This is a genomic window from Chryseobacterium sp. Marseille-Q3244, assembly GCF_940807095.1.
Lineage (GTDB): Bacteria > Bacteroidota > Bacteroidia > Flavobacteriales > Weeksellaceae > Chryseobacterium.
Map to the genome: position 1 here is coordinate 1 of NZ_CALNWX010000003.1, position 57,671 is coordinate 57,671.

The 57,671-nt window shown below is 36.2% G+C and carries 49 protein-coding genes and 1 pseudogene (1 of these 50 running past the window's edge); 23 read left to right on the plus strand and 27 right to left on the minus strand.

What is annotated here, in order from left to right:
• A pseudogene (locus NBX25_RS05840) lies at positions 1-128 on the plus strand (YeeE/YedE family protein); the annotation flags it as partial.
• Here the strand turns inward: NBX25_RS05840 and NBX25_RS05845 are convergent.
• From NBX25_RS05845 to NBX25_RS05865, 5 genes are all read right to left on the minus strand, one after another.
• Positions 127-924: a hypothetical protein gene (locus NBX25_RS05845; protein ID WP_250253070.1), complete on the minus strand. Its 798-nt coding sequence runs from the start codon at positions 922-924 to the stop codon at positions 127-129. The pseudogene NBX25_RS05840 and the gene NBX25_RS05845 sit on opposite strands and share 2 nt — an antisense overlap.
• A gap of 271 nt (positions 925-1,195) precedes the next feature.
• Entirely contained in the window at positions 1,196-4,378 is a 3,183-nt protein-coding gene (gene carB, locus NBX25_RS05850; protein WP_250253071.1) for a carbamoyl-phosphate synthase large subunit, read from the minus strand.
• Between the two features lie 60 nt (positions 4,379-4,438).
• On the minus strand, positions 4,439-4,792 hold the full coding sequence (locus tag NBX25_RS05855) for a four helix bundle protein (protein WP_123908164.1): 354 nt from the start codon (positions 4,790-4,792) through the stop codon (positions 4,439-4,441).
• Between the two features lie 40 nt (positions 4,793-4,832).
• Complete coding sequence (locus NBX25_RS05860) at positions 4,833-5,906, minus strand: carbamoyl phosphate synthase small subunit (RefSeq protein WP_250253073.1); 1,074 nt, start codon at positions 5,904-5,906, stop codon at positions 4,833-4,835.
• 92 nt (positions 5,907-5,998) lie between these two features.
• Positions 5,999-6,889 carry an aspartate carbamoyltransferase catalytic subunit gene (locus tag NBX25_RS05865; protein ID WP_284346213.1) on the minus strand — a complete coding sequence of 297 codons (891 nt, stop codon included), beginning with the start codon at positions 6,887-6,889 and terminating at the stop codon, positions 5,999-6,001.
• 239 nt (positions 6,890-7,128) lie between these two features.
• Between NBX25_RS05865 and NBX25_RS05870 the strand changes: the two genes are divergently transcribed.
• On the plus strand, positions 7,129-7,590 hold the full coding sequence (locus tag NBX25_RS05870) for an Lrp/AsnC family transcriptional regulator (RefSeq protein ID WP_123908167.1): 462 nt from the start codon (positions 7,129-7,131) through the stop codon (positions 7,588-7,590).
• Positions 7,591-7,795: 205 nt separating this feature from the next.
• On the opposite strand, the gene argH is transcribed toward NBX25_RS05870, so the two are convergent.
• The 8 genes from argH to NBX25_RS05910 all read right to left on the minus strand — a co-directional run bounded on the left by argH (position 7,796) and on the right by NBX25_RS05910 (position 16,491).
• Positions 7,796-9,100, minus strand: coding sequence for an argininosuccinate lyase (argH, locus tag NBX25_RS05875; protein ID WP_123908168.1), 1,305 nt, complete (start codon positions 9,098-9,100; stop codon positions 7,796-7,798).
• 315 nt (positions 9,101-9,415) lie between these two features.
• Positions 9,416-10,498 carry a M20 family metallo-hydrolase gene (locus tag NBX25_RS05880; protein ID WP_250253075.1) on the minus strand — a complete coding sequence of 361 codons (1,083 nt, stop codon included), beginning with the start codon at positions 10,496-10,498 and terminating at the stop codon, positions 9,416-9,418.
• Entirely contained in the window at positions 10,473-11,267 is a 795-nt protein-coding gene (gene argB, locus NBX25_RS05885) for an acetylglutamate kinase (RefSeq protein WP_123908170.1), read from the minus strand. The genes NBX25_RS05880 and argB overlap by 26 nt, the downstream gene beginning before the upstream one ends.
• 76 nt (positions 11,268-11,343) lie before the next feature.
• Positions 11,344-12,297 (minus strand): N-acetylornithine carbamoyltransferase, encoded by a 954-nt coding sequence (locus tag NBX25_RS05890; RefSeq protein WP_123908171.1) that lies wholly within the window; start codon positions 12,295-12,297, stop codon positions 11,344-11,346.
• A gap of 154 nt (positions 12,298-12,451) precedes the next feature.
• Positions 12,452-13,591: an aspartate aminotransferase family protein gene (locus tag NBX25_RS05895; RefSeq protein ID WP_250253077.1), complete on the minus strand. Its 1,140-nt coding sequence runs from the start codon at positions 13,589-13,591 to the stop codon at positions 12,452-12,454.
• 73 nt (positions 13,592-13,664) lie between these two features.
• Positions 13,665-14,630 (minus strand): N-acetyl-gamma-glutamyl-phosphate reductase, encoded by a 966-nt coding sequence (argC, locus tag NBX25_RS05900; RefSeq protein ID WP_250253079.1) that lies wholly within the window; start codon positions 14,628-14,630, stop codon positions 13,665-13,667.
• A gap of 54 nt (positions 14,631-14,684) precedes the next feature.
• Complete coding sequence (gene argG / locus NBX25_RS05905) at positions 14,685-15,881, minus strand: argininosuccinate synthase (protein WP_123908174.1); 1,197 nt, start codon at positions 15,879-15,881, stop codon at positions 14,685-14,687.
• Positions 15,853-16,491 carry a GNAT family N-acetyltransferase gene (locus tag NBX25_RS05910; protein ID WP_228412845.1) on the minus strand — a complete coding sequence of 213 codons (639 nt, stop codon included), beginning with the start codon at positions 16,489-16,491 and terminating at the stop codon, positions 15,853-15,855. Before NBX25_RS05910 ends, argG begins: the two co-directional genes overlap by 29 nt.
• A gap of 160 nt (positions 16,492-16,651) precedes the next feature.
• Between NBX25_RS05910 and NBX25_RS05915 the strand changes: the two genes are divergently transcribed.
• From NBX25_RS05915 to nhaA, 12 genes are all read left to right on the plus strand, one after another.
• Positions 16,652-17,068 carry an IS1/IS1595 family N-terminal zinc-binding domain-containing protein gene (locus NBX25_RS05915; RefSeq protein WP_123908175.1) on the plus strand — a complete coding sequence of 139 codons (417 nt, stop codon included), beginning with the start codon at positions 16,652-16,654 and terminating at the stop codon, positions 17,066-17,068.
• Positions 17,069-17,294: 226 nt separating this feature from the next.
• Entirely contained in the window at positions 17,295-18,674 is a 1,380-nt protein-coding gene (locus NBX25_RS05920; protein WP_123908176.1) for a porin, read from the plus strand.
• A 251-nt stretch (positions 18,675-18,925) separates the two neighbouring features.
• A complete protein-coding gene (locus NBX25_RS05925; RefSeq protein ID WP_123908177.1) occupies positions 18,926-20,506 on the plus strand; it encodes an MFS transporter in 1,581 nt (526 codons plus the stop codon).
• 43 nt (positions 20,507-20,549) lie between these two features.
• Positions 20,550-20,777 (plus strand): DUF6814 family protein, encoded by a 228-nt coding sequence (locus tag NBX25_RS05930; protein WP_123860215.1) that lies wholly within the window; start codon positions 20,550-20,552, stop codon positions 20,775-20,777.
• 66 nt (positions 20,778-20,843) lie between these two features.
• The gene (locus tag NBX25_RS05935; RefSeq protein ID WP_123908178.1) at positions 20,844-21,038 is read left to right on the plus strand and encodes a hypothetical protein; all 195 of its coding nucleotides are present in this window, start codon (positions 20,844-20,846) and stop codon (positions 21,036-21,038) included.
• Positions 21,031-23,733 carry an ATP-binding protein gene (locus NBX25_RS05940; RefSeq protein ID WP_250253081.1) on the plus strand — a complete coding sequence of 901 codons (2,703 nt, stop codon included), beginning with the start codon at positions 21,031-21,033 and terminating at the stop codon, positions 23,731-23,733. The genes NBX25_RS05935 and NBX25_RS05940 overlap by 8 nt, the downstream gene beginning before the upstream one ends.
• 9 nt (positions 23,734-23,742) lie before the next feature.
• Complete coding sequence (locus NBX25_RS05945; RefSeq protein WP_123860212.1) at positions 23,743-24,102, plus strand: response regulator transcription factor; 360 nt, start codon at positions 23,743-23,745, stop codon at positions 24,100-24,102.
• Between the two features lie 66 nt (positions 24,103-24,168).
• Positions 24,169-26,055, plus strand: coding sequence for an AMP-binding protein (locus tag NBX25_RS05950; RefSeq protein ID WP_250253082.1), 1,887 nt, complete (start codon positions 24,169-24,171; stop codon positions 26,053-26,055).
• Positions 26,056-26,112: 57 nt separating this feature from the next.
• Positions 26,113-28,020, plus strand: a complete 1,908-nt coding sequence (gene acs / locus NBX25_RS05955; RefSeq protein WP_250253083.1) for an acetate--CoA ligase — start codon at positions 26,113-26,115, stop codon at positions 28,018-28,020.
• Positions 28,021-28,426: 406 nt separating this feature from the next.
• Positions 28,427-28,792 (plus strand): hypothetical protein, encoded by a 366-nt coding sequence (locus tag NBX25_RS05960; protein ID WP_250253084.1) that lies wholly within the window; start codon positions 28,427-28,429, stop codon positions 28,790-28,792.
• Between the two features lie 109 nt (positions 28,793-28,901).
• Positions 28,902-31,112: a RelA/SpoT family protein gene (locus tag NBX25_RS05965; RefSeq protein WP_123860208.1), complete on the plus strand. Its 2,211-nt coding sequence runs from the start codon at positions 28,902-28,904 to the stop codon at positions 31,110-31,112.
• A gap of 2 nt (positions 31,113-31,114) precedes the next feature.
• A complete protein-coding gene (gene nhaA, locus NBX25_RS05970) occupies positions 31,115-32,293 on the plus strand; it encodes a Na+/H+ antiporter NhaA (RefSeq protein WP_250253086.1) in 1,179 nt (392 codons plus the stop codon).
• Here nhaA and NBX25_RS05975 read toward each other — a convergent pair.
• Together NBX25_RS05975 and NBX25_RS05980 are read right to left on the minus strand one after the other, a co-directional pair.
• Entirely contained in the window at positions 32,290-33,303 is a 1,014-nt protein-coding gene (locus NBX25_RS05975; protein WP_123908184.1) for a YihY/virulence factor BrkB family protein, read from the minus strand. The two genes, nhaA and NBX25_RS05975, sit on opposite strands and share 4 nt — an antisense overlap.
• Before the next feature lie 251 nt (positions 33,304-33,554).
• A complete protein-coding gene (locus NBX25_RS05980; RefSeq protein WP_250253087.1) occupies positions 33,555-34,004 on the minus strand; it encodes a DUF1569 domain-containing protein in 450 nt (149 codons plus the stop codon).
• 116 nt (positions 34,005-34,120) lie between these two features.
• On the opposite strand from NBX25_RS05980, the gene NBX25_RS05985 reads away from it, so the two are divergent.
• Together NBX25_RS05985 and NBX25_RS05990 are read left to right on the plus strand one after the other, a co-directional pair.
• Positions 34,121-35,110 carry a GlxA family transcriptional regulator gene (locus NBX25_RS05985; protein ID WP_250253089.1) on the plus strand — a complete coding sequence of 330 codons (990 nt, stop codon included), beginning with the start codon at positions 34,121-34,123 and terminating at the stop codon, positions 35,108-35,110.
• A 100-nt stretch (positions 35,111-35,210) separates the two neighbouring features.
• Positions 35,211-35,684 (plus strand): 23S rRNA (pseudouridine(1915)-N(3))-methyltransferase RlmH, encoded by a 474-nt coding sequence (locus NBX25_RS05990; protein ID WP_106916182.1) that lies wholly within the window; start codon positions 35,211-35,213, stop codon positions 35,682-35,684.
• A 37-nt stretch (positions 35,685-35,721) separates the two neighbouring features.
• Here NBX25_RS05990 and NBX25_RS05995 read toward each other — a convergent pair whose 3' ends face one another.
• The 4 genes from NBX25_RS05995 to NBX25_RS06010 all read right to left on the minus strand — a co-directional run bounded on the left by NBX25_RS05995 (position 35,722) and on the right by NBX25_RS06010 (position 37,990).
• A complete protein-coding gene (locus NBX25_RS05995) occupies positions 35,722-36,177 on the minus strand; it encodes a tRNA (cytidine(34)-2'-O)-methyltransferase (protein WP_123908188.1) in 456 nt (151 codons plus the stop codon).
• 95 nt (positions 36,178-36,272) lie between these two features.
• The gene (locus NBX25_RS06000; RefSeq protein WP_250253091.1) at positions 36,273-37,085 is read right to left on the minus strand and encodes a tetratricopeptide repeat protein; all 813 of its coding nucleotides are present in this window, start codon (positions 37,083-37,085) and stop codon (positions 36,273-36,275) included.
• The gene (locus NBX25_RS06005; RefSeq protein ID WP_123860202.1) at positions 37,082-37,648 is read right to left on the minus strand and encodes a phosphatase PAP2 family protein; all 567 of its coding nucleotides are present in this window, start codon (positions 37,646-37,648) and stop codon (positions 37,082-37,084) included. The genes NBX25_RS06000 and NBX25_RS06005 overlap by 4 nt, the downstream gene beginning before the upstream one ends.
• 3 nt (positions 37,649-37,651) lie before the next feature.
• Complete coding sequence (locus NBX25_RS06010) at positions 37,652-37,990, minus strand: Sec-independent protein translocase subunit TatA/TatB (protein ID WP_123908190.1); 339 nt, start codon at positions 37,988-37,990, stop codon at positions 37,652-37,654.
• Positions 37,991-38,338: 348 nt separating this feature from the next.
• Between NBX25_RS06010 and NBX25_RS06015 the strand changes: the two genes are divergently transcribed.
• The gene (locus tag NBX25_RS06015) at positions 38,339-39,283 is read left to right on the plus strand and encodes a hypothetical protein (RefSeq protein WP_250253092.1); all 945 of its coding nucleotides are present in this window, start codon (positions 38,339-38,341) and stop codon (positions 39,281-39,283) included.
• A gap of 88 nt (positions 39,284-39,371) precedes the next feature.
• Here NBX25_RS06015 and NBX25_RS06020 read toward each other — a convergent pair whose 3' ends face one another.
• The 5 genes from NBX25_RS06020 to secD all read right to left on the minus strand — a co-directional run bounded on the left by NBX25_RS06020 (position 39,372) and on the right by secD (position 47,064).
• A complete protein-coding gene (locus tag NBX25_RS06020; RefSeq protein WP_250253094.1) occupies positions 39,372-40,166 on the minus strand; it encodes an arylamine N-acetyltransferase family protein in 795 nt (264 codons plus the stop codon).
• 19 nt (positions 40,167-40,185) lie between these two features.
• Positions 40,186-41,427: a TCR/Tet family MFS transporter gene (locus NBX25_RS06025; protein ID WP_250253095.1), complete on the minus strand. Its 1,242-nt coding sequence runs from the start codon at positions 41,425-41,427 to the stop codon at positions 40,186-40,188.
• Positions 41,428-41,610: 183 nt separating this feature from the next.
• The gene (locus NBX25_RS06030; RefSeq protein ID WP_250253096.1) at positions 41,611-42,813 is read right to left on the minus strand and encodes a DUF8696 domain-containing protein; all 1,203 of its coding nucleotides are present in this window, start codon (positions 42,811-42,813) and stop codon (positions 41,611-41,613) included.
• A 150-nt stretch (positions 42,814-42,963) separates the two neighbouring features.
• Positions 42,964-43,536 carry a phage tail-like protein gene (locus NBX25_RS06035; protein ID WP_250253097.1) on the minus strand — a complete coding sequence of 191 codons (573 nt, stop codon included), beginning with the start codon at positions 43,534-43,536 and terminating at the stop codon, positions 42,964-42,966.
• Positions 43,537-44,169: 633 nt separating this feature from the next.
• Positions 44,170-47,064 carry a protein translocase subunit SecD gene (gene secD, locus NBX25_RS06040; protein WP_250253105.1) on the minus strand — a complete coding sequence of 965 codons (2,895 nt, stop codon included), beginning with the start codon at positions 47,062-47,064 and terminating at the stop codon, positions 44,170-44,172.
• Positions 47,065-47,280: 216 nt separating this feature from the next.
• Between secD and NBX25_RS06045 the strand changes: the two genes are divergently transcribed.
• On the plus strand, positions 47,281-48,660 hold the full coding sequence (locus tag NBX25_RS06045; RefSeq protein ID WP_250253107.1) for a PQQ-dependent sugar dehydrogenase: 1,380 nt from the start codon (positions 47,281-47,283) through the stop codon (positions 48,658-48,660).
• 89 nt (positions 48,661-48,749) lie between these two features.
• Here NBX25_RS06045 and hemN read toward each other — a convergent pair whose 3' ends face one another.
• The 3 genes from hemN to NBX25_RS06060 form a co-directional block, all read right to left on the minus strand.
• The gene (gene hemN / locus NBX25_RS06050) at positions 48,750-50,108 is read right to left on the minus strand and encodes an oxygen-independent coproporphyrinogen III oxidase (RefSeq protein WP_123908198.1); all 1,359 of its coding nucleotides are present in this window, start codon (positions 50,106-50,108) and stop codon (positions 48,750-48,752) included.
• Between the two features lie 259 nt (positions 50,109-50,367).
• Complete coding sequence (locus NBX25_RS06055) at positions 50,368-51,378, minus strand: WD40/YVTN/BNR-like repeat-containing protein (protein ID WP_250253109.1); 1,011 nt, start codon at positions 51,376-51,378, stop codon at positions 50,368-50,370.
• Between the two features lie 49 nt (positions 51,379-51,427).
• Positions 51,428-52,948: an amino acid permease gene (locus NBX25_RS06060; RefSeq protein WP_250253118.1), complete on the minus strand. Its 1,521-nt coding sequence runs from the start codon at positions 52,946-52,948 to the stop codon at positions 51,428-51,430.
• A 164-nt stretch (positions 52,949-53,112) separates the two neighbouring features.
• On the opposite strand from NBX25_RS06060, the gene pnuC reads away from it, so the two are divergent.
• The 5 genes from pnuC to NBX25_RS06085 form a co-directional block, all read left to right on the plus strand.
• Positions 53,113-53,784, plus strand: a complete 672-nt coding sequence (gene pnuC, locus NBX25_RS06065) for a nicotinamide riboside transporter PnuC (protein WP_123908201.1) — start codon at positions 53,113-53,115, stop codon at positions 53,782-53,784.
• A gap of 4 nt (positions 53,785-53,788) precedes the next feature.
• Complete coding sequence (locus NBX25_RS06070) at positions 53,789-54,457, plus strand: hypothetical protein (protein WP_123908202.1); 669 nt, start codon at positions 53,789-53,791, stop codon at positions 54,455-54,457.
• Positions 54,458-54,562: 105 nt separating this feature from the next.
• Positions 54,563-55,330, plus strand: a complete 768-nt coding sequence (dapF, locus tag NBX25_RS06075) for a diaminopimelate epimerase (RefSeq protein ID WP_250253120.1) — start codon at positions 54,563-54,565, stop codon at positions 55,328-55,330.
• A 31-nt stretch (positions 55,331-55,361) separates the two neighbouring features.
• The gene (gene mltG, locus NBX25_RS06080; protein WP_250253122.1) at positions 55,362-56,387 is read left to right on the plus strand and encodes an endolytic transglycosylase MltG; all 1,026 of its coding nucleotides are present in this window, start codon (positions 55,362-55,364) and stop codon (positions 56,385-56,387) included.
• A 133-nt stretch (positions 56,388-56,520) separates the two neighbouring features.
• Positions 56,521-57,671, plus strand: partial view of a TonB-dependent receptor domain-containing protein gene (locus tag NBX25_RS06085; RefSeq protein ID WP_250253124.1) — the beginning only. The gene runs 1,456 nt beyond the window's last position; 1,151 of the gene's 2,607 nt are visible here — the first part of the coding sequence; the start codon lies at positions 56,521-56,523; its stop codon lies off the right edge, out of view.

Consider the following 57,671-nt stretch of genomic DNA (forward strand, 5'->3'; position numbering starts at 1 on the left):
TTACCGTTCCTGCCTTACTGATAATGGGTAATAAATCCTTTGGGATCAGTTCCTCATTAAGGCATATTTGTGCAGCCTGTATACCGGCTAACGTCAACTTTTTTAAATATGACTGGAAAAAAGAAGCTAAAGTCGTGAAAAGGCTGGAGTCTTTGTGATGTTTTCACCAACTTCAAATGCACTTAAAAACCCTTTATATTCAAGTTTATGTGCTTCATCCAATTTATAATTGTCTAATTTCCCAAACTTTCCCCATAATCCTGACCCAGACCAATTTATGTATTCAGAGAAACTAATAAATTTTGGAATAGGATTTGAAAATATGCTTAAGTCAATAAAACAGTTTGGCCCTCCAAATCCCTCTTTACTACCTCCACTATCAATTAAATATGCTTTAGTAAAAGCAAAATTTGCTTGCAATTCAGGAGATATACCAAAATAAGGCCTAGCTTTCATTGCCATATTTATTGCTTCTGTTGTATTTAATGTTCCATCATCCAATCTACGGTAAATAGCCTCTTTTATTCCCGATTGAGTTACTAAACTCTCAGAATATCTGATCCTAAAGCCCGTAGCGATTACACATCTTGCTCCATAATATCCTTTTTCTTTATCTTTATAATTTAATTCTTTAAATAAATTAATAGTTCTTGTTACAAAATCTGCAGTTACTTTATGAGTTCTAGGAGAAATATTTCTAGTAGATATTAAACCATCATTTAAAGCGATTATATTAAAATTTCTTGAAGCATGCTTAGAGGCAATTTTATGAAATAGCTCCAATCTTTCTATTGCTTCAATTGATAGATCAATGGTTGGATCAAATTGTGAATCTTTGAGCATTGAACCATAACCAAGTAAATCTATCCATGCACAAATTGCAACTTCAAACTTTCTTTTTGTCCCTTTTTTTGTTTTTGCCATTATAATATTAATAAATTTAGATTTGAAGAAATGGATGTTGAAATAAAAAATTTAGTTTAAATATAAAACAAAGCTTTTCAATAAAACTAAATTACAAACATTATAGAATAAAAAAAATAGGACAAGTATTTAACTTAATAGTTACTCTATTTTAGATTTAAAGTCCTAAATTATCTTAGTAAGAAATATTACTAACTATAAATATACAAACTCAATTAAACAAAAATCCCGCAAGAAAACTCGCGGGATTTGAAATATCTATTTTTCGAAATTACATGGTCTCCATTTTGAAGCTCATGCTTTCAATTACTTTCAAGATGGCTTCTACTGTGTCCATTGAAGTTAAACAAGGAACACCGTTTTCCACACTCATTCTTCTGATCTGGAATCCGTCTCTTTCTGCCTGTTTTCCTTTTGTAGTGGTATTTACCACATACTGAACTTTTCCTTTCTGGATCAGGTCGATCAGATTTACGCTTTCTTCTCCTATTTTGTATCCTATTTTGCAAGGAATTCCTTTTTCTTCGAAGAATTTCGCTGTACCTTCCGTAGCCCAGATTCTGAAACCTACTTCATGGAATCTTGCTGCCAAATCAGCTGCTTCTTCTTTGTGCTTATCAGCTACAGTAAATAAGATAGAACCGTGCATAGGAACTTTTCTTCCTGCTGCAACCAATCCTTTGTAAAGGGCTTTCTCTAAAGTAGTATCTTTCCCCATAACCTCTCCTGTAGACTTCATTTCAGGGCCTAAAGAGATGTCAACCTTTGTCAGTTTTGAGAAAGAGAATACCGGTACTTTTACAAAGACTCCTTCTTTATTCGGAACCAATCCGTTTTTGTAACCAAGATCCGTTAATTTCTGTCCTAAGATCGCTTTCGTTGCAAGGTTAGCCATTGGAACTTCTGTGATTTTAGATAAGAAAGGAACTGTTCTTGAAGAACGTGGGTTTACTTCGATCACATATACGTTTCCTTCAAAAAGAACGTACTGAATATTCATTAATCCGATCACTTTCAGTCCTTTTGCCAGTCTTTGAGTATAATCTACTAAAGTATCGATTTCACTCTGAGAAATATTCTGTGGCGGATATACTGCGATAGAGTCTCCGGAGTGAACCCCTGCTCTTTCGATGTGCTCCATAATTCCTGGAATTACCACTGTTTCACCGTCACAAATTGCATCTACTTCAATCTCTTTTCCTACCATGTATTTGTCAACCAAAACCGGGTGTTCAGGGCTTGCGTCTACTGCGTGCTCCATATAGTGAGCCAATTCTGCTTCTGCGTATACAATTTCCATTGCTCTACCTCCAAGAACATAACTTGGACGCACCAATACCGGGTAACCGATTTCGTTAGCAATTTTAATGGCTTCTTCTTTCGAAGTGGAAGTTCTTCCTTTTGGCTGAGGAATTCCCATCTCTTGAAGTGCTTTTTCAAATTTATCTCTGTTTTCAGCTCTGTCAAGGTCTTCTAATGAAGTTCCTAAGATCTGTACTCCGTGAGAAGCTAATTTATCTGCAAGGTTGATCGCTGTCTGTCCTCCGAACTGAACCACTACTCCTTTAGGTTTTTCAAGATCGATGATGTTCATTACATCTTCTTCGGTCAATGGTTCGAAGTATAATTTATCCGAGATCGAGAAGTCTGTAGAAACAGTTTCAGGGTTGTTGTTGATAATGATCGCTTCATACCCCATTTCCTTGATTGCCCATACTGAGTGTACCGTTGCGTAGTCGAATTCAACTCCCTGTCCGATTCTGATAGGTCCTGAACCTAACACGATGATTTTTTCTTTATCAGAAACTACACTTTCGTTTTCTTCTTCGTAAGTTCCGTAGAAATATGGTGTTTCACTTTCAAACTCAGCAGCACAAGTGTCTACCATTTTGTACACCGGCATTACCCCGTTTTCTTTTCTGAAGTTGAATACCTCACGTTCTTTTACATCCCAAAGAACCGCGATGTTGATATCTGCAAAACCTAATCTCTTAGCTTCAATTAAGGTTTCTTTATCGAATTTATTATCTGCGATTACTTTTTCGAAATCAACAAGCTTTTTAAGTTTCCAGATGAAGAATTTATCAATTTTGCTCCATTCTACGATTTGTTCCCAGTCGTATCCTCTTCTTAAAGCATCTCCGATAATGAATAATCTCTCATCATCACACACTCTGATTCTTCTCTCGATTTCTTCAGCAGTAAGTGCCTGAGCTTGCTTTGTTTTTAATCCAAGATGCTTGATTCCTGTTTCTAATGAACGGATTGCTTTCTGTAAAGATTCCTCAAGGTTTCTTCCAATCGCCATTACTTCCCCAGTCGCTTTCATCTGAGTAGAAAGTCTTCTGTCTGCTGTTTCGAATTTATCGAATGGGAATCTTGGGAATTTAGTCACCACATAATCAAGAGCAGGTTCGAAACATGCGTATGTTTTTCCTGTTACCGGATTCATGATTTCATCCAGTGTTAATCCTACTGCAATTTTCGCAGCGATTTTTGCAATCGGATATCCTGTAGCTTTACTTGCTAAAGCTGATGAACGGGATACTCTAGGGTTTACCTCGATGATATAGTAATCAAATGAATGTGGATCTAATGCTAACTGTACGTTACATCCGCCTTCAATTCCTAAAGCTCTGATGATTTTTAGTGAGGCATTTCTCAGTAACTGATATTCTCTGTCTGAAAGGGTCTGAGAAGGTGCTACTACGATAGAGTCTCCTGTGTGAACTCCTACCGGGTCAATATTTTCCATGTTACAAACCACAATCGCATTGTCATTTGCATCACGCATTACTTCGTACTCAATTTCTTTGAAACCTGCAATTGATTTCTCAATAAGACATTGTGTAACCGGACTGTGTTTTAGTCCTAGTTCAGCAATTTCTTTTAATTCTGCTTCAGTGGAAGCGATACCTCCACCTGTTCCACCCATTGTAAAGGCAGGACGAACAATTACAGGATAGCCGATTGCATCTGCGAAAGCTAGTGCTCCTTCTACCGTGTTTACGATATCAGATTCCGGAACCGGCTCATTCAATTCTCTCATCAACTCACGGAAAAGGTCTCTGTCTTCTGCTCTGTTGATCGCAGAAAGCTTAGTTCCCAATACTTCCACTTTGCATTCTTCAAGAATTCCCGATTTTTCAAGCTCTACCGCCATGTTAAGACCAGTTTGACCTCCAAGCGTTGGTAGTAATGCATCAGGACGTTCTTTTCTGATGATATGACTTACAAACTGTAATGAAATCGGCTCGATATATACTTTATCAGCGATTTCTACATCTGTCATGATCGTTGCAGGGTTTGAGTTAATCAAAATTACCTTGTAGCCTTCTTCTTTCAAAGACAGACAAGCCTGCGTTCCTGCGTAATCAAATTCAGCTGCCTGTCCGATGATGATAGGTCCTGAACCGATTACTAAAATTGTTTTTATATCTGTACGTTTTGCCATTTTTCTTTTTTTTAGATACAAGATGTTAGATGTCAGATTTCAGACTTCCAACAGGATGTTTTACTTTTTTAAATTAGATTTGAATGTATAAATCATTCTTTGAATTTCATTCAGATTCGATATTAAACGATCTACTTTTTCTGCATCAAGTAAATTCAATTCTCTTGTTAAAATTAACTGTGTCTGTAGTTCAAAAGAGGATGCATTTGCTATTCCAAGAAAATGATAAAATTCTCTATCATTATTTCTCCCTGCTCCTTCGGCTATATTAGAAGGAATAGAGATTACAGACCTTTTAATTTGAGAAATCAAACCAAACTTTTCATCTTTAGGCAACTCAGCACAAATAATATAAACCTGTTTTGCAAGTTCTATAGATTTCTGCCAAAAAACCAGTTTTTCAAAATTATGCATAATAAAGTCTGTTATCTGATGTCTAATATCTGAAATCTTATTACTTCTTAAAATCCTCCATCATTTCAATAAACTCATCAAACAGGTAGTTTGCATCCTCCGGACCTGGGCTTGCTTCAGGGTGATACTGAACGGAGAAACAAGGGTGGATTTTGTGCTTTAATCCTTCGTTGGTTCTATCGTTTAGTGCGATGTGCGTTTCGATAAGGTCTGTACCTTTTAAACTTTCCTGATCTACTGCATATCCATGGTTCTGAGAAGTGATTGCTACAGTGTTTTTCGCTAAATCCAATACAGGGTGATTTCCTCCTCTGTGTCCGAACTTCAGTTTGAATGTTTTAGCTCCACAAGCAAGACCAATTAACTGGTGTCCTAAACAGATTCCGAAGATTGGAACTTTTCCTAATAATCCACGGATCATGTCTAATGCGTGTGGTACATCTTCCGGGTCACCAGGACCGTTAGAAAGCATAATTCCGTCTGGATTCATTAATAAGATATCTTCTGCTGTTGTATCCTGAGAAACCACAATGATATCACAGTTTCTTTGAGATAGTTCTCTGATAATTCCCAGTTTAGCACCGAAATCTACCAATACTACTTTGAAACCTCTGTTAGGGTTAGCATAAGGTGTTTTGGTAGAAACTTCTTCTACCTGATTAATTGGGAAAGTCGTGGTTTTCAGTTCTGCAGCTGTTGCTGCTTCGTCTGCATCGGCATTCACAATTTTTCCTTTCACTACTCCGGAGTTACGAAGAATTCTTGTCAGTCTTCTTGTATCAATTCCTGAAATTCCTGAAAGGTTTTTCTTCTTAAATAATTCATCTAAAGTAATCTGAGTACGGAAGTTAGAAGGAAGATCGCAAAGTTCTTTTACGATAAGTCCTTTAATTGCCGGCTCAATACTCTCATAATCATCACGGTTAATACCATAATTCCCGATAAGCGGATAGGTCATACAAACTATCTGACCGCAGTAGGATGGGTCAGAGATCAATTCCTGATACCCTGTCATTCCGGTATTGAAAACTACTTCTCCTGCAGTTTCCAATTCTGCTCCGAAACCTTCTCCATGAAACACTTCACCGGACTCCAGTATTAATTTTTTCTTCATTTTTTCTATTTAGATTTTCTTTTATTTTTTTTGTACAATGTATTCACGTATTAATGTATTTATGAATACTTTTTACTTTTATCTTAGTTCGTTTATTTAAAGGTAAATCCTTTCTCTTCCAGTGCATCTTTTAAGATGGCCATTCTGGCGAAAACACCATTTTCCATTTGTCTGAAGACTCTTGAACGTTTGCATTCTACCAGATCTGAATCTATTTCCACTCCCCTGTTGATAGGTGCCGGGTGCATGATGATTGCTTCTTTTTTCATAGCCTGCTCTCGTTCTTTAGTCAGACCATATCTTTTATGATAGTCAGAGGCTGTGAAACTCATGGCCGCATCATGTCTCTCATGTTGGATTCTTAATAACATCAGAACATCTACTTCAGCGATCAGTTCATCTACTGAAAGATAAGTTCCGTTGATTATTGCTCCTTCATCAAACCACTGCTCAGGTCCTGAGAAATAAACTTTAGCTCCTAATCTTCTTAACGCTTCAGCATTTGAGTTGGCAACACGGCTGTGTTTTACATCCCCTACAATTCCTACTTTTAGTCCTTCAAACTTTCCGAATTCCTGATAGATGGTCATCAGATCCAGCATACATTGTGAAGGATGGTTTCCTGTTCCATCTCCTCCATTGATTACAGGGATCTTAATATTTTTCAGTTCTTCAAAGTATCTGTCTTTCTTATCTCGGATCACTACAAGATTTACTCCAAGGCTTTCAATGGTCTTTACTGTATCATAAAGACTCTCACCTTTATTTACAGAACTGTGTGAAGCATCAAAAGGAACAACCTGTAATCCTAATTTTCTTTCTGCAATATCAAAGCTTGTCTTTGTTCTTGTGCTGTCTTCGAAGAAAAGATTGGAACAAAAAACTTCGCCTTCAATTTTAGCAGTTTTTCCATTTCTGAAAGCCATCGCTTCTGTCAGTATACTGTTGATTTTCTCGGTACTTAGTTCTGTAATCGTAAACATAATCTTAATTTTTAAGCATAAAAAAAGCGAAGACAACTATCTTCGCTAATAACAATAAATATCGTAAAGGGCGCTTTCGCCCGGTAAATCTAATGATATAAATGCTTTTTTATTCATTAGGTGCAAAGATACAACAATTTTATGAACCTACAAAAATTAAGTTTAAAATAAATTAAAAACTTCAGTACTTCTTATTCTCATTTAAAATTAATATTTTTGTTACAACACAACATTATTCTATGGATTTAAAAGACAAAATGATTCTCAGCATTATACAGGAAGACTCTACTTTATCGGTGAAAGAAATTTCTGAAAAGATAGGTCTTACCTTTACTCCGACGTATGAAAGAATCAAACAATTGGAGAAGCAGGGGATCATTCAAAAGTATGTAGGGCTTTTAAACCGTGAAAAGCTGGGCTTGAATATTGTAGTCTACTGTAATGTACGTCTTAAAGAGCAATCCAAGAAGGTATTGGAAACCTTTGAGAAACATATCGGAAAATATGATGAAGTACAGGAAATCATCAGTCTTTCCGGAGAGTATGACTATATGCTGAAAATTATTGCCAAAGACATCAACTCTTATAATGAGTTTGCAGTCAATGTGATTTCAAACGTTCCTAATATCGGACAGTACCACAGCTCCATCGTACTTCATGAGGTGAAAAAATCTACTAAATTCAAAATTGAACTTGAATAGTTCTTTTACTATTAAGCCTTAAGAAGCTTTATGTGATTTCATCACAATCATCAATTTCAAAGATCAAAATAAAATCCAACCATTAAGACAGCTTAAGCAATTAAGATTTAAGGATTTCACAACGATAAAACATAAGGCGATTCTAAAGTAATTTTTAGATTTTTTATGTCAACTCAAGCCTTTATATATCTTAATGGTTCAGATTTTAACCTAATAATTTATTCTTCAGTTTATTAAACTGGTATTCTATTTTATCCAGGCATAGATTTCCTATACTTCCCTGGTGAGTATGATCTAAACTTCCCGGTTCGAATTCAAACTCATTGTTTTCAATCTCCTGTCCCACTTTTACATAAGCATCACGGAAAGAACTTCCGCTTTTCACTTCTTCATTAATCTTCTCTACACTGAACAGGTATTTATATTTTTCGTCCTCGAGAATTCCGTCTTTTACCTGAATATTGGGTAAGGTATAGCTTAAGATCTCAAGACATTCCTTTAATGAATCAATAGCCGGAAATAAAATTTCCTTAGTCAACTGTACATCTCTGTGGTATCCTGATGGCAGATTGTTTGTCAACAGGATCAATTCATTAGGCAACGCCTGAATTCTGTTGCATCGTGCACGAACCAATTCGAAAATATCCGGATTCTTTTTATGCGGCATAATGCTGCTTCCTGTTGTAAATTCTTTTGGAAAGCTGATAAAATCAAAGTTCTGATTCAGATACAGACATACATCATATGCAAATTTCCCTAAAGTTCCTGCTAAAGTTGCCATTGCCATTGCCAGCATCTTCTCCGATTTTCCACGGGTCATCTGTGCATAGACTGAATTATAGTTCATGGACTGAAACCCCAGATTATAAGTAGTACTTTCACGGTTGATCGGGAAAGATGAACCATAACCTGCTGCTGAACCCAGCGGATTTTTATTAATGATATTTTTTGTTGAGAACAACATTTCAACATCATCCAAAAGGGCTTCTGCATATGCTCCAAACCACAATCCGAAGGATGAAGGCATCGCAATCTGCAAATGCGTATACCCCGGAAGCAGCACATTTTTATGCTGATTTGCCAATTGAATCAAAACCTGGAAAAATTCATCGGTCAATGCGGTAATTTCACGGATTTCATCTAGTAAGTATAGTTTTATATCTAATAAAACCTGATCATTTCTTGATCTTGCCGTGTGAATTTTCTTTCCTGTATCTCCTAATTTTGTAATCAGGATTGCTTCTACCTGAGAATGGATATCCTCAGCTTCTTTATCAATTTCAAAATTGCCATTTTCAATTTGCTGTAAAATATCATTTAATACTACCAGCATCTGCTCGGATTCTTCATGAGAAATAATTCCGGTTTCTGCAAGCATTATACAATGTGCCATAGAACCTTTAACATCATATTTGGCTAAACGTTCATCAAAGTCAAGGTCTTTTCCTACGGTAAAGTTATTGACTAATATATTGGTGGCCAGGTCATCCTTTTGCCATATTTTTTTCATAAGTATGATTGATTTTTCTAAGACTGCTATCATATATTGATTGCGTAACAGCCCGATTTAAAATATTTGATTGATTTTGACAAGCCCAGCAAGACTATCCTTATTATTATTAACTATAAAAAAACATTTCCTTAATATATAAAGTCACTTCTTAATGGTATCGTTTGCATAAATCCTTATTAAAACGTAAACTTTATTGCCTGCTGAGCATTAGTCAAAATATATGTTAAGCTGGAAGCCTGAAGCTAGAGGCTGGAAGTTAATAACCAACGATAACAACTTCCATTCTTCCATCTTCCTATTCCCATCTCTTCTTTATAACACTTTTTCCAAAATCTGGATGTAAATATCAATACCTTCTTCGATTTCATTGATATAGATAAATTCATCCGCTGTATGCGAGCGCCTACTGTCTCCAGGTCCTAATTTGACAGATGTACACGGAATAATTGCCTGATCTGAAGACGTGGGTGAGCCATAGGTTGTCTTTCCTATTTCCAATCCTGCTTTTACAAACGGGTGATCCATCTCTATTTTTGAAGAATTCAACCTGAAAGACCTCGCCGTAAGTGTTGATTTCATCTGTGACTGGATGATTTCAAAAGCTTCTTTGTTGGAATATTCATCCGTTACTCTTACATCCAGTGTAAAATGACAGGACTCCGGTACTACATTATGTTGTACTCCGGCATGGATTCCGGACAGGGTTACTTTCACTTCGCCCAGATAGTCTGAAACCTTCGGAAATTTAAAGTTTAATATTCCCTGAAGATCCGCCATACATTTGATAATGGAATTATCATCATTAGGATGAGCAGCATGAGAAGGAGTTCCTTTCATTTCTCCGTCAATCACCAACAGTCCCTTTTCAGCTATTGCCAGATTCATCTGCGTGGGTTCTCCTACAATGGCAAGCTCTATATTTGGCAACTGTGGAAACAGAGCCTCGATTCCGTCAAAACCTGAAATCTCCTCCTCTGCTGTCAACGCAATCACTAAATTATATTCTAAATCTTCTTTCTCATAAAAATGTAAAAAAACCTGCGCCATAGAAACCAGAGAAGCTCCGGCATCATTACTGCCCAATCCGAAAAGTTTACCGTCTTTTTCAACCGGTACAAATGGATCAAGTGTGTAAGCTTTATTAGGTTTTACCGTATCATGATGCGTATTCAATAAAACTGAAGGCTTAAATACATCAAAGTTTTTATTGACCGCCCAAATATTATTTTTAAAACGCTTCGTCGGAATTTGATGCTTTTTAAAAAAGTTTTCAATCTCTACCGACGTATTGAATTCATCTTTACTGAACGAAGGAATTTCAATCAGCTTTTTAAGCAGCTCAACAGCATTATTCAATAATTCTTCTTTATTATAAACAGATTTCAGTTCCTGCATGATGATTCTCTATATGGTTTTTTAATTCTGTTTCTTTAATCAGAAACACCTTATTTACATTATTCTTTATAGCTCCAAGAGCATTTTCTAATTTGGGTAAGATCCCTTTGTGAAGCTTTCCTTCTTCCTTCAATGCTGTAAAATCATCTTCGGAAATACTTTTGATAAGAGATTCGGGATCATCTACATTTTCCAGGACCCCATTTTTATCAAAACAATACAGGAGTTCTACTTCATATTTCTCAGACAGAGCCTGCGCAATTACAGAGGCAATAGTATCTGCATTGGTATTAAAAAGGTTTCCTTTTCTATCATGCGTGATAGCAGAAAATACAGGAATAAGATCCAGTTTAATCAATTTTGAAACAAGCTTTTTATTCACACTTTTCTTATTGACATCTCCTACAAATCCAAAATCTATTTCCGAATGCTCTCTTTTTTTTGCTTTAATCAGATTTCCATCTGCCCCGGAAAACCCAATAGCATTGCATTTTTTCTGCTGTAGTTTTTCAACAATATTTTTATTGATTCCACCAGCATACACCATCGTTACAATATCCAATGTATCTTTATCCGTAATCCTCCTTCCGTTAATCATCTTCTGCTCTATGCCTAGCTTATCAGCCAATGTTGTGGCTAACTTACCTCCGCCATGCACAAGGATCTTCTTTTCTTTAATTTCGGAAAACTGATCTAAAAACTGATCCAGTAATCGTTCATCATCAATGAGCGCTCCGCCTATTTTTATGATGTATATTTTCTGTTTCATTTTTATTTTACATTTAGAATTGATAGGAATCTATTCCTATCTTGGGTTAAATCGTCCCTTTGGGACTTATTGGATGTTATTTTATATTGTCTAGAATTTCGCTGAATACTGCCTGTGCCGAGAAAATACGGTTCTTTGCCTGTTGGTAGATGATGGAATTTTCTCCGTCCATTACTTCATCACTTAATTCTACATTACGGCGAACCGGAAGGCAGTGCATTACTTTTGCCTGGTTGGTATTCGCCAGTTTTTCGTTAGTCAGCATCCAATCTTCCTTTACTTCAGGCATTGCTGCATAATCATCAAACGAAGACCAGTTTTTCACATAGATAAAATCTGCATCTTTCAAGGCTTCCTCCTGATTATGAATCACTTTTGTATCTTTTATAAAAGCCGGATCCAAATCATATCCTTCAGGATTAGTAATTACTAGTTCAACATCCATTTCCTGCATCCATTCTGCAAAGGAATTTCCTACAGCATGAGCAATCGGTTTGATATGCGGTGCCCAGGTTAATACCACTTTCGGTTTACGGTCTTCTTTCCAGTTTTCCGTAATTGTAATACAGTCTGCCAGACTTTGTAAAGGATGACGCGTTGCTGATTCCAAGGAAATAACAGGAACTTTTGCATGTTGTTCAAACTGGCTTAGAATGCTTTCATTTACATCATCTTCCTTGCTTTTCATTCCAGCAAAACAACGTACCGCGATGATATCACAATATTGATTTAAAACTTCAATAGCGTCTTTGATATGTTCTACTGTATCTCCATTCATCACCGCACCATCGGCAAATTCAAGATTCCATGCTTCCTGTGCTGCATTTAAGGTTAATACATTTAAACCAAGATTCTGTGCTGCAATCTGGCTGCTTAAACGGGTTCTCAAGCTTGAATTTAAAAAGACAAGACCAATTGTTTTCCCTTTTCCTTTTTCTGTTTCAGAAAGTGGATTTGCTTTTATTTCTAAAGCTTTTTTTATGATTTCCTGTAAGTTTTCTACATCACTTACAGCTGTGAATTTTTTCATTTGAATTGATTTTTAAAGATTTTTGCATATACGTTTTTGTCATTCTGAATGAAACGTAGTGGAATGAAGAATCTATCATAAACAAGAAAGAGATTCTTCCTTCGTCAGAATAACAAACACTCCACTAGTCCCTCTTCCCTAATACTTCAACGTCTTAAATACTTTTCAACACTGTTTTCAAAGCATTAATAAAAAGATCCGTTTCCTCTTTTTTGATATTCAGTGCCGGAAGAATCCTCAACACTGTTTTATCATTAGAGTTTCCGGTGAAAATGTGGTGATCGAACAGTAAGGTTTTCCTTACTTCTGAACAGTCTCTGTCGAGTTCTATTCCAATCATCAATCCTTTCCTTCGGATGGACTTAATATGGGGTAAATCTTTAATTTCATTTTCAATATACTCGCCCATTTGCTGAGTATTTTCGATAAGATTTTCATCTTTCATTACATCCAGCACCGCAATTGAAGCTACACAAGCTAAATGATTTCCTCCAAAAGTAGTTCCCAGTAGGCCATTACTAGCCTGGAATTTAGGACTAATCAAAACTCCACCAACCGGAAATCCATTTCCCATTCCTTTAGCTGTGGTAATAATATCTGCTTGAATCCCGAATTCCTGATGAGCAAAGAAGTATCCGCTTCTTCCATATCCTGATTGTACTTCATCTAAAATCAAAACCGTATCATATTGATCACATAATTCTTTAATTTTAGATAAAAATTCTGTTGTTGGAATCATAATTCCTCCTACACCCTGAATTCCTTCAATAATTACGGAAGAAATTTCATTTCCGTGTATTGCAAAGGTTTCTTCAAGCTGCTCAATGTCATTCCAATCAGATTTAATGAATCGTTCTGAAAAATTCACCGGAGCAACAATCTTTGGGTTATCCGTTACAGAAACAGCTGCGGAAGTTCTCCCGTGAAATGACCCTGAGAAATAAAGCACTTTACTTTTTCCATTGTGAAAAGAAGCCAATTTCAATGCATTCTCATTAGCTTCTGCTCCTGAATTACACAGGAAAAGATTGTAGTCTTCATATCCTGAAAGCTTCCCAAGTTTTTCAGCCAGCTCTACCTGCAATTCATTCTGAACTGAGTTAGAATAGAAAGAAATTTTCTCTAACTGTTCTTTTAATTTATTTTGATAATGCGGATGATTGTGCCCGATAGAAATAACAGCATGTCCTCCGTAAAAATCAAGATATTTTTCACCTTTATCATCCCAAAGGAAAGATCCCTGAGCTTTAACCGGATTTATGTTGAATAATGGATATACGTTGAATAAATTCATGTCTTTTATAAATGATAATTGATTAATGATATGGGATTCGAGTTTCGAGTCACCATAAATATCAGTTGGTGCATTAAAATGCTATCGGTTTCAGATTCAAGCCTGTATTTTCTTCCCAGCCCATCGCAATATTCATATTCTGAACAGCTTGTCCTGAAGCTCCTTTCAACAAATTGTCAATCGCTGAGTGAATAACGGCAACATTTCCACTCTTTTCAATTTGGATCACACAGCGATTGGTATTGACAACCTGCTTTAAATCAATTGCCTTTTCACTTACCGTAACAAACGGTGCTTCTGCATAAAAATCCTGATACAATTGATAGATGTCAGAAAGTCCCAAATCTGTTTTCATTGTAGAACTTGTAAAAATCCCTCTTGCAAAATCCCCTCTCCATGGTACAAAATTCAGGCTGACATTTTTATGATTAAACAAAACTATTTGTTGTAAAATTTCATCTACATGTTGATGAGTCAACGTTTTATAAGCTGATACATTATCATTTCTCCAGGTAAAATGTGTGGTTGCCTGTAAAGACTGTCCCGCTCCTGTAGATCCTGTAATCCCTGTTGTGAAAACCTCATCCAAAACTTCCTTTTCAGCTAATGGTAATAATGCCAATTGAATTGCTGTAGCAAAACATCCTGGATTGGCAATACTTTTTGAACCTGACAGTTGTTTTTTATTGATTTCCGGTAATCCGTAGATAAAATTTCTGTTTTCAAAATTTCCATCCAAACGGAAGTCATTTCCTAAATCAATAACCAACGTTTCTTCTTTAACCGGATTTTGAGTTAACCAATTCTGACTTTCTTTATGAGGAAGACATAGAAAAAGAATATCCACCTCTTCAGGCTTATCCGTCAGAACCTGTTCACAAACGGTCGTTAAATCCGGGTACAGATCAGAAATTCTTATTCCCGAATTCGAACGACTATATAAAAAACTCAATGTCACATGGGGATGGAAAGCCAGCAAACGTATTAGCTCGCTTCCTGTATAACCGTTGGCACCAACTATTCCTACTGTTTTTTTCATGTTTTAATCGATAGGACCATATCCTATCTTTTGTTAAATCGTTCTTTCGGAACTCTAGTTGATATTTTGGTTAATCTGGTGATATATATTTAAAGAATTACTCACAATCTTGGTATATCCTTTTACATCTTCTCCTGTCCACGCTCTGTTAGCTTCTCCATAGCTTCCGAATTTATCCGACATTAAATCGTGATTGGATTCAATTCCGTTTAAAACAAATCGGTATGGATGAAGGGTTACAAATACTTTTCCGCTCACTGTTTTCTGAGAATCCGTTAAGAAAGATTCAATATTCCTCATCACAGGATCCAAGAAAAGTGCTTCGTGAAGCCAGTTTCCATACCAGTCAGACAACTGAGATTTCATCATCTGCTGGTATTTTGAAAGCGTATGTTTTTCCAATAAATGATGCGCTTTGATAATCACTGAAGCTGCTGCCGCTTCAAATCCTACTCTTCCTTTGATTCCTACAATCGTATCTCCTACATGGATGTCACGTCCGATTCCGTATGCAGAAGCCAACTCTTCTATTTTTTGGATAGCATATACAGAATGTTCAAAGCTCTCACCATTTACCGTTACCACTTCTCCATTTTTAAACTCAATTTCTAATGCTGAAGGTTGAGTTTCCTGAACCTGAGACGGAAAAGCTTCTTCCGGAAGATAGTTTCTTGATGTCAAAGTCTCTTTCCCTCCTACAGAAGTTCCCCAAAGTCCTTTATTCACTGAATATTGTGCTTTATGGAATTCCATTTCATATCCGTGGCTTTTCAAAAACTCAATTTCTTCTTCACGGGACAAAGCCATATCACGGATCGGCGTAATGATTTCAATATTTGGGCACATCACCTGAAAAATCAGATCAAAACGAACCTGATCGTTCCCAGCTCCTGTACTTCCATGGGCAATAGCATCTGCTCCCACTTCAATGGCATATTTTGCAATTTCCTGCGCCTGAATCGTACGTTCAGCACTTACAGAAAGAGGATATGTGTTATTTTTCAGCACATTTCCGAAAATTAAATACTTCACGCAAGAATTGTAATAATCTTCCTGAGCATCTACGCACCTGTACTCTTTTACCCCAAGGTTTAAAGCTTTTCTTTCCAGTTCTTTTTCTTCTTCTTTGGAAAAACCTCCGGTATTTACAGTAACCGCATACACATCATACCCTAGAGTCTCACTAAGATATTTTGCACAGTAGGAAGTATCTAAACCTCCACTAAACGCTAAGATGACTTTCTTGTTCATTGCAATATTTAATTTCTGGTTGCTCATTCACAACACTGTTTACTTTATTATTATCAGGCTGATTGTTTACAACCTTATCTTTTTTCACATTTTCAGGAACGAAAAGCATCGCTGTACAAAGGCAGTTTTTACGTTCCTTTTTCATTAAAATTTCATAATTCACACAGTTCTTACAACCGCTCCAGAACTCCTCATCCTGAGTCAGTTCAGAATAAATGACCGGCTTGTATCCTAAATCACTGTTGATTTTCATTACCGCAAGACCTGTTGTTAATCCGAATACTTTTGCTTCCGGATATTTTTCTCTAGATAACTGGAAAACTTTATGCTTAATCTGAGTAGCTACTCCACCATGCCTGAATTTGGGAGATACAATCAATCCCGAATTAGCCACAAACTTCCCATGTGACCAGGTCTCTATATAACAGAAGCCTACCCACTCACCGTTTTCAGTGGCTACCACAGCATTGCCCTCTGAAATCTTCTTACTCAAATATTCTATGGAACGTTTTGCGATTCCCGTTCCTCTGCGCTGTGCAGAATCATACATTTCCTGCTGTATTTCACTCACATACATTAGATGTTCGCATGAGGAAATTTCTATTTCCATTTATTTATCTAATTTTTTTGGCAAATTTAAAATATATTTTCTTTAGAATGCAAATAAAAAAGATATTTTTTTTGTTTTAAAAAATTACACAGGTAAAATTATCTTTATTGAAAAATGTATATTTGCTAATTTATTATATATTTGCTAAAATAATATAGCTATGGAAAATATATGCCCTAAATGCAAGAGTAACAAAGTAGTTAAAAGTGGTATCGTTAATGAAAAACAAAGGTTTCTCTGCAAGAGCTGCAACTATTATTTTACTGTTAAAAAACTGGGAAAACAGATTGATGACTATTATGTCACCAAAGCATTACAGCTCTATCTTGAAGGGCTAAGCTACCGTGAAATCGAAAGAATTATAGGAGTTTCCCATGTCACGATAAGTTCATGGATCAAAAAATATAATATTACAAGACCTCCTCATTCCGAATTCCATCCTGTATATAAAATACTGAAACAAAATGAATTAATTGAATACATTGCTCAGGAGGACAATATCAAAAACTCAGGGATTATTATTACTCAGTTTGCAGATAAATATATGTTGATTAAATGGGAAAGATTTAAGAAGTAATTTTAAGGTACGAGATTCATAGTGCGTTGTGAGGATACAAAAAACTACTAAATATCAACAGGTTAAAATAAAAAACTTCCAAAAAACAGAAACACAAAATGCGGAGCACGCAACAGGTATCGAATTATAACTATACTATTACCACTAATATATATTAAATTTTCGTAAATAAATTATTAATTCCAATTTGGCTTTCACAAAAAACAACGCCAAAAATTGATAATTTATGAAGAAATTACTTACATTCATTGGAGTAGCCTTAATTAGCGGATCTATGTATTCGCAGGGTTCTCCTGATTACGGCAGTGGATTAAAAATAAACCTCAATCCTGAGGGAGACAAATTCATCAGATTTATTTTATGGGATCAGCTGTGGCTAAGAAACAGCGCAATGAATCCCGGAAGCATGGTTGGAAATGAACCAACAGACAACACATGGAACCTGGGAAACAGACGATTACGCGCTTTAACATATGCACAAATCTCCAAACGATATATGATTCTTCTTCATTTTGGGATCAATAATCAGACTTTCATTAACGGAGGTGCTACAGGTACTTCAGGAACAGGAGGGTATGGAAACGGAAAGAAAACCCAGATGTTTTTTCATGACGCCTGGAATGAATACGCAGTTATTTTACCTGGAGAAGCAGGAAAATTCAGTTTATCTTTAGGAGCCGGACTTCATTATTACATGGGACTTTCCCGTATGACCATGGCCTCCACTCTTAATTTCCTTACGGTAGATTCTCCGGTATTCTCCTGGCCATTAATTGATAATTCGGATCAGTTTGGAAGACAAATCGGAATGTTCGCCAAGGGGAAATACGGAAAACTAGAGTATCGTTTTAGTTTAAATAAACCTTTTGCTACAGATCTTGCTCCTGCCAACGTAACCGATCCATCAAAAGCTGTAGCCGTAGACAATAATGGAAATCCAAGTTTCTCAAAAGCAGGATATGTGGAATATCAATTTCTTGATGAGGAATCCAACACACTACCCTTCAAAGTAGGGTCTTATTTGGGAACAAAAAAGGTTTTCAATGTAGGAGCCGGGTTTTATCATCAGGCAGACGGCACCAGAACTTCCGTAAATTCAAATGTTGAAAAACACGACATTACTCTTTTCGCAGTAGATGCTTTCGCAGATATTCCTTTAGGAGAAGCAAAAAACAAAATGGCCGTTTCGGCTTACGCAGGATATTATAATTACAATTTCGGTCCAAACTATGTAAGAAATCTAGGAACAATGAACATTGCAGCAACAGATCCTAATTTCATTGGCAACAAAGCCATCGCAGGGCCAGGAAATCTACAACCCACCATCGGAACAGGCAATATTATCTACGCACAGGCTGGTTTACTGTTACCAAGTCAGGCAGAAAAGCCAAAGATCAGAATACAACCTTTTGCAGCTTATACTCATAAAAACTTTGAAGCTTTTGATAAATCATCTTCTCAGTTTGATGTTGGAGCCAATTGGTTTATTGATGGACATCATGCAAAAATCACTACGCAATATTCTACAAGACCGGTTTACACAAGTCCTTCTGAAAGCCCATCTTCAAAAGGAGAATTCATTGTACAATTCCAGATCTATTTATAATCTGAATACACTAAGGCTATAAAAATTATAGTGGCTCAATACAATTTTACATCACTTTCATTGACTACGTCGAATCTTCGATTTCTGACGAAGGAAGAATCTCATAATATCGCTTAGATTCTTCATTTCACTTCTGAACTACGTTCGCAGACCTTCAATCTGTATTCAGAATGACAGAGTCATAGGAATAAGATATTAAGAATAAAACGCCTCACTATTCCATTTTCTATTAACATCAAAAACTAATCAATATGAGCGAAAATCATCACGAAAGCTACGAAAATATGACCGACAGGCAGAAAAACCGCACTATTTGGAGTGTGATCACCGCCTCATCCCTCGGAACATTGATAGAATGGTATGACTTCTATATCTTTGGAAGTTTAGCCATCGTTTTAGCGACCAAGTTTTTCCCGGCTGACAATCCGACAGCAGCATTTTTGTCTACTTTAGCTACTTTTGCCGCAGGATTTGTGGTAAGACCTTTTGGGGCTTTATTCTTCGGAAGATTGGGTGACATTATCGGAAGAAAATATACTTTCCTCGTCACGCTACTCATTATGGGATTTTCCACGTTCCTGATCGGATGTATCCCAAGTTATGAAACCATCGGGTTCCTTGCTCCGGTTTTGGTTTTAATCCTAAGATTATTACAAGGACTTGCTCTTGGGGGTGAATATGGAGGAGCCGCAACCTATGTAGCAGAATATGCACAACCACATCGAAGAGGTTACTGGACTTCATGGATCCAAACTACAGCCACCGCAGGACTTTTCATTTCACTAATTGTTATTTTAATCACAAAGACCACCCTTTCTCCGGAAGAATTCGATGGTTGGGGTTGGAGAATTCCTTTCTGGATTTCCATTTTAATGGTAGGTGTTTCATATATCATCAGAAAAAACATGAAAGAATCTCCGCTTTTTGCCAAGGCAAAAAGTGAAGGCAAAACTTCTAAAAATCCTTTAAAAGAGAGTTTTGGTAATAAATTCAACTTCAAATTCGTTTTGCTTGCCCTTTTTGGAGCAGCTATGGGACAAGGGGTAATCTGGTATACCGGACAATTCTACGCCATGAGCTTCATGCAAAAAGTAATGAATATTGATTCTACGCAGGTAGATTATTTAATGGCAACCGCTTTGTTTTTAGGAACTCCTTTCTTTGTATTTTTCGGTTGGCTGTCAGATAAAATCGGACGAAAAGCGGTGATGATGACCGGAATGCTGATTGCTATTTTAGCTTACAGACCTATTTACGACACTATGTTCAAAAGCGTCAGCCTTGAAAATAAAACAGTTGCCACCAACGGAATTACAGAAAAGAGAACGGCAAAAATTCACAAGGATATTGCAACAGACAGCCTTGTTACCTTCCATAAAGAAACACTTTTCACCGATGGTACTTTAATAAAAAAAGACAGCATCGTTCACTGGTCACCAAGCGGTCCGGTTATGAAAGAGGGAAAAGCTGAAGAACCAAAGGTTTCACAATCGGTAAAAGTAAGTGACAGCACAAAATGGTATTTGGTATTCATGGTATTCATCCAGGTCATCTTTGTAACCATGGTTTACGGTCCCATTGCTGCGTTCCTTGTTGAAATGTTCCCGGTAAGAATCCGTTACACCTCGATGTCCTTGCCTTATCACATTGGAAATGGGGTATTTGGAGGACTTCTTCCTGCCGTAGCTACTTATCTTGTAACCACCGGAAAAGAAGCCGGACATGCCACATGGTATCTGGAAGGATTATGGTATCCGATTGGAGTGGCCGCAGTCTGTTTGATTATCGGATTAATTTATCTTAAAAATAAGAACAATAATCTTCACGATTAATCACTGAATCACTCAAATTTTTATTAATTTTAAAACTACTAAAATGAACGGACTAAAAAAAATATTAGGTATACTTTGGATCGCAATAGCAGTGGTCGTAGGGTATTTTGGAATTACGGTAATGGGAATCCCCAAGATCACTTCAGGAAAACAGGAAGATTTGGTTTTCGGAATCATCATTATGTTTGTACTGATGCCGATTATCTCAGGCGGAATGGCTGTTTTTGGTTACTATTCCTTAACCGGAGAATATTCTGACGAAAAAATATAATTATAAAAGATAAAGGTAATTGGTGAATAATACTGTTCATCAATTATCTTTTATCCATCATCATTTATGAAAAAGAGACACGAACAAAAACTGGTTATCCTGAGTATTGGACTGATGATTGCCTTCAGCATCCCTATTTCGCTGCTTTTCAACAGTGAAAAAGAAGTGTTTGGATATCCCATGTTCCTTATCTACCTGTTCGCTGTCTGGATGATCTCTATCATAATTTCCTTTGTAATTGTAAAAAAATACAATGAGTAGTATTGCATTATTTTTTGTGGTTCTGTTTTATCTGGCTCTTCTGTTCTTAGTTGCTCACCTGGCAGAGAAGAAAAGAAGTAAGTTCTGGATCAACAATCCTTACATTTATGCATTGTCTCTTGCTGTGTATTGTACAGCATGGACTTACTACGGAAGCATTGGTGTAGCTGCTACAAGCGGATTAAATTATTTACCTATTTATATTGGCCCTGCCATGATTATCCCTGCCTGGATCTATATCAATACAAGGATTGTAAGAATCGCCAGGGTTAATAAAATAAGCAGTCTTGCAGATTTCATCTCGTTACGATATGGAAACAGTAGAAGTCTGGGTGCTATCATTACGATTGTCTGCCTGTTAGCAATTGTTCCTTACATCGGATTACAGATCAAAGCCATATCTGAAACCTTCCATCTGGTAACGGAAACTCCTATGTCAAAGGATATCCTGACCGATAATGCCACATTTGTTGTTGTTCTAATCGCTTTGTTTTCTTCCTATTATGGAACGAGATATGTAGATGCTTCGGAAAAACGACTGGGAATCATCTCTGCCATTGCCCTGGAGAGCTTTTTAAAGCTATTCTTTATTATCATTCTTGGCTTTTTTGTGATCTATTATGTTTTTGACGGGTTTACAGATATTTATCAGAAAGCCAGTCATTTTGAGGATTTTAAAGAAAAAAATACATTTAATGGGATTGAAGGAGCCATGAACTGGATGGTTCTGTGCATGATCTCAGCAACAGCAATCTGCATATTACCCAGACAGTTTCACACAGCGATTGTTGAGAACAGACAGGAAAAGCATATCAGAACAGCCATCTGGTTTTTTCCGCTTTATTTATTGACCTTCACTATATTCATTTTTCCGATTGCATGGGGCGGAAGACTGATCTTTGATGGAGAAAAGGTAAACCCTGAATTCTACTCTATTTTAATTCCGCAGCATTTTGACAATACTTTAATCACCGTTTTGGTTTTCCTTGGCGGATTGAGTTCATGTATTTCCATGATTATTATTTCGGCCATCACCTTATCCATTATGCTTTCTAACAACCTTATCATTCCTTATGGTTTGCTTGGAAAACTGAAATCTGAAAATGAAACACAAAATACAAGAAGTATCACCAACATTAGGAAATTCAGCATTTTCGCACTGATTATCATGGCTTTTGTGTTCTATAAATATTTCATTTTAAAAACATCACTGGATTCTGTTGGATTAATCTCGTTTGTAGTCATTGCACAGCTTGCACCTGCCTTTTTCGGCGCTATATTCTGGAGAAGAGGAAGCTACAAAGGCGCAGTGATTGGTCTTGTTGCAGGATTAGCCATCTGCTATTTCGGATTAATCATCCCGCAGTATTATTTCTCATACAACCAGGAACTCAAAGGAGTTTTAAGAGATATGTACAATTCTTTCAATTTCTTCACCATTCCTTATCTGGCAAGGATTCCGCAAATATTTTTTTGGTCAATGCTGGTGAATACAGGTTTATTTACCATTATTTCTGTGAGTACCAAAGGAAATTACCGTGAAAGAAACTTTGCCGAACTGTATGTAGATATCGACAAATACATTCAGAATCATGAAAATGCTTTTATCTGGAGAGGAACAGCCTACATCTCTGACATTCAAAATATACTGGAGAGATTTTTAGGTAAAAACAAGACCGAACAGGCCTTGAGAATTTTCAATTTAAAATATAATATTGATTCTAAAACAGAGACTGCCGATTCAAGATTCATCAAATTCTCGGAAAACCTTCTGGCAGGACGAATCGGGACGGCTTCAGCTAAAATTTTGATTGAAGGCGTCACCAAAGAAGATAAAATATCTCTGAAGGAAGTTTTGAATATCCTTGAAGAATCCAAAGAGAACATCAGCTTAAACAAAAAACTTACAGAACAGTCTGAAGAATTACAAAAGCTCTCTAATGACCTTAGAACAGCCAATGAAAACTTAATCGTTAAAGACCGTCAAAAAGATGATTTTCTGGATTCTGTTGCCCATGAACTGAGAACTCCCATCACAGCGATCCGCTCAGCCGGGGAAATACTGGCTGATGATGATGACATTCCTTTTGAAATTAAACAGGAGTTTTTAAACAATATCATCACCGAATCTGACAGATTAAGTGAAATCATCAACGATATTCTTTATCTTGATAAGCTTCAACATGGTGAAATCTTATTAAGTATCCAACAAAATAACATTCTTGAAACCTATAAAAAAGCATTAAGCCCCCTCCTCCACCTGATACAACAGAAAAACATTCATTTAAGTGAGGTCAATCTCCTGAATCGGGTTATATTTGAGTATGATGAAGCCAGAATGATTCAATTGCTTCAGAATATATGGGGAAATGCCTTAAAATTTACGGATGAACAGGGAACGATACAAACTAAATTATTTGAAAAGGAAAATCAATTGGTAATTACCATTTTCAATACCGGAAAGCACATCCCGGAAGAGGATCTGGAAATGATTTTTGACAAGTTTTATCAATCCAAAAATCAAAATATTTTAAAACCTACAGGAAGCGGACTTGGCCTTGCCATTTCCAAGAAAATAATACAAGCCCACAACGGAAGTATAAAAGCAGAAAACAGCGGTCTTGGAGTAACTTTTACCATCAGCCTTCCTGACAGTATAACAAAAGAGATTAAAAATGAAGTTGAACACCTTTAAAAAACCTTTATGAAAAAGATAATCATTGCGGATGATGAACACAAAATATTAATGTCACTGGAATATAGTTTTAAAAAGAACGGTTATGACGTTTATATTGCCCGTGATGGAACGGAGGTTCTGGAGTTTTTAAAAACCATGGTTCCGGATGTGATCCTTCTCGATATCATGATGCCGAATCTTGACGGTTACAGCACGTTAGACCTCATCAAACAGGATGAAAAAATGAAAAATACAAAGGTGATCTTCCTGAGCGCGAAAAACAATCCAAGAGATATTGAAAAAGGGCTTGAAATGGGCGCCGATGCTTATGTAACAAAACCCTATTCTATTAAAAAACTGATGCAGCAGATTGAGGAGATGTTTTAGGGAGACAAGAAGCATCTCACTTTGACAAGAAGAAGCAAAAAAAACACCAAACACACGATTATTACTATGGATTCAGATACTCTATTTAAACAAAGCATAGAAGACAAAGAAAAATTTTGGAAAAAGCAGGCCGAAGCTATACAATGGTTTCAATTCCCTCAACAAATCCTATCAAAAGACCCCAACGACTATCCACAGTGGTTTGCTGATGGAAAGCTTAATATGTGTTATTTATGTATTGACAAACATATTGAAGATGGTTTTGGCGATCAGAATGCTATTGTTTATGATTCTCCGGTTACGGGTCAAAAGAGAATATATACATTCAATCAGGCCAAGGAAGAAATATCAAAATTAGCTGGCGGATTAGCTTCTTTAGGACTAAAAAAGGGTGACACAGCGGTTATTTATATGCCGATGATCCCACAAACCCTTTTTGCTATGCTTGCCTGCGCAAGAATTGGCGTTATTCATAATGTGGTTTTTGGCGGATTCGCTCCTCATGAGCTGGTGGTAAGAATTGATGACTGTAAGCCTAAAGTTTTAATCACGGCAACCGCAGGAATAGAGATCGCCAAAAGAATCCCTTATCTTCCATTGGTAGAAAAGGCCATTGAATTGGCACAGGATAAAGTAGACAACATTATCGTTTACGACAGAAAATTAGTAGATAATCGGGATGAAATGTTTGATGGACTGATTGATTATGAAGAATTGGTTCAAAAATCAGCTCCTATTGACTGTGTTTCTATAGAATCCACTCACCCACTCTATCTGCTTTATACTTCCGGAACTACAGGAAAACCTAAAGGGATTGTTCGTGACACGGGCGGCTATGCCACAGCATTAAAGTTCTCCATGAAATACATGTATGGTGTTGAACCCGGCGAAACCTATTGGGCTGCCTCTGATTTCGGTTGGGCTGTTGGACACAGTTATTCTGTTTATGGGCCGCTCCTCAATAGAAATACAACGATTATTTTTGAAGGAAAACCTATTATGACACCTGATGCAGGCACTTTTTGGAGAATTATCTCTGAATATAAAGTTTCTGTTATGTTTACAGCTCCCACCGCTATCAGAGCAATAAAAAAAGAAGACCCCAATGGTGAACTGGTAAAAAAATATGATCTGTCTCATTTCAAAAAGCAGTTCCTTGCCGGGGAACGATGTGATGTAGCTACTTTGGACTGGTTTGGTGAGCATATCGGGGTCCCAGCTATTGATCACTGGTGGCAGACAGAGTCCGGATGGCCAATGCTCGGCTTATTAACATTTGACGACAATTACAACATCAAAAGAGCTTCTGCAGGAAAACCTATTCCAGGATATGACATCAAAATTTTTGATGAAAACGGATTAGAGCTGGATCCGCACCACGAAGGTTATTTAGTCATAAAGTTGCCTCTTCCACCAGGAGCTATGCTAGGAATCTGGAAGGATTATGATCGATTTGAAAACAGCTATTTATCCCAATACAAAGGATATTATTTTTCTGGTGACGGAGCTATACAGGATGAAGATGGCTATATTTTCATCACGGGAAGAGTGGATGACGTCATCAATGTAGCCGGCCATCGACTTTCCACCTCAGAAATGGAAGAAATTGTTTCTTCACATCCTGATGTTGCGGAATGTGCCGTGGTGGGAATTGATGATGATTTAAAAGGACAGGTTCCGTTTGCAACGGTGGTTCTAAAAAATGGTTCCTCCATTACCGAAGAGAACATCGAAAAAAATATCATTCAGATGGTTCGTGAAAAGATTGGCGCTGTAGCTTTTTTAAAAAACACAATGGTTGTCAAAAGATTACCCAAAACCCGATCCGGAAAGATTTTAAGAAAGCTTATCAGAACATTGCTGGACGGGAAAGATTTTCAGATTCCGTCTACCATTGATGATGAAAAAATCATTGAAGAAATCCAGGAAAAGATCAGGGAATATAGGGGGTAAGCGAAAAATTAAACATATATTTAAAATACAATTCAAATTTCAAAAAACGAAAGGGATATGAGAAATTACTTAATAGAAGATTTACCACAATACTTTGAAGATTACAAAAAATCTATCAAAAATCCGAAGAAATTCTGGGATAAGGTAGCTGATCAAAATTTTGTGTGGTATCAGAGATGGAGCAAGGTTGTTAAGTACGATATGAATGAAGCTAAAATCGAATGGTTTAAAAATGCCAAACTTAATATCACCAAAAACTGTCTGGACAGACATCTCGCCATAAGAGGAGATAAAACAGCCATTATCTGGGAACCGAATGATCCTAAAGAAGAGGCTCAGCATATTTCATACAACGAATTGTACACCCGTGTTAATAAAACAGCTAATGTTTTAAAGGATATGGGTATTGAAAAAGGGGACAGAGTTTGCATCTACCTTCCAATGATTCCGGAGTTGGCTGTTACCATGCTGGCTTGTGCCAAACTAGGAGCTGTTCATTCTGTTATTTTTGCCGGATTTTCTGCCTCTGCCGTATCGTCAAGGGTGAATGATTGTGAAGCTAAAATGATAATCACTTCAGATGGAAGTTATAGAGGAAGTAAAGTTCTGGATCTGAAAAGTATTGTGGATGAAGCATTGGAAAAAACACCAACTATTGAAAAAGTTTTGGTGGTGAAGAGAACTCATAATGAAATCAAGATGAAGGAAGAAAGAGATCATTGGCTTGCAGATCTGTATGAAAAAGCCTCCCCTGATTTCGTAACCGTTATTATGGATTCTGAAGATCCGCTTTTTATTCTTTACACTTCCGGTTCTACTGGAAAACCAAAGGGAATGCTTCATACCTGTGCCGGATACATGGTCTATACCGCTTATACCTTCAAAAATGTATTTAATTATAAAGAAAACGATATCTATTGGTGTACCGCAGATATTGGTTGGATCACAGGCCACTCTTACATTCTTTACGGACCATTATTGAATGGAGCTACTACTGTTATTTTCGAGGGAGTCCCAACCTATCCTGAACCGGATCGTTTCTGGGAAGTGATTGAAAAACATAAGATCACCCAATTCTATACCGCTCCTACTGCTATTCGTTCTTTAGCTAAAGAAAGCACTGAATGGGTAGACAAACATGATCTGAGCTCTTTGAAAGTAATCGGATCCGTAGGAGAACCTATCAATGATGAAGCATGGCATTGGTTTAACGATCACGTAGGAAAAAAGAAATGTCCGATCGTCGATACCTGGTGGCAAACCGAAACGGGAGGAATCATGATTTCCCCACTTCCTTTTGTAACTCCTACCAAACCTACTTATGCTACTCTTCCTCTACCGGGAATCCAACCCGTTTTGATGGATGATAAGCGTAATGAAATTACTGGAAATCAAGTAACCGGAAACTTATGCATCCGGTTTCCATGGCCGGGAATCGCAAGAACAATCTGGGGTGACCATCAAAGATATAAAGAAACCTACTTTACCGCTTTCCCTGGAAAATATTTTACAGGAGATGGCGCTTTGAGAGACGAAGTAGGCTACTACAGAATTACCGGCCGTGTTGATGATGTCATCATTGTTTCCGGACACAATTTAGGTACTGCTCCTATTGAAGACAGCATCAACCAACACCCTGCCGTTGCGGAATCTGCCATCGTAGGTTATCCACATGACATCAAAGGAAATGCTTTATATGGCTATGTGACGCTTAAAGAAACCGGCGAAGGTCGTGATAAGGAAAATCTTAAGAAAGAAATCAATCAGTTGATTTCCGATCAGATTGGGCCAATTGCCAAGCTGGACAAGATACAGTTTGTTTCCGGGCTACCAAAAACACGTTCCGGTAAGATTATGCGTAGAATTCTTAGGAAAATTGCAGAGGGAGACTTTAGCAACTTTGGAGATATCAGCACATTACTAAATCCGGAAATTGTAGATGAAATTAAAAACGAAAGAATTTAATCGAATCTCAAATAGTAAAACAAAAAGATCATTTCTATACGAAATGGTCTTTTTTTATCTATAGAAAGAACGATAGATTATAAAATATAATCTGTAGATTTTAAACCCGAACTGTCTGCCAAATCTGCCTGAGTAATAAGTAATTCATATTAGAAAGTTAGAGTTAAATAATAAAACATGTTCGCAGCCTATTTCATCAGGGCACTTCATAAATCATTACAGACTCCTGAAGTGATTTAAAAAAATTATCAGTTTTATAAATTTAAACACATGTTCAATAGATATCTTCAAATAATTTAGCATTACACTATAGATAAAATATTAATAGATATTTTTTTTTGGCTATACATCAAAAAAATAAGAAAATTTTTATTAACTTTAATCAGAACTTTAAAACCCATTAATTATGTCGAATATATTAGCTGGGCTATTTGAGCACCATAGCGATTACAAAAAGCTTGAAAGTGATCTGGAAAATTCAGGAATTCCTAGTTCAGATTACATTGTATACCTTAACAGTGAAGCGAGTAACCCCCAATACCTGGCAAGTGTGGCGGTAAAGGATAGCAGCCAGGCAGATAGTGCCCGGAGCATTTTCACGCAAAATGCAGTTATAAAGACTTATTTCTTCGAAAATATGAGCATTGATCAGGCAAATTATGATACCATAAAAAAGTATATCGATGCCAGAAACAGGGCCGAAATCCATAACAGTCCTGATATTAAAATTAAAACGTCCAGTGACGGCATGAATTCAGAAGTGAAATTCTAAACGACATAAAACTTAATAACCGAAAATCCGTAGTACATACTGCGGATTTTTTATGTTTGAAAAAAGTAAAAATTTTCGTATTTTCGTTTAATTATAGGCATCTGCACAAATGAGTTACGATTTAGAACAAGAGAATAAAGAGATCCTTGCCAGATATAAGGATCTGATTTCTAACACCTACAGAACGCTGGATGAGGAAAATAACAAACTTATCCGGAAAGCATTCGATATTGCATTGGATGCTCATAAGGACCAAAGGAGAAAATCCGGGGAGCCTTACATTTACCATCCTATCGCTGTAGCCAAAATTGTAGCGACAGAAATTGGCTTGGGCGCAACTTCCATTGCCTGTGCATTGCTTCATGATGTGATTGAGGATTCTGACTATACCTATGAAGATCTGAAAAAAATCTTTGGGGAAAAAATCGCCAATATCGTGAATGGATTAACCAAAATATCCATCATGAATCATCAGAATATCTCTGTACAGTCAGAAAACTACAGAAAACTGTTGCTGACACTGTCTGAGGATTTCAGGGTTATTCTGATCAAAATTGCAGACCGTCTTCACAATATGCGGACATTGGAAAGTATGGCTCCGGACAAGCAGAAAAAAATCGCTTCAGAAACGGTTTATATCTATGCTCCGATGGCTCACCGTCTTGGGTTATATAATATCAAATCCGAGCTGGAAGACCTTTCCCTAAAATACAATAATCCTGAGGTATACAATGAAATCACGGAGAAATTGGAATTGGCCAAAGAAAGCCGCGAAAGATATATTGAAGAATTCAAAACTGAAGTTTCTGAACGACTGAAAGAAGAAGGTTTAAATTTCACCATCAAAGGACGTGCAAAAGCTATTTCTTCCATTTACAGAAAAATGCTGAAGCAGGGAGTTTCTTTTGAAGAAGTTTTTGACAACTATGCGATCAGAATTATCTATAAATCGGATGCTAAAAACGAAAAATTCCTGGCATGGAAGATTTATTCCATTGTAACGGATGTTTATCACAGTAACCCATCAAGAATGCGTGACTGGATTACCCAACCCCGTTCTACAGGATATGAAAGTTTGCACCTGACCGTTCTTGGCCCAGATAAAAAATGGATTGAAGCACAGATCCGTTCAGAACGAATGGATGAGATCGCTGAAAAAGGGGTGGCTGCTCATTACAAATACAAGGAAGGCTATAAGCAAAGTTCTGATGATCGTAATTTTGAAAAATGGGTTACGGAGATCCGTGAAGTGCTTGAGCAGCAGCAAAACCTGTCTACTTCCGAACTTTTGGATAATATCAAACTGAATCTTTATTCCAAAGAAGTATTTGTGTTTACGCCAAAAGGAGAAATTAAAATTCTACCAACTAATGCAACCGCTCTGGACTTTGCCTTTTCCGTCCACTCTGACCTGGGAATGAAGTGTTTGGGGGCCAAAATCAATGGAAAATTGGTTCCTATTTCCTATATTCTACAAAATGGTGATCAGATCGATATCCTTTCTTCTCAGAATCAGAAACCTAAATCTGACTGGCTGGAGTTCGTTGTCACTTCGAAAGCTAAATCAAAGATTAAAAGCTACCTGAATTCCCAGAAAAATCAACTGGTAGAAGAAGGAAAAGAAATTTTACAAAGAAAACTTCGTCATGCGAAAATCAATTTTAATGATGAAGAAATTAATAAATTACAAAAGTTTTTTAACTTAAAATCTTCTCAGGAACTTTTCCTTAAATTCCAAAGCAATGAACTGGATGTAAGCAGCTTAAGAAAATACATTGAAAGTAAGAACGTATTCAACAACTTACTTTCAAGATTCAGGAAGTCTCCATCTAAAAGCGTTAACTTCGAGGAACCGAAAGAGCAAAACCTTGATATGATCGTCTTTGGAAAAGATGAGGAAAAACTGAATTACACCTATGCAAAATGCTGTACTGTAATTCCGGGAGACAAGATCTTCGGATTTATCACTATTTCTGATGGAATCAAGGTACACAGTGATAACTGTCCGAATGCCATTAATCTTAGAGCACAATATGACTACCGTGTCATTCCTGCCAAATGGGTGAACGAAGAAAGTTTCAAAAACCGAGTGAAAATTGAAATCGAAGGTCTTGACAGAATGGGAATGATTAATGACATTACCACAGTCATTAGTGGGAGTATGGGAATGGACATGAAAAGTATGTCTATTGAATCCAACAACGGCGTTTTCACCGGAAATATCAATCTTGAAGTTAAAAATAAGGGGCAATTGGAGGAAACCTTCAAGAAGCTCAAGAATATTAATGGAGTCTCCAGGGTGAGACGACTACAATCATAAACATGAATTTATCACTCTATTTTAAAAATTTTTTCAACAACAGCCAAGCCTCAGGAATCATCCTTATTTTCTGCGTGCTTATTTCATTACTTATTGCCAATTCTTCTCTTGCCGGAAGCTTTCAAAGCTTTTTAGACAAGGAAATAGGAACCCATCTGTTTGAGCTGGAATATCCTGTCAGCATCTGGATCAATGATGGTCTGATGGCCGTATTTTTCCTTTTGGTGGGGCTGGAAATTAAAAGAGAACTTGTAGAAGGTGAGCTTTCTTCTTTCAAGAATGCATCATTGCCTATTTTTGCAGCAGTGGGCGGAATGCTTGTACCTGCAGTTGTGTACAGTATTTTCAATTCCGGAACAGAATACAGCAATGGCTGGGGAATTCCGATGGCTACGGATATTGCTTTTTCTTTAGCTATTATTTCGATGTTAGGAAAGAAAATTCCTAATTCAATTAAAATATTCCTGGCTGCATTAGCGATCGTTGATGACCTGGGGGCCATTCTTGTGATTGCAATTTTTTATACTGAACAGATTCACTGGACTTATCTCCTACTCTCTTTTGGTGTAACAGCTCTGTTGTTTATTTTAAATTTTTTAAAGGTTACCAAAACAATATTTTATATTATCCCTGGATTATTTTTATGGTATTTCCTTCATCACTCGGGAATCCATGCAACCATTGCAGGAGTTTTACTGGCATTTTCAATTCCTACGAATGCATCTAATGTAGAAATTTCACCATTGGAAAAACTGGAACATCAGCTTCATATTCCTGTAAGCTTTCTAATCATGCCTATTTTCGCTCTGACAAATACCAATATTACTTTCTCAAATGAAATGGTAGCCGGTGTTACGAGTACATTAGGGCTAGGAATTATCTGCGGATTGATTCTTGGAAAACTGATTGGAATTAACTTATTCTCTTTAATTGCCATTAAATTAAAGCTTAGCTCTTTACCACAAAACAGTAACTGGACTCAGATGCTAGGTGTAGGACTTCTGGCCGGGATCGGATTTACAATGTCCATTTTCATTGCCTTATTATCATTTAAAGGAGAGATTGAGATTCAGGATGAAGCTAAATTTGCCATCCTGATTGCTTCTTTTATTGCAGCAATTTTGGGATATCTAATTTTAAGTCTAAGTTCTAAAGGAAATATGGAACCGGAAGAAGATTAATTCTTCTTCTGGTCTCCCAGCTTTCTTCTGTGCTGTTCATCACTTTCAAAATCCGGCTCTGTAACAGGTGTGTGATAGTGAACAGTTTCTTTCTGAATTTCATCTGACAGCAGCTTTTCTATTCTAAGTTTCCTGATCGCCATATTCAGTTCGTTTCCAAAGAGTAAAAGATATACATTGACATTTACCCATACCATTAGCAGGATCATACTTCCAATAGATCCGTAAAGCACATTATATCGGGCAATATCTTTTACATAGATGGCAAAAATATAGGTCGTAAGCAAAAATAATACGGTTGTAAGAATTGCCCCCGGAACAGCCTGTCTGAATCTGGTAATTTTTACGGTTCCCAACCAATAAAATAAGGTTAAAAGGATAAAGTAAAATAACGGAAAAGAAACGAAACCAATGATACTGGAAAGGTTATCCACCAACCATGTTACATCATAAGCGGGAGCAAAAAGCTTCATCACAACTTCTACATAATAGACTCCGAAAAGCGTTAAAAATACAATGGTAATAAAGCCTATTGTAATAAAGAATGAAAGAATAAATTCCTTTACATCACTGAGCTTTTCTTCTGTATTTTCATTAAATCCATTAATCAGGGAAAAAGTACCATTTGTTGCAAAAATAAGTGCCAATACGATAGTCAGATTACTAATCCCTTTCATATTGGGAATGATATTGGTTTCGATATACCCTCTCACATCACCTTCCATATTAGAAGGAAAAACATTATGCATCAGCACCTCAAAAATATAAAATTGAAGTTTATCATAATGCGGCATATAAGGCAATACCGAAAGCAGGAACAGGATAAAAGGGAATAAACTCATGGTAAAGCTCCAGGAAATTGCTGCTGCTTTTCGCCCTATCTTTCCTTTGAAAATCCCGGAGATATAGATCTGAAACATCTGCCAAAGTGATATTCCCAAAACGGGAATATGGATGTCGTCAAAAAACTCCTGAACCTTCAGGATAAATCGGGGAACCTTTACACTCATCTATTGCAATTTCGTAATTAGTTAAGAGATCAAATACCAAATGACTCAAATTACGAGTATTTTTTAAGATATTTTCTCTGTCTCTCTTACAAATATAAACATTTTCCCTCTCCTGTTTCTCAATCTGAATTATATAGAATGGAGACTTACAGACATTCACAATAAAAATCCCGATCATTTCCCTTTTATAGATATCATCCTTTTCAAATTAAATGCAAACCATTAAAATAATAAAAATAATAATCGGACGACTATGCATTAAATTGTCTTAAATGATGATCCATATGCTTGTAAACAAAAATACCAATCTCCTCTTTTGTCATCTTTCCAAAAAAGTCGTGAATAAAATTAGGGTTGGTGTAATTCACATAGGAAGCAATCTGTTCTTTCCATTTCTTCTTCAGAGCTTCAGTATCTCCTGATGATTCCTTTATTGCAAAACTTCCTGCTGGAGAATTTCTGCTCATAGGTTTATCATCCTTTACCATTCCCTTCAGGACCATTTTACCAAAGAGTTTCCCTAAAAAATCCTGCTTATAGGTATAATGACTACTGCCAAGCATCCAGTCATTCCATACAGTACAATGTTTTACCATTTGATAGAGGTTCATTTTCCCCCATTGTGCAGTATTCTTTTGAGAAAGCGTATCAATCCTGCTGATAAGTTCTTCTCTAACATTAGAATCAAATATTGTTTTCATAATAAATATTTTTGTAAAATTATTATACTTAAAAAATAGTTCTACTACGCAAAAACGACATATGACGGTGTATTTTGTGCCAAAATTTATAAACCTTTAGGTATTAATATACTGATATGAAACACATTTCAATTATATTATATGACAATGTAATGGGTACGGCAGTTTCCAACACTATTGCATTGCTTACCAGTGCCAATGATATGGCCCTTAGGAATCATTTGCCTGTTCTTTTTCAAATAGAAATAGTCGGAATTGACAAAAAAGAAGTAAAATCTAATCTTCCTATACAGTTTCAATGTTCAAAAACCATAGCTGAAGAGTTCAAGACAGATGTAGTTATTATTTCACCCAATAATATCACTTCACCAAAACAGATCGATACATTATTAGCTGAAAATCATCAGCTTCTTAAATGGATAGAAGAAAAATATAATCAAAAAGCTGAAATCATCAGTTTGTGTACAGGCGCTTATTTTTTAGCTGAATGCGGGCTATTAAACGGTATGCCTGCCACTTCACACTGGGGTGCTATGGAAGACCTGCGGAAAAGATATCCATTGATTGACTTTAAACCAGATCATGTTGTTACCCATTCCAAGGCAATCATCACGGGTGGTGGTGGATTTTCCTCTTTAAATGCCCTGCTTTATTTTATAGAAAAGAATTCCACAAAGGAAATTGCCATAGAACTCAGCAAATATTATGCACTGGACTATGGCAGAACTTCGCAGAATATTTTCAGTATTTTTTCCGGACAGCGTCTTCATGATGACCATGAAATTCATCAGGCACAAAATTATATTGAAAAGGGTATTAAAACTGACCTTTCTGTAGAACAGCTTGCAGACCGCGTCAATATGAGCAAACGAAATTTTATCCGCAGATTTAAAAATGCTACTACGTTGAATCCTATAGAATACATTCAGCGGGTAAAGGTAGAAGCAGCCAAAAAAGCACTAGAAACCGGAGAATTCAATATTGCGGATATTACCTACAGTATTGGTTACAATGATCTGAAAACATTCAGGACCTTATTCAAACGAGTGACTGGCCTTACCCCCATTGACTACAAAAACAAGTATAAAGGCAATTTAATAGATTAAAAATCAAGGAGAGATTTACTTTAAACCACCAATTAGAAACATTTATCACCTAATTCTAACCGGTAAAAATCACTATCTTTGCCGCCTGAAACTTCTTATAATGCGAATCAGCTTACTTTGTATCGGCAAAACGGATGATAAAGAGATTACCTCTTTGATTAATTATTATCTTAACCGCCTTCCTAAGCACTGGAATTTTGAAATTACTGAGATTCCTGATGTTAAAAATGCTAAAAACCTGTCTCCAGATCTTCTTAAAAAAGAAGAAGCCAAACTTTTTCTGAATCATATTGATAAAAATGATCTTGTTGTCATCCTTGATGAAAAAGGAAAACAGTTTACAAGCCGTGAATTTTCTCAGAAAATTGATACATGGATGAATTCTTCCGTAAAAAAAGTACATATCCTGATTGGAGGAGCCTATGGTTTTTCGGAAGATATGTATAATAGAGCCAATGAAAAGATGTCATTATCGAAAATGACTTTTACCCATCAGATGATCCGTTTATTTATTGTGGAACAGCTTTACCGTGCAGATCAAATTCTTCAGGGCAAGCCTTATCATAATGATTAAAAGTCACTTATTTTACAAATACCGTTTAAATAGCAGATTATATTTTTAATCCGATCTGCCTTTTCGCTTCTCCTACCACAAAAGCAACAGAATTGGCAATATTAAAACTTCGGATCAGCTTCGACATCGGAATGGTTAAATGTTGGTCAAATTGGTTCAAAACCTCTTCACTCAAGCCAACACTTTCTTTTCCGAAAACAAGCCAGTCACCATCCTGAAAATCATTTTCCAAATAGGATTTTTCGGCATGTGAACTCATTAGAAAAACACGTGACGGATCGGGAATATTTTTAACCCATTCTTCTACATTGGCATATTCAGTAACGTCAAGATGTACCCAATAATCCAATCCGGATCGCTTCAAGTTTTTATCATTAATTACAAATCCAAAAGGATGAACTAAGTGCAGTTTACATTCTGTACCCACACACAAACGTCCGATATTTCCTGTATTATTAGGGATTTCAGGCTCTACAAGAACAACATTTAACATGTATATTTTTTATATGAATAGAAAACAGCTAAAGATAATCGTATTGTTATATTCAGCTGTTTTTTTATTGATGATTAATAATAATGAATATTGTATTATTTTTTAACACACTTAGCATAATACTCAGCTAATATGGCTTTTTCATAGCCTAAACCTACGGCTCTATCAAGGTTTTCACAGGCTTCTTTTGGTTTCGCTGTATTAAATAAAATCATCGCTTTGGTTACATACGACTGGGAAAACTTCGGATCTATAGAAATCGCTTTATTTACATCGGCAAATGCATCTTTATTTCTTTTCATCTTCAAATAAACATCTGCTCTTCCGTTATACAGTAATGATTCGGGTTTTTCTGCAATAAGTTTATTATAATCTTTCAATGCATCTTCCAGTTCGCCATGATTTTTTTTCAGATTGGCTAATCCTGTTTTAGCAAAAATATTATCCGGTGCAAAAGTCAGGATATGATTGAGATCTGTTTTAGCCAAATCTTTTTTGTCCTGCGTTTCATAGATTTTAGATCGTGTAAGATATAAATCAGGGCTTTTATCGTTTACTTTAAGACCACTTTCAATGTACTCCAATGCTTTTTTCTTATCTCCTTTCTGGCTGTATAGCGAAGAAAGATTTTCATACACAGAAATAGACATCGGATTGGTCTTTAAAGCCATATCATAAGATTTAAAGGCAAGATTGGTCTTTCCTAACCTTCTTTGAGCCGTTCCGAGATTGTTATAATATTCAGATTGAATTTTTCGGATCTGTTCCTTCTCTGCCAGTTTGGAATATTGTTCTTCAGCACATTTATAATCTGCTTTTTTAAAACATTCTTCAGCCATTTTTTTATCCTGTGCAAAGACATTTAAAGAAAAGCTAACAGAAGCTAACAGTAATAAAGATTTTTTCATGAAGTTATATTTTGTTTGTTGATTACTTTTTTAGCGAGTGCACCAAATATCACTCCCAATAAAGATCCAACAAACGCCCCCACCAAAATATCAATTGGAAAATGCACTCCTAAATATATTCGGCTGTAGGAAACCACTATAGCCCATACAAATATAGCATAAGGAAACCATTTAAGTTTATTTTTAAGCAAAATACTTAAAAAGGCGGCTAAAAAGAATGTATTGGACGCATGTGCAGAATAAAATCCAAACTGTCCACCACATTTCACAATTCTCATATAATGTTCTAAACTAGGATCATGGCATGGCCTCAACCTTGCCACTCCATATTTGAACACACTGGCAAGCTGGTCCGAAACCGTTGCCCCTAGAGCTAAAAATATAAGAATAAAAACTAAAGATTTTAGTTTATAATTTTTGTATAAAAAATATAGGAATATAATGTAAAGCGGTACCCAGATCCAAGTACTGGATATCAGCATCCAAAATTGGTCAAAGGCTGGGTCTCCCAAGTTATTAAGGTATAAAAATACCTGCTTATCTTCCTGAATAATTTCCTCCATACATTATCTGCTTACAGGCCCTTCGTAGGTTTCATCATCGGCAGGCTTTGGTTTTGGAGGTTCCTGAGTGGTAGAAGCAGGTTCTGTAAGAACATCTTTTTCAATGTCCTTCATCGGGTTGAAATCTTTGGCAGCATCTTTTACTTTCTCAATTTCGCGCTTAATCTCAGAAACAGGGTTATCTGTTTCCTTCATAATCTCGGTCTTGATATCTTCCACTGCGCCACGCATTTTTCTAACACCCGCACCTAAGTCACGTGCAATCTGAGGCAGTTTATCCGGTCCGAACAATACAACGATTGCTATTGCAATCAATGCCATTTCTCCAATGCTTAATTCCATGTTGTAAAATTACGAAAGATTATACATTTATTTGCGGTAAACTAAAAATTTAAACAAATTTTAAGATTTTGAGTGAAAGACTCTTTTAAAGTTCAAGGTTTTTAGCTCAAAGTTTGATGCTTAAGGTTGTGATCCATTCAATAATCCAAAATTTTGATACTTGATTACTCCATTAACTTCTTTCATCTATTTGTCTATGATCTTTCTGTTTCCAGGCTTCAATCCCTTTCTCAAATCCTTTCCTTAAAACAGTAATTACCCTCAAATTAACAAATAATTAATTCAAAATATTGAGAATTACATAACATTTAAGTATATTTACTATACACAACCTAAATAAAATATATTATGAAAAAATTAGTTACTGCCTTTAAATTTATGGCCGTATTAACGGTTTTGACGCTCAGCAGTTGTAGTGATGAGAACAATGAAATCACAAAACAGGAAGCGGTTCAGGCAAAAATCACCACTGCTGATTTGCAAAAGGAAACTACTGCCATTTCTCTCACCGTTCCTGGTACTGTACAAACTCAATTAGATGAATCACAAAAAAATCTTGAAAAATATTTGAAAAGTGATTTACAGATTGCCGGAGTAAAGGTTATTGGACAAATTTCAACGCAAAAAGGAATTGAAATTTCAAAAAGCCTTGTTGCAGATAAGGATCAGTTTATTGCTATAGGAAACCTTATGGATCTTTCTACTGTAAAATTAGGTAGAATTGGTGATCTATACGTAGGTGATGATCTTAGCACAGCTCAAACCGGATTAAAAGAAATGGTAACTGAAGCAATAAAAACAGGAACCAACGTTATGGAAGTAATCTGGAGCAACAAAAACGGAAGATTTACAAGCCTTTGTTTCTATAATGATTCAGGAATTATCTGGGATAATGTTCTTGGAGGTTTGATTATGATGGACACCAGAGGTACTGTAGAAAATTCAAATGCAGCAGCAGCAAAAGTTGCCTCTAAATGGTATAAAGAATGGTGGACAGCAAGCTGGCTTTGGGGGTCTAAAAGAGGTGAAATGGGATATCAGATTACCATTTATTATACTGGCTCATCAGTATCTAATGCAGATGTGAATGACTGGGCCAATATCAGCTTAGGAAAAGCAAAAAGCGAAAGCAAGATTACCAAAAAAACAGGCGCTTACGGACAATGCCAATATGCATTGGGACTTTGTACTCCTACGGGGTCTTTAAGCTTTAATGCCAGCAAATTCTCTGTTTCATTCTCCGGATTAGGCAGCAATATGGTAAGCAATGGATACAAATCATTATATCCTTAATTTTCATAGAATATAAAATTTTCAAAATGATAAAGGGAAGTCTGATAACAGCTTCCCTTTATTGATTATAGAATTAGATTGATCTATTTTATCGTTTCTGCTTCAGAAGCTCAATCGCATTTTCCTTCAAGCCAAAAACATCCTTCAGCATCTGGAAAAGCTGAACATCATTTTCAATAGAAACAGATTCTTTACCGCCCGTTTTTTTTCTGATATTCAAAGTATCATTACTGAATGTATACCTTGCATTTTCATCAACCTTTGAAAAAACCAGATTTTTCTTGAAATTAGATTCCGGATGAGTAGCCAGATACCAATTGCAAATCTCAAGATCAGGATATTCTACTTCCTCCAATTCAAAACGATACACCGGCAGCCACTTTTCCCTCCAGGTCCAGAGTGTGTAGGCTCCATTTTTCTGTGAGATTTTAAACTGTTCATTGGGCGTATCCTGAGGTTCAACATTATTCAGCAACAAAGGAGCAGTTAATGTAGCCGTTCCAAAACCACAATCTACAAGATATTTTTGTCCTTCCCATTCTACAATCAGCAATAAGTGTGTTTTAGCCGCGCTACTGTTTTCATCTTTTCTCCATAGTACTCTCCCCAACTGCAATTGCACTTTAAAACCAAAATATTTCAGGACTTCACTCAAAAGCAGATTTTGTTCATAACAATATCCACCTCTGGATTCCACCACTAATTTCTCAAAAATATTTTCGAAATCCAGCAACGGAACTGTTCCCGTATAAGAATCTATATTTTCAAAAGGAATATACTGAGGGTGCAGCTGATGGATTCTTTTTAAAAACTCCATATTCGCTCCCACATCTCCGGAATAATAAATTCTTTTGAGGTATTTTTCTAATTTTAAATCATCCATAATTTAAATGAAAGCCGTTTTACAACTTCTCTTTAGGTTTATTAAATATCTCTTTTTTATTAAAAGCAGAATAAGTGATAACTACACTAATTGCCATTAAAATAAATGCAAGGAAAAACGGAGCTCCTGAAAACTCAAACGGGGCTTCATCATGCGTAAAGAAGTAGAACAAATTGGTCATCATGGGAGGCCCGATAATTGAAGTGGCGCTCATCAAACTAGTCAATGCTCCTTGAAGTTCGCCCTGCTCATTGGAAGGTACACTTTTCGTAATCACTGACTGCAGAGCCGGTCCACAAATTCCTCCTAAACAGTAGGGAACTAAAAAAGCAAACATCATCCACCCTTCTGAAGCAAAAGCAAATAATAATAATCCTATTGCATACATGGCCAGACCATAATAAATACTTTTCTGCTCTCCCAGCCTTGGTGTAGTCCATCTGATTAAAAGACCTTGAACCAAACCAACAAGCAGCCCTACAACTCCTAATGAAATACCTACCATTCTCTCTGTCCAGTTGAATTTATACATGGTAAAGAAACTCCAATTACTCTGCACGGCATGTCCAGCAATATAAATCAAGATCAATGCAGTAATAAGCCCCGAAATTTCCGGGTGTTTTCCTAAAAATTTAAAAGATCCTACAGGATTGGCACGTTTCCAGTCAAACTCTCTTCTCTTATTTTTATCCAAACTTTCGGGAAGAATAAAATAGCCATAAAGGAAATTAAGAAGACATAAACCTGCGGCTGCATAGAAAGGAACTCTGGCTCCATAATGACCTAGAACACCTCCCAGAACCGGTCCTATAATGAATCCCAGACCAAAAGCAGCTCCAATTAATCCAAAGTTTTTTGCCCGGTCTTCATCTGTTGAAATGTCTGCAATATAGGCACTCGCCGTGGTTACACTTGCTCCGGTAATTCCCGCAATAACCCTTCCAAGGAACAGCCACCAGATGCTTGGCGCCAAAGCAAGAAAAATATAATCTATGGCAAATCCGAAAAGCGAGATCAGAATAATAGGTCTACGACCGTATTTATCACTCAGGTTTCCAACCAGTGGAGAAAAGATAAATTGTGTAAATGCATAAGCAAATCCCAGCCAGCCGCCATATTTTGCAGCTTCACTGATATCCGCATGAATCAATTCTTCTATTAATTTAGGAACAACGGGAATAATGATTCCCCACCCTGTAATATCAATTAGTAAAGTAATAAATATAAAGCCTATCGCTGCTTTTTTCTTTGAATTTTCCATGATGATGCAAAATTAATCAAATCTTAAAAAATAATGATTCTAAATTTCATTATATTAAAGAAGTATAACATTGAACAACAGAATCATATCAAAAAACAATTGAATATTCAGCAGTGATAAAACAAAAAGACCTATTTCCAAACAAGTGGAATAGGTCTTCTTCAAATCTTATTTTTAAGTATCCTACTCATTATTATTAAGCCTCGTTGAAATCATCCGGTTGGATGTAATACATTTGATGAGACAGTTTTTTTTAAGAGTAATTTTAACAGTATTGCTGTATTGATATCCGGTAACATTTCCGTTAAGGGTAGATTTTACTCCGCGGCGGTAATAAGTAGTTTGGGTAATTGCCGGAGCACCATAACTTGAAGAGGTTGCATTGGCAATATCTACAAATGTTATATTATCAGTTGAGCTTTGCCACTGATAGCTGGCAGAACCTGTCACTTGGGCTGTAACAATCTCTGTGAGTGCATCTGGGTTGCTATTGATATCCTGACAAACGACTTGGTCCGTTCCAATGGTTCCGGAATTATCCACTCCATTTACAAACAGTTTACCTACATTGGAAATCGTCTGAAATGAACAGGTATGGAAGCTTGACTGAGCCACCACTCTATACTGATTATTGCTGAACTCTCCAGGAACATTATTAATGGTAAGCGTTGAGCTAGTAACATTCTTATAATGGGTATCATTTGTCAAATCTGTCCATACGGCTCCATTCAGTACTTGCCATTGATAGGTGATATTATCAGGAGTCTCATCAGTATCTGTATTTTTGATGACAGCTGTCATGGAGGTAGATTCACCTACAGCAACTGTTCTATCAGAAGGCTGGGATAAATAAGTCATGGGATCTATATAATACTCCGAAAGAATATTATAAACCCGCATCTGGCTAAACGAAAAACCCACACCAATAAGTTCGCCAAATTCAAGCCGAACTTCATTCCATGCTGCCGTTGGTTCTACTTTTATGATTCGTCTTTCCTTATTATCACCAAAATCAAAGAAAAAATGCCCATTGATTCCTGTTCTGTAAACCTCCTTTTTATTGTTGTAGAAAACAAAATTTCCAGCATTAAAGCTTGGATTAAGGTTAAATCCATCTGATGCAAAGTCTATATACACTGGTTTAGCAGGAAAAGCCGCTCTTGTAGTTCCTACTCCAACATACATTGAACAAAAAGCTCCAACTCCGGTTCCCGGCTTTAAGGAAGCAAAAGAGTTCACATCCATATCAGTCATATTACCTGGATTGATTGCTTCCTTTCCAAATCTAAAACAAAGAATTCCACCATTGCTAGCGCTTGAAGTATTGGTATCTAATAATCTTCCACAACCACCATTGGGAAGGGAAACCATTTCTTGGGATATCATTTTGTTTGACACAAAAAGACATAATGCTATAAGAATATAGCGTAACATTGAATTTGTTTTCATCACGAATAATTTTAAGTAATTAATTGTACACAAGAGAATACTCATCCTTGGTTAAGGATGATGATAATGACCGTAAGTATTCTAAAATTATTTGACTACAAATACAATATTGATAAAAGAACATGCCGTAGCCGTAGCTGCTACATCATAACGCAGTATCCCATTGGCATCAATGCTTACATTCCTCAAAACATTGCCATCAAAATCTGTTACATAATAGTAAAGGTCTGTCGCACTCACAAAGAAAGGAATGGCTGCGGGAGCTCCGGTACTTGTGACCTTTGGAGTTGAGAACTGGGTCTTATAAAGTTGATACAAATCCAATGTTTTACCAGTACTCAGTTTTGATGTATCAATACTGATGGATGGCATGTAGAAGAACTTAACGATGTTTCCACTGATGGGAACCCAGTTGGGATTAGCAGGTGTTCCTATGTTCTGGGTCAGTGCCTGCCTTTTAAGGTCATAAACCAAGAGACCATTTGCGGGAGTACCCACTGCTGATAAATCGGAAATTCTGGGAATCAATACACCTTTATTGGTATCGGTAACATCTAAAGCAGAACTCTTATCTGGGGAAGGTGTACCAATTCCTGTCTGCGCATTGATAATACTACCAGCACATAATGCCGTAGCAACGAATAATTTTTCGAATCTCATTTTTGTTTTTTTATATTTATGAAAAAATTTTTTACACTTTTTCAAGTAAAAAGAATCCTGGGAAAATCAATTATTTTAAACAACCAATAATCCAAAATTCTTCGACAAAGATAAAACATACAATTGGAATTTACCTTGTCACAGCAAGGAGGAAAAGAGGTTTTGCATAAAACTTGGTTCAGGAAAAGTTCGTCAACTTATCGTAAATAACTTGAAAACAGACTATAAGTGATGAGAGCTGGTTCTGAAAATATTTCCAAAAGAAAAAATAATCCGACAGCCTATCTATCATTGCTTCAACGAGTGGAATAAATACGGATTATTTAGCCAAGGCCGGGTTTCTCTATCGTAAAATAATTAAAGTGAAGCCTGTCTTTCCTATTTTATATCCAAATGGATGAAAGTCCTCCCAAATCAGCATCATGCCTTTCATGGAATTGAAAAATGCTCAGATTATAATAAATGATAAATAATAAGTTGGGTTATGAGGTTATATTAGCAAAGAACAGCAGAAGTATGATGTAGCGTTAAAAAGTAAGGATTTTGGCATCAATAGAAAATAATCCCTTGAAAATATAGAAATAAAAAAAGCCTTTCTTTCGAAAGGCTTTTACTAATTTATTGTAGTTTGTATTATTTTGAAGCAAGTACTTCTTTATCTGAAGTAGTTTTTCCGTGTACTTCATCTTCTTTTCCTTTCTTAAGGAAGTCATAAGCGATTGCTGATGCAATAAAGATAGATGAGTAAGTACCAAATCCAATACCAATTAACATAGCAAACATAAATCCTCTTAGGTTATCACCACCAAAAATGAAGATCGCAAGGATCACAAGAATCGTAGTAAATGAAGTGTTGAATGTTCTACCCAATGTACTTGAAATAGAGTCATCAAATAATCCAGCTAATGTTAAAGACTTCTTCTCTCTTAGATATTCTCTAATTCTGTCGAAGATAATTACCGTATCATTAATTGAATACCCTAATACTGTAAGGATCGCAGCGATGAAATCCTGGTTGATCTCCATGTTGAACGGCATATATTTATGAAGTAATGAATACGTTCCTAAAATAATTACCGCATCGTGGAATAATGCTGCAACTGCACCTAAAGAGAACTGCCATTTTCTAAATCTGAATAGGATATAGATAAAGATACCTGCCAATGCAGCAACTACTGCAAGAATCCCGTGAGTCTGAATATCATCAGCTACCGTAGGACCTACTTTTTCAGATGAAATGATACCTGCGTGATCTTTGTCTGCAGATTTAAAGTCATTTAAAGTAATATTAGCAGGAAGATCTCCTTTTAATCCTTCATATAACTTCTGTTCAATCGTCTGGTCAGCTTTTAAAGATTCATCTTCGATAAGATAATCGGTAGAGATCTTCAATTGTTTAGCATTTCCAAAAGTCTTAGCTTCTACAGAAGAGTTCTTACCGTCTTCTGTTTTGAACAGTTTTAGTAGTTTTTCTTCAACGTCATTAGCATTAACTTCTTTATCAAATCTTACTACATAATTTCTACCTCCCGTAAAGTCAATACCATATTTAAATCCGTGGGTAAACATAGACACAAGGCTGATTACCGTTAATACTGCAGAAATAATATAAGCGTATTTTCTCTTTCCGATAAAGTCAATCCATGTATTTCTGAATAGGTTCTTCGTAGGAGGAGTCCATACAGAAAGGTGCTTACCTTTGTTCAGTCTACTAAAGATCATTACTCTTGACAATAATACAGAAGTAAATAATGTCATGATAATACCGATCATTAATGTCAATGCGAAACCTTTAATAGGTCCTGTTCCAAAGAAGAACAATACAACAGCAGTCAATAACGTAGTAGAGTGACCGTCAATAATTGCACTTAATGCATGTTTGAAACCATCTTTATAAGCTTCTAAGATGCTCTTACCAGCAAATAATTCTTCTTTTGTTCTTTCGTAGATAATTACGTTCGTGTCTACCGCCATAGCCATCGTTAATACGATACCAGCAATACCAGGAAGCGTAAGAGTAAAGTCTCCGGAATCCATAATTCCGAAAATATAGAAAAGGTTAATAATCATTGCAATTACAGCGTACACTCCTGCACCTCCATAATAGAAAATGATATAAACAATGATGATTAAGAATGCGATGGCAAATGAAATCATCCCTGCGTTGATAGACTCCTGTCCTAATGAAGGACCTACCTGAGTAGCCTGAACTACTTTAGCACCAGCAGGTAATTTACCCGCACCTAAAACGTCTACCAATTCTTTAGCTTCTTCCTGAGAGAAGTTACCAGAGATTTGAGTTCTACCGTTTGGAATAGCGTTTACAACATTTGGAGCAGTATATACTCTGTTATCAAGAGTTACAGCTACTGGTTTTCCAACGTTTTTCTCCGTTAAAGTTTTCCATTCTTTTGCTCCTTTAGAATCCATCTGCATGTCTACTACTACTCTTCCAAGTTCGTCATAGCTAATGCTTGCAGTTTCTACGGCACCGTCTACCGGAGCTTTTTGGTTGATGTTACTTCTGATCGCATAAAGCACTAAGTCATCAGGACTTGTAGCTTCAGGCTTGTAACCCCACATAAACTGTGTATATTTAATGTTGGCAGGACGCGAAGCCATTCCTACTTTGCTGTTCAATATTTTGTTTACAGCAGCAGTATCAGATAATTTTACGTTGGCAACACCATTACTTCTTAATTTGTCAAGCTGTAAAAGGTTCATGAAGTTTACATTCTTTGCAACTCCCATAGAATCTCCTTTCGCAGCAACCATAGTTGTCAATGTTTGGAAATAAGGGGCAACTTCAGGAACTTGTTGTACTTCCCAGAACTGAAGTTTTGCAGAAGTCTGAAGCATTTTCTTCACCTTGTCAATATCCTTCATACCAGGCATTTCTACAGAAATTCTAGCGGTACCAGGTACCCTCTGAACATTTGGCTGGATTGCTCCTAGCTTGTCAATTCTCGTTCTGATTACCTCGAAAGCCGTTCCTACAGAAAGGTCAATTCTTCTCTTCACAATACTTTTCACCTGTTCATCAGTAGTATTATACTTGATTTCAGATAAGTTTGTGTTTCCGAAAAGTTCCGGATCAGCAAGCTTTAGGTTTGTTCCTTTTGCTTTGTTTACTGCATCGAACTGTTCAAAGAAGTTGTCGATGTAAGATTTTGTTGAGTTTTTCTGAGCTTCATCAGTCTTATTTAAAGCGTCAATAAGAACAGGATTTGTAGAATAATTGGTTAAATCATTTACCAAATCTCTTTGGTTGATTTCCAATAGAACATTGATCCCTCCTTTTAAGTCAAGACCCAATTTCATTTCCTTGTCTTTAGCTTTTGAATAATAAAGCTTTGTATACCCAAGATTAAGAGTATCTTCCTTGATTCGTTTGATCTCTTTCTCGTTTCCTTTCGCAGCTTCTATCTGCGATTCAATTTTGCTGGCGTACCAGGTTGGTAATAGCTCGTTTAAGCAAATCAACCCCAGGACAATAGCAACAATTGTAATAAGCCCTTTTCCTTGCATTTTGTTATAACTACGTTAAATTAAGTCGGCAAATATAATGATTTTCTTGTATTTTATGAATTTTTAACAACAGAAATGGTTTATTTTCAGATATATCAGCATTCTGATTTCTATTTAAGATTTAACAATTATTTCAAGGTATCTTAGTGAAGTTTTCAAAATTTAATTGGTATAAAATTTTCATTCATACTTCAATACACTAATTATCACAATATTATGAAAAATTTACTTTTTACCTTAAGTATCTTTTCTTCTTTAATTCTTAATGCTCAAAGCATTAATCTAGAAGAATTTGCCACCGGATTAACCAGCCCGGTAGAGATTACGAATGTCAATGACAGCCGGATATTCGTTGTTCAGCAGAACGGTATGATAAAGATTATCCAACCCAATGGAGCCATTAATCCGACTAACTTTCTGAATATTTCATCAAAAATTCTATATGGAGGGGAAAGAGGACTTTTAGGACTAGCCTTCCATCCACAATACTCAACCAATGGGTATTTTTTTGTGTATTACAATAACACAGCAGGAAATGTTGTAACCGCAAGGTATAAAGTAAGCACCACAGATCCCAATGTAGCAGATCCCAATTCTGAAAAAATCCTACTGAACATTCCCAAACCATTTGCCAACCATAATGGAGGAAGTATTCATTTTGCTCCTGATGGAAAGCTATGGATCATAACAGGAGATGGAGGAAGTAGTGGTGATCCCAATAATAATGCTCAAAACAAAAATTCTCTTCTCGGAAAGATGCTGAGAATAGACGTGGATGCTGCAGATCCGGTTCCATATAATATCCCTTCTGACAATCCTTTTGCAGGAGCAGGAGTTGATGGAGCAGATGAAATTTGGGCATACGGACTTCGAAATGCCTGGAAATTTTCATTTGATCTTTCCACAGGAAATGCTATGATTGCCGATGTAGGCCAGGGAGCCATTGAAGAAATCAACAAAATGCCTATCACACAGGCCGGGATCAATTATGGATGGCGCTGCTATGAAGGAAATAATGCTTATAACACTACAACAGGATGCCCAGCTCAGTCATCAATGACATTTCCTATCGCTGTCTACGATCATTCCGGAGGCAAATGTTCCATCACGGGTGGTTATGTGTACAGAGGAACTCAATATCCTTCACTTCAGGGAAAATATTTCTTTGCAGATTACTGTTCCAATCAAATTGGTATTCTGGGTACTGATAATTCTATCACATGGACAGCTGCCTACAGCGGAAACGGTTTTTCCTCCTTTGGACAAGATTCTCAAAAAGAACTTTATGTAGCAGGAGTGGAGAGCGGGAAAATTTTCAAAATTACAACAGGGACATTAAGTACCAACGAAAACAATCTTTCAAATACCCTAAAAATTTATCCTAATCCAGCCTCCAAAGAAATCTTTATTGATGGAATCAAAGATAAAAATGTGACACTGGAACTTATCAATGCAGAAGGAAGAAAAGTACTGGAAACAGATAAGATCACAAGTGGTAAAGGCATTGATATTTCCGGTTTACCTTCCGGGGTTTACTTTATCAATCTGAAATCAGGGAATTTAAAGTCTTACAGCCAGAAATTAATCATCAAGTAAACAACTGATAAAAATCTATTTGAACTTGCTATTCTAAGCTAAAAATCAAAGCCAATAAAAAGCGATTCAGTTTTGAATCGCTTTTTATTTTATATTGTCATGGAGAAGATTCTCGTTTCCGGTTTATTTCTCATCATTCTGAGGTCAAAAACCATTGCTACGTTTCGGGTGAAAGCCCTGCCCGCTTCTGTAATTTTAATTTCTTTACCTGAAATCTCTACCAATCCATCATTTTCCATTTCCTTCAGCATATCTAATGCATTATCAAGTTCAGGGAAAGAATTGTCTATCGTAAAAGTCGTTTCAAGCTGACACATCAGATTTAAAATATGTCTTCTTACAATCAGATCTTCTTCATTCAGAACGTGTCCTTTCACAACAGGAATTTTACCTTCTTCCACCATCGTTTGATATTCTTCCACCGTCTTCACATTCTGGGCAAAAGCATACCAAGAATCTGAAATAGCAGACATTCCAAGTCCTACCATCAGCTGGGTATTGCTTGAAGTATACCCCATAAAATTTCTGTGAAGTTTTTTATGGATCAGAGATTGGTATAAATCATCATGCTCTAAAGAGAAGTGATCCATTCCTACCTCAATATATCCTAAATCCTGAAGCAGTTTTTTACCATCTTCATATAAACGGCGCTTTTCTTCTCCACTTGGAAGATCATTTTCATCAAAACCTCTCTGCCCTACTCCTTTTACCCATGGAACATGAGCGTAAGAGTAAAATGCGAGTCTATCCGGCTTCAGCTCCATCGTTTTTCTGATGGTATGTTCCATTGCTTCCCAGGTTTGATGTGGAAGCCCAAATACCAAATCGTGACTGATTCCTCTGTAACCAATTTCCTTAGCCCATTCCGTTACGTTTTTCACGTTTTCAAAAGGCTGAATTCTGTTGATCGCTTTCTGTACTTTAGGATCATAATCCTGAACACCGAAGCTCACTCTTCTGAAACCAAGATCATATAAAGTCTGAAGGTGTTCCTTCGTAGTATTATTCGGGTGCCCTTCAAATGAAAATTCCGGATGTTCTGCAATCTCTACAGTAGTAAAGATTCCTTCCAACAATGTTTTTAAATTTTCAGGAGAGAAAAACGTAGGAGTACCACCACCAAGGTGTAATTCTTTTAATTTTGGCTTTTCATTAAAAAGCTCCAGGTAAAGTTTCCATTCCTTTAAAACACTTTCCAGATAGGGAATTTCAACACTATGTTGTTTGGTAATACGCTTATGACATGCACAGAATGTACACAATGCCTCGCAGAAAGGCAAATGAATATAAATAGAAATCCCCTCCTCTGCATTCGTTTCATGAAATGACCTGATTACGCTCTCCTTCCATCCTTCTGGTGAAAATGTAGAATCATCCCAATAAGGAACGGTAGGATAAGAAGTGTAACGGGGTCCGGGGATATTATATTTATCTATTAAAGAGTTCATTTTGAAAAATAAAATTTTATAAGGTGGGGAAAATTAACATTATTAAAATTCCATCCTACAAAATTAACCATTAGTTATGAATTTTTACCTATGAATTATATTAGGTTATAGTTTAGAATGAGTCTAAATACACTATTTGAACCTGTTAGAGAAGTAATGATAAATTCTATTAGTTTCATTTATTTTTTTGATATGAATGATGAATCATTATCCCTAAAAAATAAAACTGAACCTTTTTTATGATTTAATGATAAAAATTTTATTTTATTTTCATTTCCACAATCCTATCCTTCCCCGCAAAAACCACTCTATTTTCGTCAATCCACTGACAGACATACAGTCCTTTTTCCTCAGAAATTTTCTTCCATGTTTTTCCAAAATCTGAAGAATAACTGACATGCTGATCTCCTACTGCAACAATCTCTTTCCCTTTTGAACCTGGCTTAATTTTCACACAAGTCATATAACCTGCATTCTGACCTGAAGCCTGAATCTGCCAGGTTTCTCCGCCATCATGAGTGGTAGCAATATTATTAACATTAGCTTCCTGCTTCGTATAATCTCCACCTACTGCAATTCCAAACTGGTCACCACTGAAATCAATGGAATACATTCCCTGTGATGATTCTCCCTGAATAAAAGGTGTTTTGAAAACTTCCAGTTTTTCATTCTTAAGATTCAATCTTAAGATTCTTGAAGCTTTGCCCCCTGTAGCAATCCATACATATTTTTTTGTAGAAGAAATATTGGTATTACTGGCTGCAAAAGCCGCTTCACCATCATTCAGTTTTAAAGTATTTTTAAACATTCCCCATTTACCCTCTTTATAGACTGCTAATTTTAATAACTGGTCACTGTCTGCATCACTGAAAGCATACGCCAATTTATCATTTACAAAATGCAAAGCATCATAAAATGCTGTTTTTGCAGAGTCTGTAAAAATAATCTGTGATTTCAAATCTTTTTTATCAATCCTGAAGAAATGGCCTGGGCTTACAATATTAATGGCATAGAATGACGTTTTATCTTGTGCAAGAGTTCTGAACTCAAGCTTTTCATCAGAAAGCTTAACTTGTTTTTGATTCTTCGCATCCTTAAGATCTACAAAACCGAATTTGGAGTCTGAACCGCTATACCAAACTTTATGATCATAGAGTTCAAGAGCTCTGATGCTTATTTTATCCGTAAATATTGTTTTAATGCTTTCCACCTGTTGGGAAAACGCTAGCGTTCCTAAGGATAGGAATCCAATGGAAAAAATCTTTTTCATATCTCTATTTATTGGTTATTTACAAAAAAAACCGCCGAAGCGGTTTATATTATAGTTCATCTTTTTGATATTTCTCAGGATTGTTAAGCTTACTGTTTCTTTTACCATAAAGGAAATAAACAATTCCACCTAACAATAACCAACCTCCGGAAAGTTCTTTTGCATGATCACTCAGGTTATAAATAAGATATAGGTTGATAATTACTCCTAATCCTACTACAATTTTATATGCAGGAACTTTGAAAGGTCTGATCAAATTAGGTTCTTTCTTTCTCATTACCCAAACAGCAATACAAACCAATGTAAATGCAAATAAAGTTCCGAAGCTCGTCATATCCGCCAAAGTGGAAATAGGGGTAAATGCTGCAATAAGTGCCACAATAATTCCCAATAAAATAATTCCTTTATAAGGCGTTTTTGTTTTTGGATGAAGTTCACCAAAGAATTTAGGAATCAAACCATCCTTTGACATACCGATAAAGATTCTGGATTGTCCCATCATCATTACCATTACTACAGAAATTAATCCTACAGTAGCAGCAATCGTTACAATATTACTTGCCCAATGTTTTCCTGCAATTTCAAATGCATAGGCTACAGGTGCTTTAATGGCATCCGGATATTTTCCATTCGGGTTAAAATCTGTATAATGCATCATCCCAGTTAATACAAGAGATACACAGATATATAAAACTGTACAGATTAATAATGAAGCGATGATTGCAAACGGTACATCTTTTTTAGGATTGATTGCCTCTCCCGCCTGAGTGGAAACAGCATCGAATCCGATATAGGCAAAGAAAATAGCAGCAGCTCCAGAAATAATTCCCTGGATACCATATGCGGAAACCATATCTCCCTCAGAGTTTTTGATCGTAACCTGATCCGGAATAAAAGGATTCCAGTTTTTCACACCATCCACAGCATTGTAAAGATCGCTATTCGAAAAAATAATATAAGCTCCTGCAATAACTACAAAAATTACAGCTGAAGTTTTCATTAAAACGATCAGGTTGTTAGCTCCGGCAGCTTCTTTAGTACCTTTTACCAATAAGGCTGTAATCAAAAGAACAAGAATAAATGCAGGCAGGTTCATAGAAAAACCGCTTCCTGTATAACTTGCAGGATCCGAGGTAAGATAAGCCGGCAAATGAATATTAAAAATCTTCAAAAATTTGGTAAAATATCCGGACCAACTCACAGAAACGGCCATACTGGCCATGGCATACTCCAGGATGAGACACCATCCCATTGCCCACGCAAAAATTTCGCCTACTGTACCATACGCATAGGCATACGCAGATCCTTCAACAGGAATAATGGAGGCAAACTCCGCATAGCATAATGCTGCAAAAACGCAGGCAATTCCTGCAATGATAAAGGAGATTGCAAGCGCTGGTCCTGCATGATAATAGGCTCCTGTTCCTGTAAGAACAAAGATTCCACCTCCAATGATAGCACCTACTCCTATTGCTGTTAAACTCCATTTTCCAAGGACCTTCTTCAGCTCACTTTTCTTCATATCTGCCTCATAGGCACTTAGTGGTTTCTTAACCCAAATTTTCGACATGTTTTTTTATTTATTAAGGATTTACGAAAATATAAAAAATTTAGGAATCCTCACGTTTATCGTTAAACTTTCATCATTTATTTTACATTAAGTCTTTAAAAACCTGAGCAACATATTATTTAATTCATTTTAAAAAGTCCATATTTTTGTTTATTTTTGATCGCATGAATTTATATGATCTTTTTGTAAAGCCTTATGAAAGCTATGATTCTTTACAGATTATGCTTGAAGCATCAGGTGCTATTTTCGGAACTATGAGCGTATATTTTTCAATTAAGAAAAATATATGGGTATATCCTACAGGCATTATTTCAACCCTGATCTATGTATATATTCTTTTTAACTTCGGGTTATTAGGTGACTGTCTTATCAATGTTTATTATACTGTGATGAGTGTCTATGGCTGGATATTATGGGCTAAAAATTCAGAAGATCATATCCATGTGGATGTTACATGGGCTACAAAAAAGGAATGGTATTACGCATCCATCCTTTTTATCCTGAGCCTGGCATTGGTTACTCTTATTTATTATTATAAACCTTATATTGACAATCATTTTTCAATGAAAGGAACCAATCTCGGATTATATCATTTGGATTGGGCAAATTGGATGGATGTTTTCACCACTTCAATATTTTTAGTAGGAATGTGGTTTATGGCCAAACAACGCATTGAGAACTGGATTTTCTGGATTATTGGAGATCTTATTTGCATCCCTATGATGATTTTTAAGGGGCTTGGCATCACTTCGGTTCAATATTTGGTATTTACTATAATGGCTATCTTAGGATACCTTAATTGGAAAAAAAGTTTTAAAGAAAAAAAAGTACAATAAAGTTATGAAAAATTTATTAAAAATAGCAGTTAGTATCTTTGCAATAAGTACATTAACATCTTGTATGGCATATACAGATGGGTATGGCAGCAATGGCTACGGTGACCCATATTATAACAATGGATATTACTATGCTCCTTCAGGATATTATGGTAGTGGCGGATATTATGGTAATGACGGCTATTATTATAGAAACAATATTAATTACTACTATGATAATGGTGCTCCTTACTATTATGACAATTATAATAACTCCAGAAGAAAAGTATATGTAGAAAGAAGAACTACGGTTACTTCACAAAGACCTAATAATGGTTTCCGTAATAACGGTTCCAATAACGGAAGATACAATAACGGAAACTCCAATAACAATAGTGGATATCGTGGCGGATTCAGAAATCCAAACAGTGGTTATCAGAACAACCAAGGAAATCAAAATAACCAAGGAAATAGGAATAATCAAAGCAGTGGTGGATTCAGAACTCAAAACGGTTTTGAAAACAGAAGTTCAAGTTCCAATTCAAATTCGGGTGGTTTCAGAAATTCAGAAAGTACGGGTAGCACAAGATCAGAATCCTCAAGTGGAGGTTTCAGAAACAACTCAAGCAGCAGCCAAAATACAAATTCAAACTCTAATTCAAACAGACAACAGAACAGTGGCGGCTTTAGATAGATTAATTATAAATAACGATTATAAATAAGGAAACGAACAGTTAACACTGTTCGTTTTTCATTTTAAATATATTAATTTTGTTTCTTCATTTAGACAAAAAACAATATGGAATTTTATAAATATCAGGGAACGGGAAATGACTTTGTAATGGTAGATAACCGTGACCTTCAGTTTCCTAAAGATAAAAAAATTATTGAAAAATTATGTGACAGACGTTTCGGAATAGGTGCCGACGGACTTATCCTTTTGGAAAACGATCCTGATTATGATTTTAAAATGGTATACTATAATTCTGATGGCGGAGAAAGCACAATGTGTGGAAATGGCGGAAGATGTCTTGTCGCTTTTGCTTTTTTCCTTGACGTTTTTGAAGACAAGTGTAAGTTCATGGCGATAGACGGTGAACATGACGCAGAAATTCATAACGGGATCATTAAATTAAAAATGATTGATGTAGACTCCATTTCTTATGACGGAAGTGATGCTGTTTTGAACACAGGCTCTCCTCATTATGTAAAATATGTAGAAAATCTTGCCGATTATGATGTCTATACTCAAGGACATGGGATCAGAAATTCAGAAAATTATAAAGAAAAAGGGATCAATGTCAACTTTGTAGAAAAAATTTCTGATAATGAAATTTTTGTAAGAACCTATGAACGAGGAGTTGAGAACGAAACTTACAGTTGTGGAACAGGAGTTACAGCTTCTGCTTTAACTTTTCTTCAAAAAGACAATCTAACTTCCGTAAAAGTTAAAACGCTGGGCGGAAATCTTAAGGTATATGCTGAAAAAAATAATGATTCTTTCTGTAATATCTGGCTGGAAGGTCCTGCAAAGCAAGTTTTTAAAGGGAAGGTAGAGCTTCTTTAAAATCAAAAAACTTTTAATCAATAATATAGGAATGAAAAAAGCTATTCTCATTATCATTCTGCTCGTTTTTGTAGTAGCAGGATTTTTTGGTTTGAGATTTTATAATAAATATTTTGGAAACAATGTAGAAAAGGAGGGTTATGTTTTGATCCCTCATAAGGCGAACATGAATCAGATCATGGATTCTATTGCTCCCTACATTAAAGACCGTGAATCTTTTGAAACAGTCGCTAAAGATAAAGGTCTTGCTGCCAATTTCAAGGCAGGGCGCTATCACATCCAAAGCGGAAAAGGAAATACGGACCTTGTTAATATGATTAAAGCAGGTAACCAGTCAGCAAACTCATTCAGAATCGGAGATTTTGGAGATATGTACCAAATGATTGGAAAAGTTACCAAAAAAACAGAACTGGACTCCCTTCATTTTGTCAATGATCTTGATGTGGTAGCACAGCAAAAAGGATATAAAAATGTTGAAGATCTAAAGAAGTATTTCTTCATTGATACTTATAATTTTTTCTGGACTGTAAGCCCAAGAGAGTTTTTCTCAAAATTTGAAGACCAGTACAATGAGTTCTGGACCAGTGAAAGGAAAAATAAAGAACAACAATCCGGACTGTCAAGAGAACAGATTTATGCTCTTGCGTCTATTGTATATAAAGAATCAGGAGGAAAGAAAGACGAGATGAAAACTATTGCAGGTTTATATTTAAACCGTTATAGAAAAGGGATGAAACTTCAATCTGATCCTACCGTAATCTATGCGATCAATAAACAGACGAATTTTAAAGAATCAATCAAAAGAGTATTATATAAACACCTGTCTACTCCATCTCCATACAACACTTACGCCAATGCGGGAATTCCTCCAGGGCCAATTTGTGTAGTGGATAAGAATTCAGTAGATGCTGTTTTAAATGCAGAAAACAACAATTATATATTTATGTGTGCAGATCCTGCAAGATTTGGATATCATAAGTTTACAGCAAGTGCGGAAGAACATGCTGTAAATGCAAAAGCTTATCAGGACTGGCTCAATTCAAAAAATATAAAATAAGCTTTTAGCAGACACCATAATTTTATAGATTAAGAAACAATAATTAAATCATAATATATTGAAAATCAAATAAATATTAATTTTCAACATATTAAGGGTTATCCTTTCACGATTTTATACAAAAAAATAACCTATGAAGAATAAGACAGAAATTGTCAATATTTTCACCAGAAAAACACTAGGACTTACTTTAGTACTCTCTGCAGCTGCTATGGCTTTTGCTCAGGAGAAGGCTGATGTTTCAGGAACCATTGTCAATAAGAAAAACCAGCCGGTACCTTATGCCTCTGTAACCTTTAGCAACAAAGCCAACAAATCATTAAGCGATGCAGTATTGACGGATGAAAAGGGACAATATAAACTACAACTTACTCCTGGAAGTTATGATATTGCTGTAGAAGCTATTGATTACAAAAAAAGCAGCATCAACAAAAATATTACCGGAGCCGGAAATATTGGTGCATTATCTATTGAGCCTGAAGCTGCCACTACATTAGATGGAAAGACACAGGAATTGCAAGGTGTTGTTATTACTGCTTCCGCAGCAAAACCTTATAAAGTAGAACTGGATAAAAAAACCTATGATCCTTCTCAGGATATTGTGAGTAAAGGAGGAAGTCTTCAGGACGTTCTTACCAATGTACCATCAGTTACAGTAGATACAGACGGAACTGTTTCTATGAGAGGAAGTTCAAACGTAAAATTCCTAATCAACGGTAAGCCTTCTTCCCTATTGGGTATTGATGATGGAGCAAATGCTTTGCAGAGTATTCCCGCTGACCAAATTGAGAGAATTGAAGTCATTACCAACCCTTCTTCAAAATTTGAAGCAAGTGGAACGTCCGGTATTTTAAATATTATTCTTAAAAAGAGCAAAAAAGTAGGATTTAATGGTAGTGTGGTGGGTAGTCTTGGATACTTTCCGAGAACCTCTCTTAACACTAATCTAAGCTGGAGAAAAAACAACTGGACCTGGTTTGTAAACGGTGGTGGTGGTTATACCGAAAATAAAACCAAAAGTAATTCTGAAACGACTTACCATAATATCACTTTCCCGAAAATAGATCCTATTCCTACTACCCAAGCAGGAATAGATCAAATTCCTACGATCCCTGCTCACCAGCTTCAAAATTCCACCAATAAAACATATAATAAAAACTATAACGTAAGTGCCGGTTTTGTATATGATATTTCTGATAAGACCTCTATTAATTTAACAGGATTGGTGAGAACTTTTGAAGGTGACGGAAATGAACTTGTCAATACTTACGACTCCTTTTATAA

Coding starts and splice junctions, on each gene's coding strand:
- NBX25_RS06035 (WP_250253097.1), bottom strand. CDS start 43,536: ATGAGATTCGAAAAATTATTCGTTGCTACGGCATTATGTGCTGGTAGT.
- NBX25_RS05965 (WP_123860208.1), top strand. CDS start 28,902: ATGAGTTACGATTTAGAACAAGAGAATAAAGAGATCCTTGCCAGATAT.
- NBX25_RS05890 (WP_123908171.1), bottom strand. CDS start 12,297: ATGAAAAAATTCACAGCTGTAAGTGATGTAGAAAACTTACAGGAAATC.
- argC (WP_250253079.1), bottom strand. CDS start 14,630: ATGAAAAAAACAGTAGGAATAGTTGGTGCCAACGGTTATACAGGAAGC.
- NBX25_RS06030 (WP_250253096.1), bottom strand. CDS start 42,813: ATGATATCCCAAGAAATGGTTTCCCTTCCCAATGGTGGTTGTGGAAGA.
- NBX25_RS05930 (WP_123860215.1), top strand. CDS start 20,550: ATGAACGGACTAAAAAAAATATTAGGTATACTTTGGATCGCAATAGCA.
- NBX25_RS05995 (WP_123908188.1), bottom strand. CDS start 36,177: ATGTTAAATGTTGTTCTTGTAGAGCCTGAAATCCCTAATAATACAGGA.
- NBX25_RS05920 (WP_123908176.1), top strand. CDS start 17,295: ATGAAGAAATTACTTACATTCATTGGAGTAGCCTTAATTAGCGGATCT.
- NBX25_RS05980 (WP_250253087.1), bottom strand. CDS start 34,004: ATGAAAACAATATTTGATTCTAATGTTAGAGAAGAACTTATCAGCAGG.
- NBX25_RS05865 (WP_284346213.1), bottom strand. CDS start 6,889: ATGTTTACGATTACAGAACTAAGTACCGAGAAAATCAACAGTATACTG.
- mltG (WP_250253122.1), top strand. CDS start 55,362: ATGAAAAAAGCTATTCTCATTATCATTCTGCTCGTTTTTGTAGTAGCA.
- secD (WP_250253105.1), bottom strand. CDS start 47,064: ATGCAAGGAAAAGGGCTTATTACAATTGTTGCTATTGTCCTGGGGTTG.
- NBX25_RS05870 (WP_123908167.1), top strand. CDS start 7,129: ATGGATTTAAAAGACAAAATGATTCTCAGCATTATACAGGAAGACTCT.
- NBX25_RS06045 (WP_250253107.1), top strand. CDS start 47,281: ATGAAAAATTTACTTTTTACCTTAAGTATCTTTTCTTCTTTAATTCTT.
- NBX25_RS06005 (WP_123860202.1), bottom strand. CDS start 37,648: ATGGAGGAAATTATTCAGGAAGATAAGCAGGTATTTTTATACCTTAAT.
- NBX25_RS05975 (WP_123908184.1), bottom strand. CDS start 33,303: ATGAGTGTAAAGGTTCCCCGATTTATCCTGAAGGTTCAGGAGTTTTTT.
- NBX25_RS05950 (WP_250253082.1), top strand. CDS start 24,169: ATGGATTCAGATACTCTATTTAAACAAAGCATAGAAGACAAAGAAAAA.
- NBX25_RS06000 (WP_250253091.1), bottom strand. CDS start 37,085: ATGAAAAAATCTTTATTACTGTTAGCTTCTGTTAGCTTTTCTTTAAAT.
- acs (WP_250253083.1), top strand. CDS start 26,113: ATGAGAAATTACTTAATAGAAGATTTACCACAATACTTTGAAGATTAC.
- NBX25_RS05940 (WP_250253081.1), top strand. CDS start 21,031: ATGAGTAGTATTGCATTATTTTTTGTGGTTCTGTTTTATCTGGCTCTT.
- NBX25_RS05910 (WP_228412845.1), bottom strand. CDS start 16,491: ATGGAAATAGAAATTTCCTCATGCGAACATCTAATGTATGTGAGTGAA.
- NBX25_RS06020 (WP_250253094.1), bottom strand. CDS start 40,166: ATGGATGATTTAAAATTAGAAAAATACCTCAAAAGAATTTATTATTCC.
- NBX25_RS05855 (WP_123908164.1), bottom strand. CDS start 4,792: ATGCATAATTTTGAAAAACTGGTTTTTTGGCAGAAATCTATAGAACTT.
- NBX25_RS06055 (WP_250253109.1), bottom strand. CDS start 51,378: ATGAAAAAGATTTTTTCCATTGGATTCCTATCCTTAGGAACGCTAGCG.
- NBX25_RS06010 (WP_123908190.1), bottom strand. CDS start 37,990: ATGGAATTAAGCATTGGAGAAATGGCATTGATTGCAATAGCAATCGTT.
- NBX25_RS06070 (WP_123908202.1), top strand. CDS start 53,789: ATGAAAAATTTATTAAAAATAGCAGTTAGTATCTTTGCAATAAGTACA.
- pnuC (WP_123908201.1), top strand. CDS start 53,113: ATGAATTTATATGATCTTTTTGTAAAGCCTTATGAAAGCTATGATTCT.
- carB (WP_250253071.1), bottom strand. CDS start 4,378: ATGGCAAAACGTACAGATATAAAAACAATTTTAGTAATCGGTTCAGGA.
- argH (WP_123908168.1), bottom strand. CDS start 9,100: ATGAAAAAAATATGGCAAAAGGATGACCTGGCCACCAATATATTAGTC.
- NBX25_RS05945 (WP_123860212.1), top strand. CDS start 23,743: ATGAAAAAGATAATCATTGCGGATGATGAACACAAAATATTAATGTCA.
- NBX25_RS05895 (WP_250253077.1), bottom strand. CDS start 13,591: ATGAATTTATTCAACGTATATCCATTATTCAACATAAATCCGGTTAAA.
- NBX25_RS05985 (WP_250253089.1), top strand. CDS start 34,121: ATGAAACACATTTCAATTATATTATATGACAATGTAATGGGTACGGCA.
- hemN (WP_123908198.1), bottom strand. CDS start 50,108: ATGAACTCTTTAATAGATAAATATAATATCCCCGGACCCCGTTACACT.
- NBX25_RS06025 (WP_250253095.1), bottom strand. CDS start 41,427: ATGGAAAATTCAAAGAAAAAAGCAGCGATAGGCTTTATATTTATTACT.
- dapF (WP_250253120.1), top strand. CDS start 54,563: ATGGAATTTTATAAATATCAGGGAACGGGAAATGACTTTGTAATGGTA.
- NBX25_RS05845 (WP_250253070.1), bottom strand. CDS start 924: ATGGCAAAAACAAAAAAAGGGACAAAAAGAAAGTTTGAAGTTGCAATT.
- NBX25_RS05990 (WP_106916182.1), top strand. CDS start 35,211: ATGCGAATCAGCTTACTTTGTATCGGCAAAACGGATGATAAAGAGATT.
- NBX25_RS05925 (WP_123908177.1), top strand. CDS start 18,926: ATGAGCGAAAATCATCACGAAAGCTACGAAAATATGACCGACAGGCAG.
- NBX25_RS05935 (WP_123908178.1), top strand. CDS start 20,844: ATGAAAAAGAGACACGAACAAAAACTGGTTATCCTGAGTATTGGACTG.
- argB (WP_123908170.1), bottom strand. CDS start 11,267: ATGAAACAGAAAATATACATCATAAAAATAGGCGGAGCGCTCATTGAT.
- NBX25_RS05880 (WP_250253075.1), bottom strand. CDS start 10,498: ATGCAGGAACTGAAATCTGTTTATAATAAAGAAGAATTATTGAATAAT.
- NBX25_RS05860 (WP_250253073.1), bottom strand. CDS start 5,906: ATGAAGAAAAAATTAATACTGGAGTCCGGTGAAGTGTTTCATGGAGAA.
- argG (WP_123908174.1), bottom strand. CDS start 15,881: ATGAACAAGAAAGTCATCTTAGCGTTTAGTGGAGGTTTAGATACTTCC.
- nhaA (WP_250253086.1), top strand. CDS start 31,115: ATGAATTTATCACTCTATTTTAAAAATTTTTTCAACAACAGCCAAGCC.
- NBX25_RS06060 (WP_250253118.1), bottom strand. CDS start 52,948: ATGTCGAAAATTTGGGTTAAGAAACCACTAAGTGCCTATGAGGCAGAT.
- NBX25_RS05960 (WP_250253084.1), top strand. CDS start 28,427: ATGTCGAATATATTAGCTGGGCTATTTGAGCACCATAGCGATTACAAA.
- NBX25_RS06015 (WP_250253092.1), top strand. CDS start 38,339: ATGAAAAAATTAGTTACTGCCTTTAAATTTATGGCCGTATTAACGGTT.
- NBX25_RS05915 (WP_123908175.1), top strand. CDS start 16,652: ATGGAAAATATATGCCCTAAATGCAAGAGTAACAAAGTAGTTAAAAGT.